The 57,166-nt window shown below is 71.6% G+C and carries 48 protein-coding genes (2 of these 48 cut by a window edge); 22 read left to right on the top strand and 26 right to left on the bottom strand.

Going from position 1 to position 57,166, the window contains the following annotated elements; all coding sequences use genetic code 11:
• Positions 1-881, top strand: partial view of an NAD(P)-dependent oxidoreductase gene (locus tag ACTWP9_RS09495; protein ID WP_443245560.1) — the 3' portion only. Its footprint begins 7 nt before the window's first position; the window shows 881 of its 888 coding nt (coding positions 8-888); the start codon falls outside the window, past its left edge; its stop codon occupies positions 879-881.
• 89 nt (positions 882-970) lie between these two features.
• Positions 971-1,666 carry a helix-turn-helix domain-containing protein gene (locus tag ACTWP9_RS09490; RefSeq protein ID WP_443245559.1) on the top strand — a complete coding sequence of 232 codons (696 nt, stop codon included), beginning with the start codon at positions 971-973 and terminating at the stop codon, positions 1,664-1,666.
• A gap of 94 nt (positions 1,667-1,760) precedes the next feature.
• Here the strand turns inward: ACTWP9_RS09490 and ACTWP9_RS09485 are convergent, their stop codons facing one another.
• The 8 genes from ACTWP9_RS09485 to ACTWP9_RS09450 all read right to left on the bottom strand — a co-directional run bounded on the left by ACTWP9_RS09485 (position 1,761) and on the right by ACTWP9_RS09450 (position 8,542).
• Positions 1,761-3,239 carry a nucleobase:cation symporter-2 family protein gene (locus tag ACTWP9_RS09485; protein ID WP_443245558.1) on the bottom strand — a complete coding sequence of 493 codons (1,479 nt, stop codon included), beginning with the start codon at positions 3,237-3,239 and terminating at the stop codon, positions 1,761-1,763.
• Positions 3,240-3,436: 197 nt separating this feature from the next.
• Positions 3,437-4,831 (bottom strand): 8-oxoguanine deaminase, encoded by a 1,395-nt coding sequence (locus ACTWP9_RS09480; RefSeq protein WP_443245557.1) that lies wholly within the window; start codon positions 4,829-4,831, stop codon positions 3,437-3,439.
• A 26-nt stretch (positions 4,832-4,857) separates the two neighbouring features.
• On the bottom strand, positions 4,858-5,793 hold the full coding sequence (gene pucL, locus ACTWP9_RS09475) for a factor-independent urate hydroxylase (protein WP_443245556.1): 936 nt from the start codon (positions 5,791-5,793) through the stop codon (positions 4,858-4,860).
• Positions 5,794-5,797: 4 nt separating this feature from the next.
• Positions 5,798-6,250: a hydroxyisourate hydrolase gene (locus tag ACTWP9_RS09470; protein WP_443245555.1), complete on the bottom strand. Its 453-nt coding sequence runs from the start codon at positions 6,248-6,250 to the stop codon at positions 5,798-5,800.
• The gene (gene uraD / locus ACTWP9_RS09465; protein ID WP_443245554.1) at positions 6,247-6,762 is read right to left on the bottom strand and encodes a 2-oxo-4-hydroxy-4-carboxy-5-ureidoimidazoline decarboxylase; all 516 of its coding nucleotides are present in this window, start codon (positions 6,760-6,762) and stop codon (positions 6,247-6,249) included. Before uraD ends, ACTWP9_RS09470 begins: the two co-directional genes overlap by 4 nt.
• Positions 6,763-6,930: 168 nt before the next feature.
• Positions 6,931-7,344 (bottom strand): helix-turn-helix domain-containing protein, encoded by a 414-nt coding sequence (locus ACTWP9_RS09460; RefSeq protein ID WP_443245553.1) that lies wholly within the window; start codon positions 7,342-7,344, stop codon positions 6,931-6,933.
• A complete protein-coding gene (locus ACTWP9_RS09455; RefSeq protein ID WP_209240579.1) occupies positions 7,344-7,598 on the bottom strand; it encodes a hypothetical protein in 255 nt (84 codons plus the stop codon). Before ACTWP9_RS09455 ends, ACTWP9_RS09460 begins: the two co-directional genes overlap by 1 nt.
• 38 nt (positions 7,599-7,636) lie before the next feature.
• On the bottom strand, positions 7,637-8,542 hold the full coding sequence (locus ACTWP9_RS09450; RefSeq protein ID WP_443245552.1) for a helix-turn-helix domain-containing protein: 906 nt from the start codon (positions 8,540-8,542) through the stop codon (positions 7,637-7,639).
• Positions 8,543-8,796: 254 nt separating this feature from the next.
• On the opposite strand from ACTWP9_RS09450, the gene ACTWP9_RS09445 reads away from it, so the two are divergent.
• From ACTWP9_RS09445 to ACTWP9_RS09420, 6 genes are all read left to right on the top strand, one after another.
• A complete protein-coding gene (locus ACTWP9_RS09445) occupies positions 8,797-9,678 on the top strand; it encodes an SAM-dependent methyltransferase (protein ID WP_443245551.1) in 882 nt (293 codons plus the stop codon).
• 199 nt (positions 9,679-9,877) lie between these two features.
• Positions 9,878-10,693 carry a TIM barrel protein gene (locus ACTWP9_RS09440; RefSeq protein ID WP_443245550.1) on the top strand — a complete coding sequence of 272 codons (816 nt, stop codon included), beginning with the start codon at positions 9,878-9,880 and terminating at the stop codon, positions 10,691-10,693.
• A 55-nt stretch (positions 10,694-10,748) separates the two neighbouring features.
• Positions 10,749-11,657, top strand: a complete 909-nt coding sequence (locus ACTWP9_RS09435; protein ID WP_443245549.1) for a 2-hydroxy-3-oxopropionate reductase — start codon at positions 10,749-10,751, stop codon at positions 11,655-11,657.
• Between the two features lie 113 nt (positions 11,658-11,770).
• Positions 11,771-13,540 carry a glyoxylate carboligase gene (gene gcl, locus ACTWP9_RS09430; RefSeq protein ID WP_443245606.1) on the top strand — a complete coding sequence of 590 codons (1,770 nt, stop codon included), beginning with the start codon at positions 11,771-11,773 and terminating at the stop codon, positions 13,538-13,540.
• 268 nt (positions 13,541-13,808) lie between these two features.
• Complete coding sequence (locus ACTWP9_RS09425; RefSeq protein ID WP_443245548.1) at positions 13,809-15,275, top strand: catalase; 1,467 nt, start codon at positions 13,809-13,811, stop codon at positions 15,273-15,275.
• Between the two features lie 293 nt (positions 15,276-15,568).
• Positions 15,569-16,321: a hypothetical protein gene (locus ACTWP9_RS09420; protein WP_443245547.1), complete on the top strand. Its 753-nt coding sequence runs from the start codon at positions 15,569-15,571 to the stop codon at positions 16,319-16,321.
• 12 nt (positions 16,322-16,333) lie between these two features.
• On the opposite strand, the gene ACTWP9_RS09415 is transcribed toward ACTWP9_RS09420, so the two are convergent.
• Positions 16,334-18,031 carry an AMP-binding protein gene (locus ACTWP9_RS09415; protein WP_443245546.1) on the bottom strand — a complete coding sequence of 566 codons (1,698 nt, stop codon included), beginning with the start codon at positions 18,029-18,031 and terminating at the stop codon, positions 16,334-16,336.
• Between the two features lie 124 nt (positions 18,032-18,155).
• On the opposite strand from ACTWP9_RS09415, the gene ACTWP9_RS09410 reads away from it, so the two are divergent.
• Entirely contained in the window at positions 18,156-19,181 is a 1,026-nt protein-coding gene (locus tag ACTWP9_RS09410; RefSeq protein WP_443245545.1) for an endonuclease/exonuclease/phosphatase family protein, read from the top strand.
• A gap of 43 nt (positions 19,182-19,224) precedes the next feature.
• On the opposite strand, the gene ACTWP9_RS09405 is transcribed toward ACTWP9_RS09410, so the two are convergent.
• Positions 19,225-20,997, bottom strand: coding sequence for a helix-turn-helix domain-containing protein (locus ACTWP9_RS09405; protein ID WP_443245544.1), 1,773 nt, complete (start codon positions 20,995-20,997; stop codon positions 19,225-19,227).
• Positions 20,998-21,179: 182 nt separating this feature from the next.
• Here ACTWP9_RS09405 and ACTWP9_RS09400 point away from each other — a divergent pair, with 182 nt between their 5' ends.
• Positions 21,180-22,229: a helix-turn-helix domain-containing protein gene (locus ACTWP9_RS09400; protein WP_443245543.1), complete on the top strand. Its 1,050-nt coding sequence runs from the start codon at positions 21,180-21,182 to the stop codon at positions 22,227-22,229.
• Here the strand turns inward: ACTWP9_RS09400 and ACTWP9_RS09395 are convergent.
• The 5 genes from ACTWP9_RS09395 to ACTWP9_RS09375 form a co-directional block, all read right to left on the bottom strand.
• A complete protein-coding gene (locus tag ACTWP9_RS09395) occupies positions 22,166-23,329 on the bottom strand; it encodes an XdhC family protein (RefSeq protein ID WP_443245542.1) in 1,164 nt (387 codons plus the stop codon). The two genes, ACTWP9_RS09400 and ACTWP9_RS09395, sit on opposite strands and share 64 nt — an antisense overlap.
• Positions 23,330-23,428: 99 nt before the next feature.
• Positions 23,429-24,910, bottom strand: coding sequence for an NCS2 family permease (locus tag ACTWP9_RS09390; protein WP_443245541.1), 1,482 nt, complete (start codon positions 24,908-24,910; stop codon positions 23,429-23,431).
• A 243-nt stretch (positions 24,911-25,153) separates the two neighbouring features.
• A complete protein-coding gene (gene pucD / locus ACTWP9_RS09385) occupies positions 25,154-27,547 on the bottom strand; it encodes a xanthine dehydrogenase subunit D (RefSeq protein ID WP_443245540.1) in 2,394 nt (797 codons plus the stop codon).
• Position 27,548: 1 nt separating this feature from the next.
• A complete protein-coding gene (locus ACTWP9_RS09380; protein WP_443245539.1) occupies positions 27,549-28,064 on the bottom strand; it encodes a (2Fe-2S)-binding protein in 516 nt (171 codons plus the stop codon).
• On the bottom strand, positions 28,055-28,960 hold the full coding sequence (locus tag ACTWP9_RS09375) for an FAD binding domain-containing protein (RefSeq protein WP_443245538.1): 906 nt from the start codon (positions 28,958-28,960) through the stop codon (positions 28,055-28,057). Before ACTWP9_RS09375 ends, ACTWP9_RS09380 begins: the two co-directional genes overlap by 10 nt.
• A gap of 433 nt (positions 28,961-29,393) precedes the next feature.
• On the opposite strand from ACTWP9_RS09375, the gene ACTWP9_RS09370 reads away from it, so the two are divergent.
• A complete protein-coding gene (locus tag ACTWP9_RS09370) occupies positions 29,394-31,193 on the top strand; it encodes a PucR family transcriptional regulator (RefSeq protein WP_443245537.1) in 1,800 nt (599 codons plus the stop codon).
• Positions 31,194-31,284: 91 nt separating this feature from the next.
• On the opposite strand, the gene ACTWP9_RS09365 is transcribed toward ACTWP9_RS09370, so the two are convergent.
• Genes ACTWP9_RS09365 through ACTWP9_RS09350 form a run of 4 tightly spaced genes read right to left on the bottom strand, consistent with a single transcriptional unit; the run spans position 31,285 to position 36,064 of the window.
• Positions 31,285-31,932, bottom strand: a complete 648-nt coding sequence (locus ACTWP9_RS09365; protein WP_443245605.1) for a response regulator — start codon at positions 31,930-31,932, stop codon at positions 31,285-31,287.
• On the bottom strand, positions 31,922-33,331 hold the full coding sequence (locus ACTWP9_RS09360) for a sensor domain-containing protein (RefSeq protein WP_443245536.1): 1,410 nt from the start codon (positions 33,329-33,331) through the stop codon (positions 31,922-31,924). Before ACTWP9_RS09360 ends, ACTWP9_RS09365 begins: the two co-directional genes overlap by 11 nt.
• Positions 33,325-34,446 (bottom strand): glycosyltransferase family 4 protein, encoded by a 1,122-nt coding sequence (locus ACTWP9_RS09355; RefSeq protein ID WP_443245604.1) that lies wholly within the window; start codon positions 34,444-34,446, stop codon positions 33,325-33,327. Before ACTWP9_RS09355 ends, ACTWP9_RS09360 begins: the two co-directional genes overlap by 7 nt.
• Positions 34,364-36,064, bottom strand: coding sequence for a hypothetical protein (locus tag ACTWP9_RS09350; RefSeq protein WP_443245535.1), 1,701 nt, complete (start codon positions 36,062-36,064; stop codon positions 34,364-34,366). Before ACTWP9_RS09350 ends, ACTWP9_RS09355 begins: the two co-directional genes overlap by 83 nt.
• A 402-nt stretch (positions 36,065-36,466) precedes the next feature.
• Between ACTWP9_RS09350 and ACTWP9_RS09345 the strand changes: the two genes are divergently transcribed.
• Positions 36,467-37,252 (top strand): hypothetical protein, encoded by a 786-nt coding sequence (locus ACTWP9_RS09345; RefSeq protein WP_443245534.1) that lies wholly within the window; start codon positions 36,467-36,469, stop codon positions 37,250-37,252.
• A 173-nt stretch (positions 37,253-37,425) separates the two neighbouring features.
• On the opposite strand, the gene ACTWP9_RS09340 is transcribed toward ACTWP9_RS09345, so the two are convergent.
• Positions 37,426-38,199: a GntR family transcriptional regulator gene (locus ACTWP9_RS09340; RefSeq protein ID WP_443245533.1), complete on the bottom strand. Its 774-nt coding sequence runs from the start codon at positions 38,197-38,199 to the stop codon at positions 37,426-37,428.
• A gap of 142 nt (positions 38,200-38,341) precedes the next feature.
• Between ACTWP9_RS09340 and ACTWP9_RS09335 the strand changes: the two genes are divergently transcribed.
• Positions 38,342-39,193 (top strand): (2Fe-2S)-binding protein, encoded by an 852-nt coding sequence (locus ACTWP9_RS09335; RefSeq protein ID WP_443245532.1) that lies wholly within the window; start codon positions 38,342-38,344, stop codon positions 39,191-39,193.
• Between the two features lie 218 nt (positions 39,194-39,411).
• Entirely contained in the window at positions 39,412-40,527 is a 1,116-nt protein-coding gene (locus ACTWP9_RS09330; protein WP_443245531.1) for a DUF2637 domain-containing protein, read from the top strand.
• A 138-nt stretch (positions 40,528-40,665) separates the two neighbouring features.
• Here the strand turns inward: ACTWP9_RS09330 and ACTWP9_RS09325 are convergent, their stop codons facing one another.
• On the bottom strand, positions 40,666-41,928 hold the full coding sequence (locus tag ACTWP9_RS09325) for an MFS transporter (RefSeq protein WP_443245530.1): 1,263 nt from the start codon (positions 41,926-41,928) through the stop codon (positions 40,666-40,668).
• Positions 41,929-42,003: 75 nt separating this feature from the next.
• Between ACTWP9_RS09325 and ACTWP9_RS09320 the strand changes: the two genes are divergently transcribed.
• Positions 42,004-42,378, top strand: a complete 375-nt coding sequence (locus ACTWP9_RS09320) for a MerR family transcriptional regulator (RefSeq protein WP_443245529.1) — start codon at positions 42,004-42,006, stop codon at positions 42,376-42,378.
• Between the two features lie 15 nt (positions 42,379-42,393).
• Here ACTWP9_RS09320 and ACTWP9_RS09315 read toward each other — a convergent pair whose 3' ends face one another.
• Positions 42,394-43,488, bottom strand: a complete 1,095-nt coding sequence (locus ACTWP9_RS09315; protein WP_443245528.1) for a protein phosphatase 2C domain-containing protein — start codon at positions 43,486-43,488, stop codon at positions 42,394-42,396.
• A 142-nt stretch (positions 43,489-43,630) separates the two neighbouring features.
• Here ACTWP9_RS09315 and ACTWP9_RS09310 point away from each other — a divergent pair, with 142 nt between their 5' ends.
• Entirely contained in the window at positions 43,631-44,056 is a 426-nt protein-coding gene (locus tag ACTWP9_RS09310) for a PPOX class F420-dependent oxidoreductase (protein WP_443245527.1), read from the top strand.
• Here ACTWP9_RS09310 and ACTWP9_RS09305 read toward each other — a convergent pair.
• From ACTWP9_RS09305 to ACTWP9_RS09290, 4 genes are all read right to left on the bottom strand, one after another.
• On the bottom strand, positions 44,010-45,554 hold the full coding sequence (locus tag ACTWP9_RS09305) for an AlkA N-terminal domain-containing protein (RefSeq protein ID WP_443245526.1): 1,545 nt from the start codon (positions 45,552-45,554) through the stop codon (positions 44,010-44,012). The two genes, ACTWP9_RS09310 and ACTWP9_RS09305, sit on opposite strands and share 47 nt — an antisense overlap.
• A 33-nt stretch (positions 45,555-45,587) precedes the next feature.
• Positions 45,588-46,736, bottom strand: coding sequence for an MFS transporter (locus ACTWP9_RS09300; protein WP_443245525.1), 1,149 nt, complete (start codon positions 46,734-46,736; stop codon positions 45,588-45,590).
• Positions 46,737-47,023: 287 nt separating this feature from the next.
• Positions 47,024-48,145: a ribosome small subunit-dependent GTPase A gene (gene rsgA / locus ACTWP9_RS09295; protein WP_443245524.1), complete on the bottom strand. Its 1,122-nt coding sequence runs from the start codon at positions 48,143-48,145 to the stop codon at positions 47,024-47,026.
• A 257-nt stretch (positions 48,146-48,402) separates the two neighbouring features.
• Entirely contained in the window at positions 48,403-49,467 is a 1,065-nt protein-coding gene (locus ACTWP9_RS09290; RefSeq protein WP_443245523.1) for a YihY/virulence factor BrkB family protein, read from the bottom strand.
• Between the two features lie 140 nt (positions 49,468-49,607).
• Between ACTWP9_RS09290 and ACTWP9_RS09285 the strand changes: the two genes are divergently transcribed.
• The 6 genes from ACTWP9_RS09285 to ACTWP9_RS09260 all read left to right on the top strand — a co-directional run.
• Positions 49,608-51,278, top strand: a complete 1,671-nt coding sequence (locus tag ACTWP9_RS09285; RefSeq protein WP_443245522.1) for an acyl-CoA dehydrogenase family protein — start codon at positions 49,608-49,610, stop codon at positions 51,276-51,278.
• 176 nt (positions 51,279-51,454) lie between these two features.
• Entirely contained in the window at positions 51,455-52,762 is a 1,308-nt protein-coding gene (locus ACTWP9_RS09280; RefSeq protein ID WP_443245521.1) for an MFS transporter, read from the top strand.
• A gap of 25 nt (positions 52,763-52,787) precedes the next feature.
• Positions 52,788-54,368 carry an ABC transporter substrate-binding protein gene (locus ACTWP9_RS09275; RefSeq protein ID WP_443245520.1) on the top strand — a complete coding sequence of 527 codons (1,581 nt, stop codon included), beginning with the start codon at positions 52,788-52,790 and terminating at the stop codon, positions 54,366-54,368.
• Positions 54,369-54,448: 80 nt separating this feature from the next.
• On the top strand, positions 54,449-55,381 hold the full coding sequence (locus ACTWP9_RS09270) for an ABC transporter permease (RefSeq protein WP_443245603.1): 933 nt from the start codon (positions 54,449-54,451) through the stop codon (positions 55,379-55,381).
• Positions 55,378-56,271 carry an ABC transporter permease gene (locus tag ACTWP9_RS09265; RefSeq protein ID WP_443245519.1) on the top strand — a complete coding sequence of 298 codons (894 nt, stop codon included), beginning with the start codon at positions 55,378-55,380 and terminating at the stop codon, positions 56,269-56,271. The genes ACTWP9_RS09270 and ACTWP9_RS09265 overlap by 4 nt, the downstream gene beginning before the upstream one ends.
• Positions 56,268-57,166 carry the 5' portion of an ABC transporter ATP-binding protein gene (locus ACTWP9_RS09260; RefSeq protein ID WP_443245518.1) on the top strand. Its footprint extends 682 nt past the window's final position, so 899 of the gene's 1,581 nt are visible here — the first part of the coding sequence; it begins with the start codon at positions 56,268-56,270; the stop codon falls past the right edge of the window. Before ACTWP9_RS09265 ends, ACTWP9_RS09260 begins: the two co-directional genes overlap by 4 nt.

Below are 57,166 nucleotides of genomic sequence, written 5' to 3'. Positions count from 1 at the left end.
CACGGAACGCTTCCCCGACCCCGCTCACCCTGCTCGGACTCGGCGACATGGGTACAGCGCTGGCACGCGCCTGGCTCGCCGCCGGGCACCCCCTCACCGTCTGGAACCGCACACCCGCCAAGGCCGAACCCCTCGTCGCGGAGGGCGCGCATGTCGCGCCGACCGTCGCCGAGGCGGTGGCGGCTGCCGACCTCGTCGTCGTCTGCCTGCTCGACGACGCCTCCGTCGGCGAGGCGCTGGCGGCGGCCGAGCTGGCCGGCAAGGACATCGTCAACCTCACCACCAGCACTCCCGCCCAGGCCAGGGAGCGCGCCCGTTGGGCACAGCAGCGCTCGGCGCGCTTCCTGGACGGCGGCATCATGGCCGTGCCCCCGATGATCGGCATACCCGAGGCCGGCGGTTACGTCTTCTACAGCGGCGACCACGCACTGTTCGAGCAGCACCGCGCCACGCTGGGCGTCCCGGCGGGCGCCCGCTACGTCGGTACCGATCCCGGGCATGCGGCGCTGCACGATGTGGCGCTGCTGAGCGCCATGACGGGGATGTTCGCCGGGATCACCCACGCCTTCGCGCTGATGCGGCCGGAGCAGGACGTGAAGCCCACGGCGTTCGCCGGGATGCTGACGGACTGGCTGCGTGCCATGGCCGACATGGCGGACGGTATGGCACATCAGCTGGAGAGCGGCGACTACACGGAGGGAGTCGTTTCCAACCTCGCCATGATGACCACCGGGAACGCCACCCTGGAGGCCACCGCCGAAGAACAGGGCGTACATGGGGAACTCCTCGCCCCCTTCATGGCGTCCATGAGAGAGCGGGTCGCGCACGGATACGGCGACGAGGGACTGGCCGGGCTGGTGGACCTGTTGCGGCAGCGGTGAGGGTCCCTGTTGATAGAGGTTTCTACGACCCTGGGCTTCGGCTGAACGCACCGTAGGCAGCCGGATGTCCTGCTCCTTACGGTGTGCTGATGCACTACGGCACGTCTCGGGGGCAGGCAGGCAGTTCGTTCGACGGCGTGGCCGCGCGGCAGCTGCGCGAAGGGCTGCGGCTGTCGCCCGAAGACGTCGCGTACGGGATGCGTGCCGCGTACGCCATGGACATCGACGCGCGTACGGTCGCGGCGTGGGAGGCCGGGATCGCCGCGCCCGACGAACAGCAACTCTCCGCACTCGCGGGAGCGCTGTGGTGCTCGGCTGCCGATCTGATGGGCAGCCCCGGGACGCTGCGCGAGTACCGGCTGGCGCGCGGTGTCTCGCACACCGATGTCGCGCGTGAGATCGGTATGACGCCTCAGGAGTACGCCCACGTCGAGGAGACCGGCGAGTGGACCGGGGACGCACGGCAGGCCGAAGCGCTGGCCGAGGTGCTGCGGCTGCCCGTGCCTGCGCTGGTCGAGTTCACCGGGCGCGACGAGGAGTTGGCGGAGCTTCTGCGGAAGGCTGCCTCCACCCGGTGGCAGGCACATGTCGGAGCAGTCTGCGAGCTGGTTCCGCTGCCACGGGAGTACGTTGCTGAGGGGCTGCGTGCCCTGAACGCGGCGTACCAGTCCACGACCGCCGCCTCCCTCGGCTGGGGCCAGCCCGCCTCGGCGGCGTCCCGCGAGGCGGGGCACGCCTTCCTGGACGAGATCCTCGCCCACTTCTGGCAGGCCATCGAGGGCTGACGGTCCCCCCTCTCAAGAGCTGCTACGCCGCCTGCCCTCGCCCCTCCGCGGTACGGGAGGGAGGAGGGCAGACGGCGTCGGAGCGGGTGGGCCCTCAGTCGGCGGCGGGGCCGGCCGCAAGGCGCTGGTGGGGGATGCCCTCGCCGGGCTCCATGGGGTGGGCGACCACTTCCTCGTCGCGGCGGGAGCGACCGAGGTGGTTGAAGACAAGGTTGAGGACGACCGCGGTGACGCACCCGGTGGAGATACCGGAGTCGAGGATGATCTTCGCGCTCTCGGGAAACGCGTGGTAGAAGTCCGGCGCCGCGATGGGGATGATGCCGACGGCCAGCGCCGTGCCGACGATCAGTACGTTGTTGTCCTTGCCGAGGTCCGCCTTGAGCAGCGTCTGGATACCGCTGGCGGCGACGGAGCCGAACAGCACGACCCCGGCCCCGCCCAGCACCGGCTGCGGTACGGCCGCGATCAGACTGGCGGCAAGCGGGCACAGGCCCATGACGATGAGGATGCCGCCTCCGGTGGCGACCACGAAGCGGCTGCGTATCCGGGTCATCGCCACCAGGCCGATGTTCTGTGCGAAGGCGCTGCACATGAAGCCGTTGAAGAAGGGGCTGACGAACGAGCCGAGGGTGTCGGCGCGCAGGCCGGCCGCGATGGTCTTCTCGTCGGAGGGGCGGTCCACGATCTCGCCCAGCGCCAGCATGTCGGCGGTGGACTCGGTCATCGAGACCAGCATCACCACGCACATGGAGACGATCGCGGCGAGCGCGAACTGCGGGGCGCCGAAGTGGAAGGGGATGGGGAAGCCCACGATGTCGGCTTCCTGCACCGCCGTGAAGTCCGTTATGCCGACGGGTATCGCTATCAGCGTGCCGACGACGAGGCCGATCAGCACGGCTACCTGCTTGACGAAGCCGGTAGTGAACCGGCGCAGCAGCAGCACGACCAGCAGCGTGGCGCCCGCCATGCCGATGTTGCCGAAGTCGCCGTAATGCGGATCCTTCGGGTTGCCGCCCTGCGCCCAGTTGAAGGCGACGGGCATCAGCGAGACACCGATGAGGGTGATGACGCTGCCGGTGACGACGGGCGGGAAGAAGCGGACGAGCTTGCTGAAGAACGGGGCTACGAGGAAGCCGAGTGCGGCGGCGACCATCGTCGCGCCGAATATGACCGGCAGCGCGTCCGCCGGTCCCTCGGATTTGTTGATCGCCAGCATGGGCGCGACGGTGGCGAAGGTGACCCCGTTGACGAACGGCAGCCGGGCGCCGATCTTCCAGAAGCCGAGGGTCTGCAGCAGGGTGGCGATACCGGCCATGAAGAGGCTGGCGCCGGTCAGGAACGTCAGTTCGGTCGGCGAGAGGCCCACGGCGGCGCCGATGACGAGCGGCGGCGCGACCACCCCCGCGTACATCGCGGCCACATGCTGGAGGCCGGTGGTGAACAGCTTCAGCGGCGGCATGCCTTGGTCGACCGGGTGCTTGGATTGCGCGGGATCGCGCACGTCCTGGCCCCGTTCGCTCCCACTGGCGTCCGCCGTCTTTCCTTGCTTGGTGAACCTGGGCGTCTTCGCCACGGGGTCCTCCTGTCGTTTTCGGCGCCGTGCGGCACACGGTTTCCGGAGGTGTTGCGGTGTGCAAGGTGGTGCTGCTGATCAGTTATGTGATGAGTGCGCCCATGAAATGTCCGGAACATGACAGGAATCCGGGGTGGGGCCGAACCGGCCGGGAGCCGTCCCTCCCGGCCGGTGTCCAAGGGGCCTGGCGGCCAGGGTCAGCCCGCGTCCGCCGCGATCCGGGCGAGGCGGCGCGCCTCGTCCCGCGCGTCGCGCGCGATCTCGTCCTCGTCGGCACGGAGCAGATGGCCGTCCTCGACGACCGGCCGCCCGTTGACCAGGGAGAGGGTGACCGGGGCCGCGGCACCCAGTACGAGCGCGGCGACCGGGTCGGCGATGGAGGAGTGCCCGATGCCGTCCAGCTTCCACAGCACGACGTCGGCGAGCTTTCCGGCCTCCAGCGAGCCCGTCTCCTGGGCGCGGCCCAGCACTTGGGCGCCGCCGTAGGTGCCCAGCCGCAGGGCCTTGCGCACGGTCAGCGCGTCCTCCCGGTGCGGGCCGAGGCGGTTGATGAGCAGCGCGTTCCGCAGTTCGGTGTGCAGCTCACCCGACTCGTTGGACGCCGTACCGTCCACGCCGAGGCCGACCGGCACGCCCGCGTCCAGCATGTCCGGGACCCGGGCGATCCCCGCCGCGAGCCGCGCGTTGGACGAGGGGCAGTGTGCCGCGCCGGTACCGGTACGGGCGAAGGCGGCGATGTCCTCGTCGGTCATGTGGACGCAGTGCGCCATCCACACGTCCTCGCCGAGCCAGCCGACCGACTCGAAGTAGTCGGTCGGGCCCATGCCGAACAGCTCGTGGCAGAACTTCTCCTCCTCCGCCGTCTCCGAACCGTGCGTATGCAGCCGTACGCCCTTGCGGCGGGCCAACTGAGCGGCCTCACGCATCAGTTCGGTGGAGACGGAGAACGGCGAGCACGGCGCGGCGGCGATGTGCAGCATCGAGCCGAACGAGGCGTCGTGGTACGTGTCGATGGCCCGCTCGGTCTCGGTGAGAGCGCCCTCGAGGGTCTCGACGGCGAAGTCCGGCGGGAGGCCGCCGTCCGAGACTCCGCGGTCCATCGAGCCGCGCGCCGCGGTGAAGCGGACGCCCAGCTCGGCGGCGGCGCGGATCTCGGCGCCGAGGAGGTCACCGGCACCGTGCGGGAAAACGTAGTGGTGGTCCATCGCGGTGGTGACACCGCCGCGCACCATCATCCCGAGGGAGCCGCGGGCCGCCGCGTAGACCATCTCCTCGTCGATCCGCGCCCAGGTGGGGTAGAGGGCGACGAGCCAGTTGAAGAGGTTGGCGTCATGGGCCAGGCCGCGGGTGACCCACTGGTAGAAGTGGTGGTGGGTGTTGATCAGGCCCGGGGTGAGGAGATGGCCCGTGCCGTCGATCCGGCGGGTGACGTTCTCCAGGCCCTCGGGTGCGTCGCCCGGACCGAGGGACTCGATCCGGTTGCCGTTGATGACCAGGTGGCCGGTCGCGTACTCGGTGTCCTCCGCGTCGACGGTCGCGATGGCGCACTTCTCGATGACGATGCGGCCTGTTGTGTGTTCCGTGTCGGCCATGGGGGTCCTCGCTTGGGGGTCTGGAACTAGAGGTTCGTCATGTCCACGGGTATGCGCGGGGTTGCCCCGTCGCGGAGGACCGTGGCCTCGATGAGGCCGTACGGCCGGTCGGCCGCGTAGTAGACGCCACCGTCAGCTGCATCGTTCTTGATGTCGAACGGCGACAGATCGACCTTGAAGTGGTGCTTGTTCGGCATCGAGAAACGGATCTCGTCGATCTCGGACCGGCTGTTTATGACGCGCGAGCCCATCTGGTACAGCGTCTGCTGGAGGGACAGCGAGTACGTCTCCGCAAAGGCGTGCAGCATGTGCTTCTTCGTCTGGGCGTAGGACTTGTCCCAGTTAGGTGTCCGTTCCCCCTCCGCACCGGTCCAGTTGTGCCGCCACACCGAGCTGACCTCGGTGGCGAGGATGCGGTCGTAGTCTTCCTTGAGGGTGGTGTAGCGGTCCTTGATGTAGCCCCAGAACTCCGAGTTGGTGGAGTTGAGAACCGTCAGCCCCTTCAGCCCGGAGAGCACCTCGACGCTCTCACCGTCGAAGGTGATCTGCGCGGTGCGTATCTCCTGGCCCTTGCGTACGAAGGAGTGCTTGACCTCGTCGGCGCCGATGAACTTGGAGTTGGCGTCGGAGGTCTCGATGCGCTCCCAGTCGTACTCCTCGATGCGGATGCGCGCCCTGCCGATCGGCTCGCAGCTTTCCACGAAGTGCCGGGCGAGCAGGACGCCGAACGCCTCGGCCGACTCGATGCCGTGCTCCTTGGCGAAGGCGAACACGGTGTTCTTGGTGGTATCGGTGGGCAGGACGTGCGCGTTGGATCCGGAGTAGTGAACGTCGTCCAGGTCGCCGCTGAGGGCGACGGAGACGTTGAGGTCCTTGATGTGGTGAGTGTCGCCGTCCCGCGTGATCTTGACGACGCGGTTCTCCGCCTTGCCGTACTGGTTCTGGCCGAGAATCGTGGGCATGGTGTCAGCTCCCTCGGTACACGGAGTAGCCGAACGGGTTGAGCAGCAGCGGCACGTGGTAGTGCTCGCCCGGGTTCACCGCGAAGACGATGGTGACCTCGGGAAAGAAGCTGCCTGGTGCGCTGTCCCTTACGCGGGGGGCGTCCTGCTGTTCCGCGGCTTCGCGCTGGCTGCGCGGATTCGAACTGTGCTCTGCCACGTGCTGGTCCGAGGAGTCCGGCTCCGCGAAATACGGCTCCGTCTCGAACCACAGCTGTACGTGGGTGGTGCCTTCCGGTAGCGCCGGAAAGTCCTTGCAGCGCCCGTCGGCGTCGGTCTTCGACGCCCCGTGCGCTACCCATGCGGCCTGCTCGTCACCCTGGCGTACGGACAGCCGTACGCCGACCCCGGCGGCCGGGCGACCGCGGCTGGTGTCCAGGATGTGCGTGGACACCGAAGTGCTCGTCGCGTCGCTCATTCCGGGGCTCCTTCCTCCGCGAGGCGGGTGAGCCGGAGGCGGTTGATCTTCGCCAGCTCCCGCCGCACGATCTCCCGCTCCTGTTGCGGTGTGTTGTCGAGCCGGTGACGAACGGCGTCCCTCATCTCCTCGGCACTCTTGCCGGTGGCACAGATGAGAAAGACATGCCCAAACTTGTCCTGGTATGCCAGGTTGAGTGCGAGTATTTCGGCCTTCAGCTCCTCGGAGGCACCCGCCATGCCCCGCTGCTCGCGGGCCGAGGTCGGATCGCCGGGCTTCGGCCGGCCGATGGGCGGATGCCCGGACATGGCCTCGTCCAGCCCTTCGTCGGTGAGGGCCGCTGTGGCCTCGTCACTCACGGCGAAGAGGGCATCGACGCTGTCGTACGGACGCTGGGCGAGCAGCGCGCTCCCCCAGTCGCGGGCGGCGCACACTTCATGGAGCGCGGCGCGCGCCTCGGCGTCCGCTGCGGAGTTGAACCAGGTGAGACCTGGCGTCGAGCGCGAAGTCACGGGACCTCCGTGGCCGTGGTGCTGTTCGGGCTGGGAATAGCTAAGTCCTCAGGCCACACCACGTCAACAGTTTGTTGAAGGCTTTTCGACATCCTGGAAAAGAAAGCCCGCCATGCGAAAGCTGCATCCGCCCGCCGGGAAGGCCCGTACGCCGGGGGGCCGTAGCCCTCAGCTCGTCGTGCGCCCGTTCTCCCGGTTCAGATAGTTGTAAACGGTGAACCTGCTGACGCCCAGGGCACTGGCAACCGTCTCGACGCCGTGCCGGACGGAGAACGCCCCCCGCGTCTCCAGGATCCGCACCACCGACTGCTTGGTCTTACGGTCGAGCTCCGCGAGCGGCATCCCGTGCCGTCGTTCCAGCTCGGCGAGGATGTGGTCGAGGGAGTCGGACAGATGCGGCAGCCGTACGGCCACCACGTCCTCGCCCTCCCAGGCGAGCACCACATCGTCCCCCTGCGCCTCCTGCGGAGCCACCATCGCCCCGCCCATCGCGTCCACCAGCGGCTTGATCGCGACAACGAACGGATGCGCGGGCGCCGACCCGCCCTGCGCGGGCCCCGAGGCGTATGCGTCCTGGCTCATCAGCCCTCGCCCTCCCCGATCACGTTCACCTGGAGGGAGACCCGGGTCGCCCCGGCCTCCAGCGAGCTGCGCAGCAGCGCCGCGACGGTGTCCAGCACCTCGTCGGCCGAGCCCTCGGCGGTGTTGCCGAACGGTCCGACGTCCACGGCATCCAGTGCCGCCGACTGGACGACCTCCCGGGCCACGACCGCGTGCTCCGGAGCCTCGTCCAGGTCGAACGGCTCGGTCGTGAACTCCACTCGCAATCGCTTCATGCGCCCACAGTACCGAGACGGGCCCGACCCGCCGCAGGTCAGCGCAGCTGGGCGAGGAGGTCCTCGATGAAGGTGGCCGTCTCCCGCGGCTGGCAGGCTTCCGCACACAGCCGGTTGACGATCAGCGTGTACTGGTCGACGTCCGAGGGCTTGTCGAGGTAGACGGCGTTGGTCAGGTGCTCCAGATAGACCTTGTCCGGCAGGTCGGGGTCGGCGAAGCGCAGCAGGGTCACGGGTGTGCCGGCCGCGGCAGCCGTCACCTGGAACGGTGCGACCTGGAGCGTCACATGCGGCAGCTCGATCATCTTCAGCAGGTGCTCGAGCTGTCCGCGCATCACCTCGGTGCCGCCGAAGGGGCGGCGGAGCACCGCCTCGTCCACGACCGCCCACAGCCGCGGCGGGTCCGCCCTGTGCAGCAGCCGCTGCCTGGCCATCCGCAGCGCCACGATCCGGGCGACCTTGGCCGGCTCGGTGTTCGGGTAGCCGAGCCTGCTGACGGCGTACGCGTAGTCCTCGGTCTGCAGCAGACCGGGCAGGAACTGGACCTCGTACGTCCTGATCAACGACGCCGCGTCCTCCAGCCCGAGGTGCAGCTCGAACCAGTCCTCCAGCACGTCCGAGTACTGGCACCACCAGCCGGGCGAGTTGGCCTGCCGGGCCAGGTCGAAGAACTCCTCGCGCTTGTCCGGGGCATGGATGCCGTAGAGCGTCAGCAGATCCCGCAGGTCGCGTTCCTTGGCTCCGACCTGTCCGCGCTCCAGCCGCGTGATCTTCGCGTGCGAGCCGCGGATGGCCCGGCCCGCGTCCTCCCGGGAGATGTCGAGCGACTGGCGCAGCCTGCGCAGCTTGACGCCCAGGATGATCCGCAGCGCGGTGGGACCGTTCGACGGCTCCTGTGCAGCTCCAAGAGAGGGTTCACCGGACGGCTGCATCATGGCGGACATTCCGACTCCCAAGGGTGATTGGGCGGTCACAACAGTGTGGCACCGGTGCACCGGTCCGGTACAGGTACCGGAAGAATACGCGTCGGGCGGGCACCGCTTCCGCGCGAGCCTTCCATACTCCCTCCGGAACCAACCTGGCAACCGGCCTTTCTCGCACCTCAGTTGAAGACGCAGAATGTAGGCGTCCCATCCACGGAGAGCAACTACGATGCCGCGCACCAAGCAACGGGTGACCTGACGACAGGGGCGCAGACATGGACCGGAACGGCGAGCGGCTACGAGACACGGAGCACGCCCCGAGGCCGCTGCAGAGTGAGCGGGATCTGGGGCTGGACCGGCACCACAGTGCCCGCATCTACGACTACTTCCTGGGCGGCAAGACCAACTTCCCGCCGGACCGCGAGGTCGCGGAGAAGCTGCTGGCGGCCTTCCCCGGCTTCCGTATCGCCGCCCATGCCAACCGGGCCTTCATGCACCGGGCGGCCCGGCTGCTGGCGGCGCGCGGCATCCACCAGTTCCTCGACATCGGCACGGGCATTCCCACCAGCCCCAACCTTCACGAGGTGGCGCAGGCGGTGGTGCCGCAGACGCGCGTCGTCTACGCGGACAACGATCCGATCGTCCTCGCCCATGCCCGCGCCCTGCTGACCGGTTCCTCCGAGGGGCGCACGGCGTACGTCGAGGCGGACATCACCGACCCGGACACCATCCTGCGGTCCCGGCAGGTGCGCGAGACCCTCGACTTCGACCGGCCGATCGCGCTGTGCCTGGTGGGGCTGCTGCACTACATCACCGACGAGCAGGACGCCTACGGGATCGTCCGGCACCTGGTGGACGCGATGCCCTCCGGCTCGTACGTGGTGATCTCCCAGTGCACTCCGGACTTCGCGCCCGAGGAGTGGGAAGAGGCGATCAACGTCTACAAGGCGGACGGCGGCAGCGCGCAGGTGCGCTCGCGCGCGGAGTTCACCCGGTTCTTCGAGGGCCTGGAGCTGATGGAGCCGGGGATCGAGGTGCCGCACCGCTGGCACCCGGACGAGGACACCTCGGATGTCGTGAGCCTCCGGCCGGAGGAGAACGGCGAGATGACCGACGCGCTGGTGAGCGTATGGGCGGGGGTCGGAGTGAAGCGCTAGGGGGCGCATCCGGCACCGCCGCACCCCAGAAACCCGGGTCCCGGGCTCCGTCACAGGACGGAGCCCGGGGCTTTTGCATGCCCGTGCATGCCCGCTGACAGCCGGCTCTTGACAGGACTGACCCTCGCAGGCAATCTTCCAGTGAGCAGAATTTCACTTCCACAATACGAAATTACCCAACGAAGGGAGGGCGGTCGCAGTGGTCTCCCCGGACCGGTTCACCGTCAATGCCTCGATCCTCTTCACCGAGCTGCCCCTGCTGGAGCGCCCGGCGGCGGCCGCTGCCGCGGGCTTCGACAAGATCGAGCTGTGGTGGCCCTGGGTCGACGCACCCGTGCCCGAGCGCTCCGAACTCGACGCGCTGCGCAGCGCGCTGGAGGACGCGCAGGTGCAGCTCACCGGGCTGAACTTCTACGCCGGGCAGCTGCCAGGACCCGACCGCGGCGCCCTCTCCGTCCCCGGTGAGGAGTCGGAGAAGTTCCGCGCCAACATCGACGTGACCGCCGACTTCGCGCAGTCCGTGGGCTGCAAAGCGCTCAACGCCCTCTACGGCAACCGCGTCGACGGCGCCACCGAGGCGGAGCAGGACGCACTCGCCCTGGAAAACCTCGCGCTCGCGGCGCGGGCGGCGAACCGGGCGGGGGCCGTACTGCTCATCGAGGCCCTCAACGCGCCCGAGTCCCCCAAGTGCCCCCTCGTCAGCGCGCCTCGCGCCCTGGAGGTCGTCGACGCGGTCAACAAGGCCACCGGCCTGGACAACGCCCGCTTCCTCATGGACCTCTACCACCTGTCCATGAACGGCGAGGACCTGCCGGCCGTCATCGAAGCCCACACGGGCCGGACCGCCCACGTACAAATCGCGGACAACCCCGGCCGCGGCGCCCCCGGCACCGGCTCCCTGGACTTCGACGCCCTCCTCGGCCACCTGGACAAGGCCGGCTACGACGGCCTCGTCGGCCTCGAGTACAAGCCCGGCGACAACGGCAGCGCAGCTGCCTTCGGCTGGCTGAAGTAACACCTGCGGTCTGCGCCCCGCGCTCCCCACACTTGACCTGCGAAAGGCACAGAGAATGACGTACACGCCCGACAACACCAAGATCGGCTTCATCGGCCTCGGCATCATGGGCGCCCCCATGGCGCGGAACCTGCTCAAGGCGGGGTACGACGTCACGGCGTACACCCTGGAGCCCGAGAAGATCGAGGAGTTCGTCAAGGACGGCGGCAAGGGCGCCCCCTCCGTCGCCGAGGCGGCCAAGGACGCCGATGTCGTCATCACGATGGTCCCGGCCTCTCCGCATGTGGAGGCGGCGGTCCTGCACGAGGGCGGCGTCCTGGACAACCTCCGCGAGGGCGGCACTCTCATCGACATGTCCTCGATCACCCCGCAGACCTCCATCGAGGTCGCCGAGGCAGCGAAGGCCAAGGGGATCAAGACGCTGGACGCCCCCGTCTCGGGCGGCGAGGCCGGTGCGATCGAGGCCGTGCTGTCCATCATGGTCGGCGGTGAACAGGAGACGTTCGACGCGGCCAAGCCGATCTTCGAGGCGCTCGGCAGGACGATCGTGCTGTGCGGCCCGGCCGGCTCCGGGCAGACAGTGAAGGCCGCCAACCAGCTCATCGTCGCGGTCAACATCCAGGCCGTGGCCGAGGCCGTGGTCTTCCTCCAGAAGTCCGGCGTCGACCTGACGGCGGCCCTGGAGGTGCTCAACGGCGGGCTGGCCGGCTCCACGGTGCTGACCCGTAAGAAGGACAGCATCCTGGCGGGCAACTACCAGCCCGGTTTCAAGATCGACCTGCACCACAAGGACATGGGCATCGTGACCGACGCGGCCCGTACGGTCGGTGCGGCCGTACCGGCCGGAGCGCTGGTCGCCCAGCTCGTCGCGGCGCTGCGGGCGCAGGGCGACGGCGGGCTCGACCACTCCGCGCTGGTGCGCGGCGTCGAGCGGCTGTCGGGCAAGAACCCCGACGCCGGCTGAGGGTCCGGCCCTCCCCACAGACTCCGGGCGGCGGCGTCGACACTGTCCTGTCGCGCCCAGGCGCCGCCGCCCGGACACCACCTGCACCGAACCAGGAGAGTTCGATGGCTCGTATGACCGCTGCCCGCGCGGCAGTTGAGATCCTCAAGCGCGAGGGTGTGGACACCGCTTTCGGCGTGCCGGGGGCGGCGATCAACCCCTTCTACGCGGCGCTGCGTGCCGCGGGCGGCATCGAGCACACGCTCGCCCGCCACGTCGAGGGCGCCTCGCACATGGCCGAGGGCTACACCCGTACGGCGCCCGGCAACATCGGGGTGTGCATCGGCACCTCAGGCCCTGCCGGCACCGACATGATCACCGGCCTCTACTCGGCGATCGGCGACTCGACCCCGATCCTGTGCATCACAGGACAGGCTCCGGTCGCCGTGATCGAGAAGGAGGACTTCCAGGCGGTCGACATCGCCTCCATCGCGAAGCCGGTCACCAAGAAGGCCACCACCGTCAAGGAAGCCGCGCAGGTCCCCGGCGTCTTCCAGGAGGCGTTCCATCTGATGCGCTCGGGCCGACCGGGCCCGGTCCTGATCGACCTGCCGATCGACGTCCAGCAGACGGAGATCGAGTTCGACCCGGACACCTATGAGCCGCTGGTCCCGCACAAGCCGGCCGCGACCCGCAAGCAGGTCGAGAAGGCCATGGACATGCTGGCCGCGGCCGACCGTCCGCTGCTCGTGGCGGGCGGCGGCATCATCAACGCGGACGCGTCCGAGCTGCTGGTGGAGTTCGCCGAGCTGACCGGCATCCCCGTCGTGCCCACGCTGATGGGCTGGGGCACGATCGGCGACGACCATCCGCTGCACGCGGGCATGGTCGGCCTCCAGACCTCGCACCGCTACGGCAACGCCACCTTCCTGGAGTCCGACTTCGTCCTCGGTATCGGCAACCGCTGGGCCAACCGGCACACCGGTGCGCTGTCCACCTACACCGCGGGCCGGAAGTTCGTCCACGTGGACATCGACCCGACGCAGATCGGCAAGATCTTCCCGCCGGACTTCAGCATCGTCTCGGACGCGCACGCGGCGCTGACCCTCTTCGTCGAGGTCGCCAAGGAGCGCGCGCAGGCTGGGAAACTGAAGGACCTGTCGAAGTGGTCGGCCGCGGCGCGGGAGCGCAAGGGGTCGCTGCAACGCCGTACGCACTTCGACAACGTGCCGATCAAGCCGCAGCGGGTGTACGAGGAGATGAACCGGGCCTTCGGGCCTGAGACGCGTTATGTCTCCACCATCGGTCTCTCGCAGATCGCGGGTGCGCAGTTCCTGCACGTCTACCGGCCGCGGCACTGGATCAACTGCGGTCAGGCGGGCCCGCTGGGCTGGACCGTGCCCGCCGCGCTGGGTGTCGCCAAGGCGGACCCGGAGGCGAGCGTCGTCGCGCTGTCGGGCGACTACGACTTCCAGTTCATGATCGAGGAGCTGGCGGTCGGCGCACAGCACCACATCCCCTATGTGCACGTGCTGGTCAACAACTCCTACCTCGGCCTGATCCGGCAGGCCCAGCGCAACTTCGACATGGACTTCCAGGTCAACCTGGAGTTCGAGAACATCAACGCGCCGGAGCTGGGCGGCTACGGCGTCGACCACATCAAGGTCGCCGAGGGCCTGGGCTGCAAGGCGCTGCGCGTCACGGAGCCGGACCAGCTGCTGCCCGCCTTCGAGGAGGCGAAGAAGCTCGCCGCGGAGTACCGGGTGCCGGTTGTGGTGGAGGCGATCCTGGAGCGGATCACCAATATCTCGATGAGCGGGAGTGATATCGCTTCTGTGAATGAGTTCGAGGAGCTGGCCGCGTCGGCTGCGCATGCGCCGACGGCGACGGTGCCGCTGGGCTGAAGTCGCCGCGTACCAAGGGTTGCCCTGCGCCTTATGCGGACCCGGCGTGCCTTGGGGGAAGGGGGTGCCCCTGCACGCCGTCCGCCGACTGCGGGCTCGTTTGGGTTGCTCGCGCAGTTCCCCGCGCCCCTTTGGGGCGCGGGGAACTGCGCCCCAAAGGGGCGCGGAAACCAAGCTTTCAACAAAGTGTTGACGCCCCGGTGGGGCGTCCTTACGCTCCAAGATGCGGAAACTGTTTTCCGTGAATCACGCCCCAGGAAGGTCGTCCATGTCGAAGTCGTCGAAGCCCACGCTGACCACCGAGGCGGGCGCGCCCGTCGCCGACAACCAGAACTCCACCTCCGCCGGCATCGGTGGCCCGCTCCTCCTCCAGGACCAGCATCTGCTGGAGAAGCTCGCGCGGTTCAACCGGGAGCGGATCCCGGAGCGTGTGGTGCACGCCCGCGGCTCCGGCGCCTACGGCTACTTCGAGGTGACCGACGACGTCACCGGCCACACCCGCGCCCACTTCCTCGGCGAGGTCGGCCGCCGCACCGAGACGTTCATCCGCTTCTCCACCGTCGCCGACAACCTCGGCGGCCCGGACGCGGCCCGTGACCCGCGCGGTTTCGCCCTCAAGTTCTACACCGAGGAGGGCAACTACGACCTCGTCGGCAACAACACCCCGGTCTTCTTCATCAAGGACCCGCTGAAGTTCCCCGACTTCATCCACTCCCAGAAGCGCGACCCGTTCACCGGCAAGCAGGAGCCGGACAACGTCTGGGACTTCTGGGCCCACTCCCCCGAGGCCACCCACCAGGTCACCTGGCTGATGGGTGACCGCGGCATCCCCGCCTCGTACCGGCACATGAACGGCTACGGCTCGCACACCTACCAGTGGACGAACGCCGAGGGCGAGGTCTTCTTCGTCAAGTACCACTTCAAGACGAACCAGGGCATCCGCTGCCTGTCCAGCGAGCAGGGCGCCGAGCTGAGCGGCAAGGACCCCAACAGCCACCAGACGGACCTGCTCCAGTCCATCGAGCGCGGCGTCTTCCCGTCCTGGACGCTGTACGTGCAGATCATGCCCGCGGACGAGGCGGCCGACTACCGCTTCAACCCGTTCGACCTCACCAAGGTGTGGCCGCACAAGGACTATCCGCTCCAGCGCGTGGGTCGACTGGTGCTGGACCGCAACCCGGACAACGTCTTCGCCGAGGTCGAGCAGTCCGCGTTCTCGCCCAACAACTTCGTGCCCGGCATCGGTCCCTCGCCGGACAAGATGCTCCAGGGCAGGCTGTTCGCCTACGCCGACGCGCACCGCTACCGGCTGGGCGTCAACCACACCCAGCTGCCGGTCAACGCACCCAAGGCCACCACGGCGAACAACTACGGCCGGGACGGCTTCATGGCCACCAACGCCTACAACCGGCACGCCAAGAACTACGAGCCCAACTCCTACGACGGCCCCGCCGAGACCGGCGTCCCGCTGTCCGCGCCGCGTCCGGTGACCGGCTACTGGGGCACCCACGAGGCGCCGCAGCATGCCAAGGACGACGACTTCTTCCAGGCCGGGGAGCTCTTCCGGCTGATGTCGGAGGAGGAGAAGGGCCGGCTGGTCGCCAACATCGCGGGCGGCCTCGCGCAGGTCTCCCGCGAGGACGTCATCGAGAAGAACATCGCCCACTTCAGCGCCGCGGACCCCGACTACGGGCGCCGCGTGGAGGCGGCGGTGCGCGAGCTGCAGGAGGGCTGACGCCTTCTTCCGCGGTCGCGGCGATGAGCGGCGTCCCGACTGAGCCGCGTACCCGGATGAGCCGCGTACTGGGCCGATTGGGAGGTCGGCCCGGCACGCGCCCCCGTGCGGGACGGTCCTTGATGAGGGGTGACCGTCCCGCGCGGGGGCATATCCTTACCATTTCCCGCACCCCCGGGTCGGCCTGGCACCCGCCCCTTCGTAAAACCCGCCCCCATCGGAGACGATTGGGAGGCGATCGGGGCACGCGACACAGTCGTGCCCACCGGACCACCCGTGCCAGGAGCCGAACGATGGCTGACAGAGTGCTTGTGCGCTGCCCCGTGTGCCGACGCGAGCACAGCTACACAGCGCCGGTCTACCCCTGCGGCTGCGGCGCACCGATCACCCTGCCGCTGCTGTCCTCCGCCGCCGCGATCCAGGTACGGCACCGCACCTGGGACGGCTCCTGGATCTCCGTACGGTGCCCGGCGTGCGGGCGGGTGGACGAGTGGCCGCAGCCCGAGTTGGGCTGCGGCTGCGGTACGACGCTGCGGGTGCCCGTCGCCCGGGGCCGCACCGGGGTGGCGGCGCCGTCATCGTCCGCCGACCGCCCGCCCGCGGAGCCCTCGTTCCGGGAGCCCGCACCTGCCGTTCCGGCTTCCGCTGCCCGGGTCCCCGTGCCGCGGCCCGCGTTCCGGCCCGTCACCATCCGTACCGCACACGACGCGAAGCTCGCCGCCGGGCAGTATCTGCGCTGGCTCGGCTTCGACGGGATACGCGTCGCCGAGCGGACGCCCACCTCGGGAGTCGACGTACGCGGCCCCTCGGTCATCGCGCACGTCGACCCCTCGACCTCGCCGGTCGGGGTGCGGGACGTGGAGACGTTGTGGCTCAACGGACTCAACGACTCGGCTGTCGCCGTCTGTTTCGCCCTCGCCGGATACGTACGGGAGGCGCGCGTCCGCGCCGACGAGTTGCGGCTGCCGCTGTTCGTCCTCGACCTGACGGGGACGCCACGCACCGTGAACGAAGCCGCGGAGCAGCTGATCCGCACGCCGAGGTGAGAGGGCTTCCGCTCAGCGGTCGCGGTACTCCGTGCCGGAGGCTCCCGCCTCGCCGGCCGCGTGGGCGCGGAGCTCCACGCGGCGGATCTTTCCCGAGATCGTCTTGGGGAGCTCCGCGAACTCGATGACGCGGACCTGCTTGTAGGGGGCGAGCCGTTCCTTGCAGTGGGCGAAAAGCTGCGCGGCGGTCTCCGCGTTCGCGGAACAACCCTCCGCGAGGACCACGTACGCCTTGGGCACGGCGAGCCGTACCGGGTCCGGCGACGGGACGACGGCGGCCTCCGCGACGGCCTCGTGCTCCAGCAGGACGCTCTCCACCTCGAAGGGGGAGATCTTGTAGTCGCTGGCCTTGAAGACGTCGTCGGCGCGCCCCACGTACGTCAGATAGCCCTCCTTGTCCCGGGCTCCGATGTCGCCGGTGCGGTAGTAGCCGTCGGCCATCGCCTCGGCGGTACGTTCGGCATCGCCCCGGTAGCCGACCATGAGGCCGACCGGCCGGGTGGACAGGTCGAGGCAGATCTCACCCTCCTTGATTTCGTCACCGGTTCGACCGGTGACGGTATCGAGGAGGGTGACCTCGAAACCCGGCGTGGGGCGGCCCATGGAACCGGGCTTGAGGGGCTGGCCGGGAGTGTTGGCGACCTGGACCGCGGTCTCGGTCTGGCCGAAGCCGTCCCGGATGGTCACGCCCCACACCCGGCGGACATGCTCGATGACCTCCGGGTTGAGCGGCTCGCCGGCGGCCACGACCTCGCGGGGGACGGTGGACAGCCGGCTGAGGTCGGCCTGGATGAGCATGCGCCAGACGGTGGGCGGGGCGCAGAAGCTGGTGACGCCGCCGCGTTCCATCTCGGCCATGAGACGGCTCGGGTCGAACCGGGTGTAGTTGTGGATGAAGATCGTGGCCTCCGCGTTCCAGGGCGCGAAGAAGTTGGACCAGGCGTGCTTGGCCCAGCCCGGTGAAGAGATGTTGAGGTGGACGTCGCCGGGCCGGAGGCCGATCCAGTACATGGTCGCCAGGTGCCCGACGGGATACGACACATGGGTGTGCTCGACCAGCTTGGGCAGCGCGGTGGTGCCGGAGGTGAAGTACAGCAGCAGGGTGTCGTCGGCGCGGGTGACGCCCTGCGGGTCGTAGCGGGTCTCCGCCTCGTACGCGTCCTCGTATGCCAGCCAGCCCGGTGCCGGAGTGCCGCCGCTGCCGACGGCGATCCGGGTGTAGTCGCCCGGCACCTCGGAGCCGGCGAACTTGCCGGTGTCCGCGGCACGGACCACCACGTGCCGGGCCTCGCCCCGGGTGACGCGGTCGGCCAGGTCGCGCGGGCCCAGCTGCGGGGTCGCGGGAATGACGACGGCGCGCAGCTTCATCAGCGCCAGCAGTGTCTCCCAGAGTTCGACCTGGTTGCCGAGCATGACGATGACCCGGTCGCCGGGTGCGACGCCGCGGCCACGCAGCCAGTTGGCGACCTGGTCGGAGCGGGTGCGCATTTGCTCGAAGGTGACGCGCCGCTCGGTGCCGTCCTCCTCCACGATGTGCAGCGCGAGCCGGTCGTTGCCCTCCGCGATGTGGTCGAACCAGTCCAGCGCCCAGTTGAAGTGCTCCGGCCGCGGCCAACTGAAGGCGGCGCGGGCGGCCTCGTAGTCCGTCCGGTGCCGCAGCAGCGTGTCGCGAGCGGCTCGGAACTGATCGGTGGACGTGGACGGGACCATGTTTCCTCCTGCTCAGCGGGGTGCTGCGGGCGCTGGGAGCCATCGTGGACGTCCACCCGCGCGCGCACCACCCCCGGCCGGGGGCTTATCCGCAAGTGACAGGAGGTACGGCATCATCGATGAGGTGTATACGGGGGCCAGTACGCGCCGGGACCGGGACGCGACAGACGACGAGGTGCCGGCGTACGACGCACGGCGCGGGCGGCGCCATCCCGTCATCGCGGCGCTTTCCGTACTGACCCTGCTCGTGCTCACGGTGACCTTGGCGTTCCGGATCGGCGACGAGGACGGGCCGACGCCGGTGCCGCAACTGCTGGCGTTCCTGCCCTGGCTCCTCGCCCCCGCCTGGCTCGCGGCGCTGGGCGCCGCACTCTCCCGCCGGTGGCTGGTGCTGCTGTGGGCGCTGGCGGTGCTGGGGGGCACCGGGTGGTTCCTGCGCCCGTACGGGCCGTCCGCGCCTGCTGATACGGCGGCCAGGCCGGCGAAGGCCCAGTTCCGGGTGCTGACCGCCAATCTGAAGTACGGGGCGGCGACGCCGGACCTGGTGAAGACGGTGCGCAGGGAGCGCCCGCAGATCGTCTCGGTGCAGGAGTGCGATGCGCGGTGCGCGGTGGCGCTGCGCGACCCCGCGCTGCGCGAGGAGTATCCGCACCGGATCGTCACCGGCGGCGGGGGCGCGCGGGGTTCGGCGCTGCTGAGCATCTATCCGCTGCGCGACCGCAGCGAGGTGCGCGGCCGGCTGTCGATGCCCGGAGCCGTCGCGGACGTGCACGGCGAGCGGGTCGCCCTCCAGGTGGCGCACCCGATGCCGCCCAACCCGGGCAGTACGGCGGCGTGGCGGGTCGAGCTGGACCGGCTGCGGGCTGTCGCGGCGGCACGCGGCAAGCTGCCGACGCTGATCGCGGGCGACTTCAACTCCTCGCAGGACCACGCCGCCTTCCGCGCCATCCTGAAGACCGGTATGCACGACGCGGCACGGATGCTGGGCAACTCCCGCACCCCCACCTGGCCCACCCGCACCACTCCGGTGCTCGGCGCGCAGATCGACCACGTGCTGCTGAGCGAGAAACTGCTGCCGGTGGACGGCGAGTTCCTCGATCTCCGGGGCACGGACCACCGTGCGCTGCTGGTGAACGTGAAGCTGTTCTGACCAGTGGGACGCGCCCCGGACGGAAGACCCGGGACTCTCCGGATCAGTTCTCCTTGGACCGGTGTTCAACCAGGACCGGCTCCTCGCCGATCGGCAGCCGACGGCCGGGACGTAACGCGGACTCGGTGCCGTCCATGCGGCGCAGCAGTCGGGCGTCCTCGCCCAGCCGGACCCGGTGCTCGCCCCGCGTGGTCCAGTACACCCGCAGTTCGCTGCCCTTCCGCTCGAAGCGGCAGGTGTAGGCGCCTGTCGGGAGGCCCACTCCGGGGCCGCTGCCGCACGAGGTGATGCGGGCGCCCGCCAGCCACCGCTGCAACCGCCCGATGCGCCGCCCCGCCTCCGTGGGCGGGCCGCCCACGACCTCCACCACAAGGGGCACCTCGGAGCTGCCCCAGCTGTAGAAGTACATCCGGCGCAGCGCCTGGTCCTTGAGGTAGAGGCCGACGAGGTAGAAGCGCACCGCGTAGTTGTTGGCCCGGCGCGCGTCCAGGTGCTCCCTGAGGGCAACGTCCTGGTCGGGTCCGGTGTTCCACAGCGCGACGCGGCCCAGGCCCTCGCTGTAGAAGAGCCGCTGCACCCGTTTGACGAGCGTCACCGTCTCTTCCGGCGGGCCGTCGGCCCTGCGCGGCGGGAGTTTGAGCGCGGCGACGTCGCAGTGCCGGTACGCACCCGTGCGTACGAACTTCCGCAGCAGGTCGCGGCCACGTTGCTGCCACAGGGACCCGAAGGAGGGGCAGACGCGCTGCGCCTCGGGGTCGGCCTTGCGGATGATCCGCGAGGCGCGCTCGACCATCTCGGCGAGGGTCTTCGTCGGGCCGACCCAGGTGCCCCGGCTGCTGGGGTAGTCCCACAGCTCGTACGCCTCGATCCTGCCTCGGTACCGGGTGGCGAGCGCACGGACGAAACGGTCCCAGTCGGCGAGTTCGTCCGGGGGCGACGAGCGGGCGTCGTCGAACACGGACCTGTGACCGTCCGGGGCCGCCCAGGGCGGGGTGCCGCCCAGGGTCAGCAGCACGGGCAGCCGCTGGCGCCGAGCGGCGTCGACGAGCCGGTCCAGGGTCTTCCATCGGTACTTTCCGCGCCTTGGCTCCAGTTGGGACCACCGGGTTCCGGAGTGCCACAGCCGTACGGATCCGACGCGGAAGCCGGGCATCTCCCCGGTGTCGTAGCTGACGTTCATGCCGTAGAAGGCGCTGGGCACGGATTGCGGTGCGGTGGTCCAGTCCGGCCCTCTGACGTCCTGCTGGTGTCCACCGCCGCCCGACCCCCGACTCGGCGCACCGGTCGGGGCACCGCCGCCCGCGTCGTGGCGGGGAACGGTGACGGCGGCGGAGGGGACCACGAGACCGAGCAGGAGAGCCACCACGCGGAGCCAGAAGTACGTCCGCGGCACAGCCGATCCGGCCGCATCGCCGACCGCACCGGCATCCACCCGTGCCGAGCCGTCCAGCGGTGCCGAGCCCTCATGCGCCGAGCTGCCCTGCGGTACCGGAGCGTCCGCCTCCGCGAGACGTTCGTCCCCGTCTGCGCCCTCCCCCTCCCCCTCCTCCCTCGCTCCGCCCCCGCGTTCCTCGTCGACGGCCTGGCACCAGGCGCGGTAGAGGCGGTCCAGTTCCGTACGGTCGGCACCGCAGACGCGGGCCACCTTTTCGACGGCGCCGAAGGTGCGCGGCACCGTCGTGCCGAGGCAGTAGCGGTGCACCGTCGAGCGGCCGAGTCCGGTGCGGTGTGCGAGGGCGGCATAGCTGCGCCCGCTGCGCTGTTTCAGCTCCTCCAGCAGTTCCGCCAGCTCGGCCCCGCCCCGCCCCAACGTCATCGCTCCCCCTCCCGGCTGCCCGGCCCGCCCAGCGCGGCCCCGGGCCGTCCCACAATGCCGGATCTCCGCAGGTGACGGCAGCACTTCTGTCCCGTTGTCCCACTTTCCCGCCAGGTCTTGCTACCCGTCCCGAAGACCCACCAAGGTCGCCACGGAACACATTTGGGTCATCGGGGGGACACATGCTGCGCCTGCACTTCGCCGCGGGGGACCTGGCCCGTACCCGGGTCGCCGACGGTCCCGACCCGCTGTGGGAGTCCGTACTGAGCCTGCACAGGCTCAGGGACACCCGGCGGGACTCCGTCCTGTCGGGCTGGCGGGAGGGGGTGCAACGTGACGGTACGGAACCGCTGCGGCGCCTGTTGCCGCTGGTGCCCGTGCGTGGGTACTTTCCCGACTTCCTCACACCGGCCGCGGGCACGGCGGGCTTCGAGGAGGGGCTGGAGGCCGTGCTGGCCACACCCCGGACCCGACTGCGCGCGGAGATCGGCATGCTGGCGCAGTCGCACTCGCTCACCGGCTGGGCGAGCAGCGTCGGCGAGGGCAGCGCGCGGACGCTGGACAGGCTGGGCGCTGCGCTGCGGGACTACCGGAACCTCGCCCTGGACTCCTGGTGGCCGCGGATCGTCTCCCAGGTGGACGCCGACCGCATGTGGCGGTGCAGGACGCAGCTGCTGCACGGCACCGAGGAGTTGCTCCGTACGTTCGAGCCGGCCATCCGGTGGCGGCCCCCGGTGCTGGAGGCCGACTATCCGGTCGAGCTGGAAACCCGGCTCGAAGGGCGCGGGCTGCTGCTCATCCCCTCCTACTTCTGCCGCCGTACGCCGGTCGCACTCGCCGACCCCGGGCTGCCACCGGTCCTGGTGTATCCGGCCCGGATGCCCGAAAGCCCCGCCGCCGTCTCACCGGTGAAGCTCGCGCGGCTGCTCGGGCACACCAGGGCGGCCGTACTCCAGTCGCTGCACGGCGGTTGCAGCACCAGCGAACTGGCGCACCGTGCAGGCGTATCCGTCTCCTCCGCGAGTGAGCATGCGGCGGTGCTGCGCGACGCGGGTCTGATCTCCAGCAACAGACGGAGCAACACTGTGCGGCACGCACTCACCTTCATGGGGATGGCGTTGCTGGGCGACCGTACGAGCGGGGTCGTACGTCGACCCGTCGGCGCTGCTCAGCCGGCGGCTCTGTGCAGGCCGTCCATGCTCGACGCGGTGACCGGGCCGGTGTCGCGGTGAATGGGTGTGTGGGCTCCCTTGAGCGGCGTCCCGCTGCCCCCGTGCCGGGAGGCGACGATCTCCGCGGCGATGGACAGCGCCGTCTCCTCCGGGGTGCGGGCGCCGAGGTCGAGGCCGATCGGTGAGCGCAGTGCGGCCAGTTCGAGGGAGGTCAGACCCGCCTCGCGGAGCCGCTCCAGCCGGTCGAGGTGGGTGCGGCGCGAGCCCATCGCACCGACGTAGGCCACCGGCAGCCGCAGCGCGCGCTCCAGCAGCGGCACGTCGAACTTGGCGTCGTGGGTGAGTACGCAGATGACCGTACGGGGATCGACGTCCTGGGAGTCGAGGTAGCGGTGCGGCCAGTCGACGACGATCTCGTCGGCCTCGGGGAAGCGGCGGGCCGTGGCGAAGACGGGCCGCGCGTCGCACACCGTCACGTGATAGCCGAGGAACTTGCCGATCCGCACCAGCGCTGCGGCGAAGTCGATGGCGCCGAAGACCAGCATCCGCGGCGGCGGCACGCTGGATTCCACCAGCAGCGTCACCGGCTGCCCGCACATGCTGCCGTCGGTGCCGACCGTGACGGTCGCGGTGCGCCCCGCGGCCAGCAGCGCCCCGCCCTCGGCTGCTGCGGTGGCATCCAGCTCCGGTGCCCCGCCCAGCGCGCCGTGCGGCTGTCCGTCGGCGTCCAGCAGCAGTGCGCCGCCCAGCAGCTCGTCCGGCCCTTCGACGATCCGGACGAGGGCGGCCGTGCGGCCCTCGGTGGCCTCCGCTGCGGCTTCGGCGAACACCTCGCGGGCCGCGGTCCCGGCGCGGGCCGGGGTGACCAGGATGTCGATGATTCCGCCGCAGGTGAGGCCGACGGCGAAGGCGTCCTCGTCGCTGTAGCCGAAGGTCTGGCGGACGCTCGCGCCCGATTCCAGCGCCTCCTGGCACAGCTCGTAGACGGCGCCCTCGACGCAGCCGCCGCTCACGCTGCCGACGGCCTCGCCGTCCGTGTCCACGGCCAGCGCGGCTCCCGGCTGACGCGGCGCGCTGCCGCCGACGCCGACGACGGTGGCGACGGCGAAGTCCCGCCCCTCCTGGCACCAGCGGTGCAGCTCAGCGGCGATGTCCAGCATCTGTTTGTCTCCTCGGCGGTGATAAACGGCCAGGTGGGAGCGGGAACGGCCAGGGGACCGCACCCGCTCCCGCCTGACGGGGAGAGCAGCGTCAGGTGGCTACTTGACCCCCAGCCACTGCTCGATCGGGTTCAGCGCGAAGTAGGCCAGGAACACCAGGCCCAGTACCCACATCAACCATCCGGGCTCGCGGAACTTTCCCTGAACGGCCTTGATCAGAACGTAGGCGATGACACCGGCGCCGATACCGGCCGTGATGGAGTAGGTGAACGGCATCAGCACCGTGGTCAGGAAGACCGGGATCGACGTGGCCGGGTCGGCCCAGTCGATGTGCATGGCGTTGGTCATCATCATCGAGCCGATGACGACGAGCGCCGCGGCTGCCACCTGCGGAGGGATCACCTGCGCGAGGGGCGTGAAGAACAGACAGAGCGCAAAGCCGAGACCGGTGACGACGCTGGCCAGCCCGGTACGCGCGCCGTCACCGACGCCCGCGGTGGACTCCACGAACACGGTCTGGCCCGAGGCGCCGGCCAGACCGCCGGCCACGCCGCCCGCACCGTCGATGGCCAGCGCCTTGTTCAGCCCTGGCATCTTGCCCTTGTCGTCGGCCAGTCCGGCCTGCTGGCCGATGCCGATGATGGTGCCGATCGCGTCGAAGAACCCGGCCAGCACGAGGGTGAAGACGATGACGCCGATGGTGATGCCGCCGACGTCTCCCAGTCCGTTGAACGAGACGGTGCCCAGCAGCCCGAAGTCGGGCGAGCTGACCACCGAGCCGGTGATCTCCGGGGCGTTCCTGCCGCCCCAGTCCTTCTTGTCGAGACCGGCGAACTGGTGCACCAGCGCGGCCAGGAGGGTGCCGCCGACGATGCCGATGAGGATCGCGCCGGGCACCTTCCGCACCTGGAGCGCGAAGATGAGCAGCACGGTGACGGCGAAGCACAGCACCGGCCAGCCGGTGAGCATGTCCGCGGTGCCCAGCTGGATGGGCTTGGCACCCGGAACGCCGCCGGGCCCGGCCATCGAGGTGACGAAGCCGGCCTGGACGAGCCCGATCAGACAGACGAACAGCCCGATGCCCATGGTGATCGCGTGTTTCAGCGCCAAGGGGATCGCGTTCATGATCAGCTCGCGGAGCCCGGTGACCACCAGCAGGATGATCACGGCACCGTAGATGAGGCACATCGCCCAGGCGTTGCCCCAGGTCATCTCGGGCACGACCTGGAACGACATCACGGCCGAGACGCTCAGTCCCGCCGCCAGGGCCAGCGGGACGTTGCCGAGGAAGCCCATCACGAGGGTGGTCGCCGCGGCGGCCAGCGCCGTCGCCGTGGTGACCTGTCCGCCGTCCAGCTTGTGCCCGGCAGCGTCGGGCACGGAGAGGATGACGGGGTTGAGCAGGACGATGTACGCCATCGCCATGAAAGTGGTGATACCGCCACGTATCTCCTGGCCGTAGGTCGACCCTCTCTCGGAGATGTGGAAGTACCTGTCGAGCCACGAGCGACCCGCGGGGATACGGGACCCAGGACCCGCATCCTCCGGCGTCGTCGTCGGCCCTACTTTGGACTGGGTCATTGTGCTGACTCCCAAGGTTCATAGGGGCACCCCGGCAGACGCCGAGGATTTGGGAAGCACGACCCGGGGGACGGCCCGCGTCTTGCCTTTCCCCCGGCCCCGCCCCGGCCCGTTTCTCTCCCAGCCCGGCCACCCTCGAACGGGGCGAACGGGCGGGCATCGGGGTCCAGGGGGTGGGGGCCCCTGGTGGGGGGTCCGAGGGCCGGAGCCCCCGGTCTCGGGGAGGGCGGGGTCGGGGAAATCTCACACGTCGACGATGTGCTCCGGTCGCACCGGAACCCGCGGCAACGCGCGCCCGGTAGCAGCGCGGATGGCCGCCAGGACGGCAGGCGTCGACGACAACGTCGGCGCCTCGCCCGCGCCCCGCAACCCGTACGGGGCGTGCTCGTCGGCGAGCTCCAGCACGTCGACCGGGATGGTCGGCGTGTCCAGAATCGTGGGGATGAGATAGTCCGTGAACGAGGGGTTGCGGACCTTGGCCTTGGGGTCGACCACGATCTCCTCCATCACGGCGAGTCCGAGCCCCTGTGCGGTGCCGCCCTGGATCTGGCCCACCACGGCCTGCGGGTTCATCGCCTTGCCCACATCCTGTGCGCAAGCCAGTTCGATGACCTTGACCAGCCCGAGCTCGGTGTCGACCTCCACCACGGCACGGTGCGCGGCGAAGGAGTACTGGACGTGGCCGAAGCCCTGACCGGTCTTCAGGTCGAAGGCTTCGGTCGGCCGGTGCCGCCACTCGTCCTCGGCCTCGACGGGCTCGTCGCCGAGCACATCGACCAGCGAGGCCAGCACCTCGCCGCCGTCGGTGACGACCTTGCCGCCCTCCAGCAGCAGTTCGGCCGTCGCCCACGCGGGGTGGTAGGTGCCGAACCGTTCCCGCCCGCGCTCCAGCACCTTCTCGCGCACCAGCTCGCATACGTGCTTGACGGCACCGCCGGTCACATACGTCTGCCGGGAGGCGGAGGTGGAGCCGGCCGATCCGACCTGGGTGTCGGCGGGGTGGATCGTCACCTGGGTGACGCCCAGCTCGGTGCGGGCGATCTGGGCGTGCACGGTGATACCGCCCTGGCCCACCTCGGCCATCGCGGTGTGCACCAGCGCCACCGGCTCGCCGCCGACGACCTCCAGCCGCACCCGCGCCGTTGAGTAGTCGTCGAAGCCCTCGGAGAAACCGACGTTCTTGATGCCGACGGCATAGCCGACGCCTCGTACAACGCCCTCGCCGTGCGTCGTGTTGGACAGGCCGCCCGGCAGCGCCCGTACGTCGGGCTCACCGCCGACGGTCTCCCACTGCGCCTCCATCGGCAGCGGCATGGCCTTCACCCGGCGCAGCAGCTCGGCGACCGGCGCCGGGGAGTCCACGGCCTGCCCGGTGGGCAGCAGGGTGCCCTGGGACATGGCGTTGCGCTGCCGCAGCTCGACCGGGTCCATGCCCAGCTCAGCGGCGAGCTTGTCCAGCTGCGCCTCGTACGCGAAGCACGCCTGGACCGCGCCGAAGCCGCGCATCGCGCCGCAGGGCGGGTTGTTGGTGTAGAGCGCGATCGCCTCGATCTCGACGTCGTCGATGACATAAGGACCCGCGCTGAGTGAGGCCGCGTTGCCGACCACCGCCGGGGAGGCGGAGGCGTACGCGCCGCCGTCCAGCACGATGCGGCACTTCATATGGGTGAGCTTGCCGTCGCGGGTGGCGCCGTGCTCGTACCACAGCTTGGCCGGGTGCCGGTGGACGTGTCCGAAGAACGACTCGAACCGGTTGTAGACGATCTTGACGGGCTTGCCGGTGCGCAGCGCGAGCAGGCACGCGTGGATCTGCATCGAGATGTCCTCGCGGCCACCGAAGGCACCGCCGACGCCGGCGAGCGTCATGCGTACCTTCTCCTCCGGCAGCCCGAGGACGGGGGCGATCTGGCCCAGGTCCGAGTGCAGCCACTGGGTGGCGATGTAGAGGTCCACCCCGCCGTCCTCGGCGGGCACTGCCAGGCCGGACTCCGGGCCCAGGAACGCCTGGTCCTGCATGCCGACCTCGTACTCGCCGGTGACGATCACGTCGGCACGCTCGGCCGCCGCCTTGGCGTCACCGCGCACGATGGGCTGGCGGTGCACGACGTTGGGGTGCGGGACGTGCCCGGCGTGGTGGTCGTTGCGGCCCGGGTGGAGCAGCGGAGCGTCCTCGGCCAGCGCTGAGGTCTCGTCGTGGACGACCGGCAACTCCTGGTACTCGACCTTGATCTTGGCGGCGGCGCGGCGTGCCGTCTCCGGGTGGTCGGCGGCCACCAGCGCCACGGGCTCGCCGTGGTGGCGGACCCGGCCGTGGGCGAGGACGGGGGTGTCCTTGATCTCCAGGCCGTAGTTCTTCATCTCGGCCGGGAGGTCGTCGTAGGTCAGCACGGCGTGCACGCCCGCCTGCTTGAGCGCCTCGCCGATGTCGATGGAGACGATCTCGGCGTGCGCGTGCGGGCTGCGCAGGGTGCAGCCCCACAGCATGTCCTCGTGCCACATGTCCGAGGAGTAGGCGAACTCGCCGGTCACCTTCAGGGTGCCGTCGGGCCGCAGCGGTGAGTCACCGACCCCGGCCTTGGCGCCGACGCCCTGCTCCAGCTTGGTGGGGGTACCGGTGGGGCCCGTCGTGGGAGCCATCTCAGACCACCTCCTGCGCACTGTCGTCGGCGCGCGCTGCGGCGAGCCGGACGGCGTCCATGATCTTCTCGTAGCCGGTGCAGCGGCACAGATTGCCCGAGAGGGCCTCACGGATGTCGGCGTCCGAGGGCTGCGGATTGCGCTCGATCAGCTCGTCGGCGGCGACCAGCAGGCCGGGGGTGCAGAAGCCGCACTGCACGGCGCCCGCATCGATGAACGCCTGCTGGACCGGGGCCAGATCCCCGGTCTCCGCGGAGCCGTCCCGCTCCCGGGCGTACTCGGCGAGACCCTCCACGGTGACGACCTCGCGGCCCTCCGCCTGCCCCGCGGCCACCAGACAGGCACAGACCGGCTCGCCGTCCAGACGGACCGTACAGGATCCGCATTCGCCCTGTTCACAGGCGTTCTTGGAGCCGGGCAGACCCATCCGCTCGCGCAGTACGTACAGCAGGGACTCGCCCTCCCACACGTCGTCGGCCTCGTGCCGCCGTCCGTTGACGGTGAATGTCACGCGCATCGGGCGCCTCCTTCGGTGGTGCGGCCGTTCCCGGTGGCGCGGTAGCTCTCCCAGGTCCAGCCCAGCGTGCGGCGGGCCATGACGCCCACCGCACGGCGGCGGTAGGCGGCGCTGCCGCGCACGTCGTCGATCGGGTTGCAGGCGCCGGAGCACAGCTCGGCGAACTCGCGGGCCAGGGCCGGCGGGATCGTCTTGCCGTTGTCCCAGAAGCCGCCCTCCTCCAGCGCCGCGTTCAGGAAGTCCTCGGCGGCACGGGCCCGCAGCGGCGTCGGAGCCGCGGAACCGATACCGGCCCGTACGGTGCGGGTCTCGGGGTGCAGCGCGATACCGAAGGCGCATACGGCGATGACCATGGCGTTGCGGGTGCCGACCTTCGAGAACTGCTGCGGCCCGTCGGCCTTCTTGATGTGGACGTTCTTGATCAGCTCGTCGTCGGCCAGCGCGTTGCGCTTCACACCGGTGTAGAACTCCTCGACGGGGATGAACCGGGTGCCCCGCACCGACTCCGCCTCGACCTCGGCGCCCGCTGCGAGCAGCGCGGGGTGCGAGTCCCCTGCGGGGGAGGCGGCGCCGAGGTTGCCGCCGACGCTGCCCCGGTTGCGGATCTGCGGGGAGCCGACGGTGTGCGAAGCCAGCGCGAGGCCCGGCAGCTCGTGGGCAAGCTCGTCGATGATCTTCGAGTAGGGCACGGAGGCTCCGAGCCGGACGGTCTCGTCGCCGACCTCCCACTCATGCAGCTCACGGACCCGGTTCAGATCCATGAGGTGGGTGGGGCGGCGGTGGTCGAAGTTGATCTCGACCATGACATCGGTGCCGCCCGCGATGGGCACGGCTGAGGGGTGCTCCGCCTTCGCGGCGAGCGCCTCCTCCCAACTGGCCGGGCGCAGGAACTCCATGGTGTCTCTTCTCGGTGTACTGGTTGGGGGGTACTGGAGGTGCTGAGGGGGGTGCTGTCAGGGACTGCGATCTGGAGTGGTGCGATGGGAGGTGGGAGGTGTCGAGGGGATGGTGTCGAGGGGATGCCGTCAGTACACCGACAGGTACCCGCCCCGGTGCAGTCACCGAAAACATGAAGCGTTTGGCTGGTCGGCCACCAGGTCTTGTAGATTCAAACGAAAGCCAGGAACCAGTAACCTCACGGTTTCCTCCCGGCCACCCCTCTGTGGCACAGCCCGGTCACACCCTGTGGCACAGCCACGCCCCTCAACACGACAGACGGCCCCTCAAGACACAACAGAAGACCCCTCGACCTCGACCGACAGACGATCCCTCGACCGACAGACGACCCCTCAGCACGGTCACGACACACGAACGGCAGGCGACAAAACGATGCGGCTGCGCGCGCTCCTGGAGAACGACTCGCTGGGCCTCAGCCTGCTCGGCGGTGAGGACGAGCTGGACCGTACGGTGCGCGGCGTCATGACCACCGACCTGCGCGACCCGAGCCGCTATCTGTCCGGCGGCGAGCTGGTGCTGACGGGCCTGGCCTGGCGGCACGCGCCCGAGGACTCCGAGTCGTTCGTCCAGATCCTGGCCACGGCAGGGGTCGCCGGGCTCGCCGCGGGTGAGGCCGAGCTGGGCACCGTTCCCCCGGACCTGGTCGACGCCTGCGCCCGGCACCGGCTGCCTCTGTTCGCCGTCGCCGAATCCGTCGCGTTCGCCACCATCACCGAGCACGTGGTCCGCCAGGTCTCCACCGAGCGCGCGGGCGACCTGGCCGCCGTGGTGGACCGGCACCGGCGGCTGATGTCCTCCGGCCCTGCGGGCGGCGGCCCCGATGTGGTGCTCGACCTGCTCGGCTCGGACCTGGACCTGGCCGCCTGGGTGCTCTCCCCCACCGGCCGCCAGATCGCCGGGCCCAGCGAGGGTCCGACACTGCCGCACGCCACCGCCGCCCGGCTGGCGGGCGCCCATATGTCCGCTGTCCGCAGCGGTCGGCGCAGCCCGCACCGGACGGCCGACGAAGGCGTGGCCTACTCCCTCTTCGCCGTCAGCCGCAGCCCCGGCGATCCGCGGCGCACCGTGCTGTCCGACTGGCTGCTGGCCGTCGCCGCGGACACCGGCGACTGGCCTGCCGAACGCCTCGATCTGCTGCACGGCGTCACCCAGCTCATCGCCGTCGAACGCGACAGACGCGACGCCGCCCGCACCGTGCGGCGCAGGCTGGCGCAGGAAGTGCTGGAGCTGGTGCAGACGGGTGCCCCGCCTTCGGAGATCGCGGCGCGGCTGAGGGTGGCGGCACCGGTACTGCTGCCGGGTCAGGGCGCGTCACCTGCCTGGCAGGTGATCGTGGCCCGCGTCGAATGGGACGAGCCCGACCCGGCCCGCACGCTCGAAGGCGGGTCGATCGCCCAGTCCCTGCTGGAAGAGCTGCTGGTGGACCCGCGCACGACCGGCCCGGACGGCTCGGACCGGATCGCCGTCGCCCATGTGGACGGCGAGGCGGTCGCACTGGTGCCGCTGACCGGCCAGGAGCCGGAGGACTCCGAGGGCTCTGAGGGCTCCGAGGGCTCCGAGGGCTCCGAGCGCTCTGAGGCTTCCGCCGGCATCGCCGAGGAGGCCGCCGGGCGGACGGCGGCTCCGGCCGGGGAGGAACACGGGCCCGCCAGGCTCACCGGCGCACGCGGCGGCGACGGGCTGCACGCCGACTCGCTGCTGGCCGAGGTCAGCGAGCCGCTGGGGCGCGCCCTGGCGAACGACGGGCGGCTGACCATCGGCGTGAGCGCTGCCGTGCACTCCGCCGAGGGGCTGCGGGGCGCCCTGGAAGAGGCCCGGCACGCCCGCCGGGTCGCCGCCGCACGCCCGGGCGCCGTCCGTGCGGCGGGGCACGAGGAGCTGGCCTCGCATGTGCTGCTGCTGCCCTTCGTGCCGGACGACGTCCGCCGTGCCTTCACCGCCCGCCTGCTGGACCCGCTGCGCGACTACGACCGCAAGCACCGCGCCGAACTGGTGCCGACCCTGGAGGCGTTCCTCTCCTCGGACGGCTCCTGGACCCGCTGCGCCGGCCGCCTCCACCTGCACGTCAATACGCTGCGCTACCGCGTCAGCCGCATCGAACAACTCACCGGCCGCGATCTGTCCCGGCTGGAGGACAAGCTCGACTTCTTCCTGGCCCTGCGGATGAGTTGAGGGGCTCAGATGTGCGCCCCGAAGGGGCGCGGAGAACTGCGCACCCAGCGACAACGAATCCGCAGTCCGCGGACGACGGACAGGGCACCCCTCACCGGAAGGCCCGGGAGCGGCGCAGATAAGCGAGGACGGCCAGCACCCTGCGGTGGTCGTCCGGCGCAGGCGGCAGGTCGAGCTTGGTGAGGATGGAGCGGACGTGCTTGACGACCGCGGCCTCGCTGATGACCAGTGCGCGGGCGATGCCGCCGTTGGACCGGCCCTCCGCCATGGCGGCCAGCACCTCGCGCTCGCGGGCCGTCAGCCGCCGCAGCTCCGGGGGTTCACGGTCCGGGGCGAGCAGGCGCCGGACCACCTCCGGGTCGACCGCCGTACCGCCCGTGGCCACCCGCTCCAGCGCCTCGATGAACTCCGTGACCTCACCGACCCGGTCCTTGAGCAGATAGCCGACGCCGTCGCCGGTGGCCAGCAGATCGGCCGCGTACGAGTTCTCGACGTACTGCGACAGCACCAGCACCGGCAGCGCGGGGCGCTCGGTGCGCAGTTGGAGCGCGGCACGCAGCCCCTCGTCCCGCAACCCGGGTGGCATCCGCACATCCGTGACGACGCAGTCCGGCGAGTGCTCGGCCACGGCCTCAAGCAGCGCAGGCCCGTCGCCGACGCCCGCGCACACCTCATGGCCGAAGCGCGCGAGAATCTGGCTCAGCCCCTCACGCAGCAGTACGGAATCCTCAGCGATCACCAGCCGCATGCACGTTCCCCCGCCCCTTGTCCTCACATCGTTCCCGCCCATCCTGCATCCCCAGCCCATCCCTCTCCGGCAGCTCTATCCGCACCACCGTGGGACCGCCCGGCGGGCTGGAGAGGCGCAGTCTCCCGCCGTGCACCGCAAGGCGGTCCGCGAGCCCCGTCAGACCCGTGCCGCGGTCCGGGTCGGCGCCGCCCCTGCCGTCGTCGCGGACCTCGACCGTCAGCGCCTGGCCACCCCGTATCGCCACCGTCGCATGGGAAGCCCCGCTGTGCTTGGCCACATTGGTCAACGCCTCCGCGGCGGCGAAGTACGCGGCGACCTCCAGCGCTTCGGCAGGGCGTCGGGCACCGAGCCGCGACTCCACCCGTACGGGTATCGGCGAACGCTCGGCCAGCGCCTCGATCGCCGCCCCCAGGCCCCGGTCGGTAAGCACGGACGGATGGATACCGCGTACGAGGTCCCGCAGTTCGGCGAGGACGGCGCGCGCCTCCTCCTGTGCCTTGGTGACCAGCGCCGGATCCGCGTCCAGCTTGGCGAGACCCAACGTCATGATCAGTCCGGTGAGCCGCTGTTGCGCACCGTCGTGCAGATCGCGCTCGATGCGGCGGCGCTCCACCTCGAACGCGTCGGCCAGCCTGGCGCGGGACGCGGTCACCTCCGTCAGCCGCGCGTCCAGCTCCTTCTCTCGGCGCGGCCCCACCAGCGCAGCGCGGGCCAGCGCCGCCCGCATCCCGGCCAGCCCCGCGAACAGGTAGCAGGCAAGCCCGGCGAAGACCGGCGTCAGCAGAAGCCACGGCAGCACCTGCTGCGGCTCCGTCAGCACGATGCTCTCCCCGTACATCACCCGGTCCCCGCCCAACACGGTGAGCAGCGCGAACGGCTGGCTGGCAACCAGGCCCAGCCCCAGCACCGCCACCAGCAGATCCAGCAGCGACAGCAGTGCGTTGGGCACCGCGAAGCCGAACTCCACCCAGGTCGCGGGCGACTTGGTGCGCCGCCACAGCCTGCGCAGCGCCCGCCGCGCGGCGTTTCCGGCCGGCTCCTCGGGCTCCGCGGCAGACGCGACCTGATGCGGCGACGGCGCCTCCCGCGGATCGAGCCAGCGCAGCCGCCGCCGCTCCAGCCCGGCGAGCCCGGCCGCGGACACCGGTACGCACAGCAGCGCCACCACTCCGATACCGGTGGGCAGCAGCAGAATCCCCACCACCACCAGACCCACGGCGAGAAAGAGCCAGCCGAGACCCAACAACCCGCCCACCAGCAGGTAACCCAGCGCGCGCAGCGGCCACAACGAGCCCAGAAACCCGCCGGGCCCGCCCGCCAACGCCTGCCACACACCCCCGGAGTCCTCGGCCGGAGGCTCCGCTGTCCTCATGTCGCTGCTCACCACGTGATGACCGTATGGGACAGCAGACTGCGCAACTGACGGGCCGAGGCGTCCCAGCTCCACTCGGCCTCCACCCAGGCGCGGCCTTCGGCACCCATCGCGGCAGCCGTCTGCGGCATGGTGAGCAGCCCGATGAGACGGTCGGCGACGGCCCGGACGTCGCGCCCGTCGACCACATGCCCGGTCTCCCCGTCCCTGACGGCCTCCGGTGCCCCGCCCGACTCCCCCGCGAGCACGGGCAGTCCGGCAGCGGCAGCCTCCAGATAGACGATGCCAAGCCCCTCGGCCTCCAGACCGAGGCGACGGGTACGGCAGGGCATGGCGAACGCATCGGCTGCCGCGTAGCAGCTTGGAAGGTCGCCGTGCGCCCGGGAGCCCGCAAAGACCACCGCGCCTTCGGGCAGCCCCGGCAGCCGCCGCGCCAACCGTCGCAGCGCCCCCTCGCACGGACCGGAGCCGACAATCAGCAGCGTCGTCCCCGGCACGGCGGCTCGCACGCGGGGCAAGGCGCGGATCAGGGCGTCCTGTCCCTTCCGGCGGACGAGCCGCGAGACGCTGAGGACCAACGGCCCCTCCGCCAGCCCCAGTTCGCGCCGCGCCTCCGCCCTCTGTTCCCGGCTGCCCGGACGGAACAGCGCCGTATCGACACCGGGCACCAGGCGTGCTGTACGGGCGCGAGGGCCGAAGGCGCGTGCCGTACGGTCCCGGGAGTGCGCGGTGAGGTGGGTGACCGTGCCGACGCTGTCGCCGATACGGCGCAGCACCCGCCGGGTGCCGGGGAGCGCGGCCCACCACATCTCGTGCCCGTGCGTGGTGGCGACCGAGGGCAGTCCGAGCCGTCCCGCGAGCAGCCCGAGCGGGGCTGCCGCGCCGAACCACACACGGTCGCACCCGTAGCGGAAGGCCAGTGCCCGTGCTGTTTCCGCCACGCGCGGCGTCGGCAGCAGCGTGCGGACCTGCTCCCGGACGACGGGGAACGGCTGCGCAGCGTCGAAGGCGTCCGACCCGGGCTGAGCCGCCGTGTAGACAACGACCTCATCGGGTGGAAACCGGCGTGCGACCTCGTGGACGAACGTCTCGATGCCGCCCCGGCGCGGGGGATAGTCGTTCGTCACGATCAGCGTGCGGCCCTGCACCTGGCCCCTGCCATGGCTCCCGTTCCGGCTCCGGGGCCGACTCCCGGGGTGGCTCGGGGCCGGGTCGCCGGTGCCCGTTTCCCCCGGCGGCTCCGGCTCGGGGGGCGAGCAAGGCGCCGGTGTCGCGTACTTGGGCGGTGTCGGGCGGGCCGACGGCTGTGTACGCAGTGGTTGCGGCTGGCCGGTGTCGGACGGGGGCTGGTTCGGTTCGTCGCACATCGAGGGTCCTCCAGTGCGCCCACAGGGCGAGTACGGCGGGGTAGACGGCGTAGCCGAAGCGGGAAGCGGGCAGCAGCGCCATCGCCGCAAGCAGGCCCAGCGCGAGCCGGAGCGCCGCACCGCTCGCATCCCGAGGTGGCCGCAGCAGCAGCGAGCCGCCGATCAGCAGGGCGGCCAGCACCAGCGCCGCGACGGCACAGAGGTGCCCGGCCGGGCCGAGAGTGGCGAGCAGCCTGCCCGGCAACGGGGCTGCCGCCGGGGACGGGGCTTCCGCCAGGCCGAGCGGAAAGCGGACCGCGTTGGCCAGCAGCCCCGGACCGTCGACCAGCGCGGGCAGCAGCACCCCGACCACCAGCGCCGGCACCGCACCACCGAGGAGCCGCAGCACCGCTGGACGCCCCGCACGCACTGCGAGCAGCGCCGCGACGACCGGCAGCGCGGGCCACGCCGTCGCCTTGAGCGTGCACGCCGCGCCGAGCACCAGCCCCGCCCGGCCCGCCGCGCCGCTCCTGGGGCGTCCGGCCAGCGCCAGACCCAGGCAGACCAGCCCGAGCACCGGCAGGTCGTCGCCGCCGACCGCCATGGGCAATGCGACCAGGGGCGAAGCCGCCAGTATCAGCGTGCGGCGGCCGGTGGGCCCGAGCCTGGGAGCTCGCGTCCGGAACCGGGTTGCGCCGGTCCCGGCACCGGCGGACCGAACTCTCGCCGCCCCGCCACCGGTAGGCGCAACCGAGTTGCGGAGGCCCCCGAACCGGCCCGCCGGCCACCGACTGACCGGTCCGCGGCAGGAGGACCGGCCCGTCTCCGGAGCGTGGCCGCCGGCAATCCGCAGGCTGAGGGCGACGGTGCCGAGGAAGACGGCGGCGAAGCCGAACCGGGCGTCGAGCCCCAGGAGTCGCTGCGGTACGCCGAAGAGTGCCATGCCGGGCAGATACGGGTTGTACGCCGTGTAGTCCGCACCGGCCAGCTGGTCGGGGCCAAGGTAGGGAGTGCCGTGTGTCAGAAGACGCGCGCCGGCGCGGTGGACGACGTGCACCTCTTCCTGGGCGCTGCCTGTGAACACGAGCACGAGCAGCGGCGCCACGACCGCCAATCCGCAGCCGAGGAGCAGAAATCCGCTGGTCAGCAGCAGCGTCGGGCCACGTTGAGGTGGACCGGCCCGGCGCGTCGTCTCTCTGGCGGAGGACGCGCCAGGCGCGGGGCGCCGGGCAGCCGCCACCGACGCGAGCGCCAGCGCCGCGTACCCGCACGCCGCGAGCACGCCCCACACGCGGTGCGGCGGCAGCGAGGTCACGGCCGCGGTGAGGGCGGCGAAGAAGGCGCAGACTGTCCAGAGAGCGGAGGCTGCGTATGCGGTGCGACGTGCGGCGGTCCTGTTCACCTATCCAGCGAACCGCTGATCGCCGCCGAGATCACTACAGCCAGATACCGACTTCGGGTAGAGCCAGAAGGGTAGAGCCAGCTCTACCCCACCAGCTGCCCCGACGCCTCGCCGACCGGACCGCCCACCCCAACCACCGTGCCACGGACAGCAGTTGGGGCCGCTCTCCTCCCCTTGGCAGTCGGCCGCTTCCGGTAGAACTTTGTGAACTGATTCACACCACCCCCTTGGCCCGGCGGCTCAACCGTGCTGTGATGCGATCACATCCGGCTCGACGGCGCGCTTGGGGAGGGCACTGTGGCGGACACCGCCATGTCACGTTCGGAAAAGCTGGATCCCACAGGCCCCCCGGGGCACACAGGCCCCGAAGGACACGAAGGACACGAGACCCGACCTCCGGCGATGGACCCCGACAGTCCACTGGGCCAAGCCGTGTGGCGGCTGCGCTCCCGCGGCTGCTGGGAGGATGCGGCAGCGCTGCTGGAGCCGTACGCCCAGGCACATCCGCAGGCGGCCGTCGGCCGGGCCGCGCTGTTCGTCGAACGGTGCATGTACACGGCCGACGGCTGGGCGGCGGCGGAGGACGCGCTGCGCGTCGCCGAGGCGGTCGCGCAGGTGGACGACGACCGCGGGGCCGCGGCCTGCGAGCGCGGCCAACTCGCCTACGCGGCAACCGTGCTGGGCGTACGCGACCGGACCGACGAGGCACGGGCCGCGCTGGGCAGGGCCGCCGCGCTGCTGGAGCCCAGCGCTCCCGGGCGTGCACTGCTGGACTTCCGGCGTGGGCTGCTGGCCGAGAACCTGAGTGAGACTCCGGAGTCGGCACGCGCCGCGTACCGCAGGGCGCACGCGGGCGCGACCGCCCGCGGTGACCTGCTGCTGTGCTCCTCGACCTGGCGGCACCTGGCGGGGCTCGCGGCACGCGAGGGTGAGCTGGCGGAAGCGCGCCACGGGTTCGCCGAATCGCTGCGGCTGCGCGAGGAGCTGGGCTTCCTGGTCGGTATGGCGCCTGCCCTGGCCTCGCTCGCCGACGTACAGCCGGAACCGGAGGCGACCCGGCTGCGCGAGGAGGCGGGACGGCTGTTCCGGCTGCTGGGCGGCGTTCCCACCTGGCTCGCCGACAGGCTCCCGGGGACGGAGCCCGATGACGGGCCCACCGATGAGACTGCAGCGCCTGCTGAGACGTGATCCCCCCAGGGCCGCCGCCCCGGCAGCTGAGTGGGGCCGACGACAGGACAGTCGCCGCAAAGAGACCGCGGAACGGCCCGCACAAGGGCCACAAAAAGGACCACAGAACGGCCGCAAAAGGCTACACGTAGGCCGCGGAATGGCCGCGGAATGGCCGCGGATCGGCAGTCGCCTCAGAAGTGCCCGCGCACCAGGCGTTCGACAGCGGGGAGGTCCTGGTCCGTCAACGCGTCCAGCAGTGCGAGGTGGTCGGCGGCCTCGGCGAGCAGGTCGGTGGTGCGGGGCGCGGGCGAGGCGCGCAGGGCCGACAGGTGCGTGCGGCGCTGTACGTCCTCGGCGACCGCGACGAGCTGCCGGTTGCCGGTCAGCTCCAGCAGAGCGCGGTGGAAGGCGCGGTCGGTCTCGGCGTAGGCCGTGTGGTCCCCGCACGCTGCCGCCTGCCATGTGTCGTCGGCGAGCGGCCGCAGCTGAGCCCAGTGTTCGACGGGCAGGGTGCGGGCGAGCGCCAGTACGGCGGGCACCTCCAGCAGGGCCCGCACCTCGGTGAGCTCGGCGAGATCGCGGGGGCTGTGCCGGGCCACCCGGAAGCCCCTGTTGGGCACCGTCTCGACGGCGCCCTCGCTCACCAGCAGTTGCATGGCCTCCCGTACGGGGGTCGGTGAGACGCCGAAGCGTTCCGCGAGCGCGGGTGCGGAGTAGACCTCGCCCGGGGCGAGTTCACCGGAGAGCAGCGCGGCGCGGAGGGCTTCGAGGATCTGGTCCCGTACGGAGTGGCGCTGCGGCACCACTTTGGGGGCCGGGGGCTCGCTGTGGGTGTGCTCGCCACGGACGGCCGTTTCCGCCCGCCGCTGGGGGCGAGGGGCGGGCGGCACGGAGGAGCCCACGGCAGGGACGGCCGCCGGCGGGACGGCGGTCGCCGTGCGGCACTCGGCTCGGCTCTGCTCCATGTGGCCCCCAGCACTCTCCGTACATGTCTTCGCCAGTGCAGGCTGCCGTGCACCCTAGGCCGACGCGACGCGAGATCAAACCTCGGGCACAATCAGCTAAGGTTAGGCTTACCTGCTAACGATCGTCGATTCGGTGGTCCTCATGACCGTGCCCACCCTCGTTCCCGCAGCCCCTGACGTCTCCCCTTTCCGTGCGGCGTACGCGCGGCTGACCGAAGTGTTTCCCTCGCTGGGTGTGACCGAGACCACGGCTCGTGAACGGCTTCCCGAGGGCTCCGGCTGGGTGCGGGCGAGCGCTCTGGCGGCCGGTGGTGAAGCGCTCGACGCGTTCCTCTCCTGGGACGAGGAACAGATCCTGCGGGACTACGCACAGCAGGGCCGCCCGGACGTGGTCGCCAGCTTCGGACTGCACCGTTACGCCTGGCCCGTCTGCCTGCTCGTCACCATGCCCTGGTTCCTCCAGCGGCGGGTGCCGCGGCTGCCCGTCGAGGCGGTGGCCTTCCAGCGTTCGCCGGGACAGCTGGCGGTCCGTATCGAGGAGTTCGCGTGCCTGCCGGACGACCCGGCGGCGACCGCGCCCGGCGCGCGCGTGGTGCCCGACGAAGAGGCTCTGCGCGCCGCGGTGCGGGAGGCCGTCGCCGCCCATCTCACGCCGGTGCTGGAGGGGTTCAGGCCACGGATGCGGCGCGGTTCGCGGGCGCTGTGGGGGATGGTGACCGACGAGATCACCGAAGGGCTCTGGTATCTGGGCCATCTGCTGGGCGAGGAACCGCGCGCGATGGCGGAGGCCGAACTGCTGCTCCCCGGCTCGCGGAAACCGTTCGTCCAGGGGGCGGGTTTCCGTCGGCTGACGGCTCCTGACGGCGCGGAGCTGACCACGCGCGACCGGGCGAGCTGCTGCCTCTTCTACACCCTCCGCCCCGAGGACACCTGCGTCACCTGCCCTCGTACGTGTGACGCGGAGCGTATCGAGCGAATGACAGCTGTCCGCTAGGGAGTTCGATGCCGGGTGCCCCTATGGGCCGCCGGTGCCCCCTTTAGCGTGCTCTTCCTATGAAACCCCCCAGAGGGGTGCCGCACTGCCGTAAAGATGCTCGGCGACACGAAGCAAGCCAGAGCGCGAGCGCGGTACCGCCTCGCGCACGTACGGACCCGTACGCGGCGTCCGCGACGTGCGCGTACCGCGGCACCGCGCGGCAAGGGGCACACCCGATGAGACTGACCGACATATCGCTGAACTGGGTGCTGTCGAGCGCCGTGCTGCTCGTCGGCACTCTGACCGCGGTGCTGGTGATGGCGCATTCGCGCCGCCACAGCTCCCCCGCCGAGAGCGACGCCGCCGGCACCACGCCCGGACAGCCCGACTCCTGGGAGCGCATCGAGGAGCGGCGCCGCCGGAAGGAGACCCTGTATGCGACAGCCGCGTATCTGCTCCTCTTCTGCTGCGCCGCCGTCGCCGCCGCGCTCTCCTTCCACGGGCTGGTCGGCTTCGGCAAGCAGAATCTGGGGCTGACCGGCGGCTGGGAGTACTTGGTTCCGTTCGGGCTGGACGGCGCCGCGATGTTCTCCGCCATGATCGCCGTACGCGAGGCCAGCCACGGCGACGCCTCGCTGGGGTCGCGGCTGCTGGTGTGGATCTTCGCGGGGGCGGCGGCCTGGTTCAACTGGGTGCACGCGCCACGCGGCGCCGAGCACGACGGAGCCCCGCAGTTCTTCGCCGGGATGTCGCTCTCCGCGGCGATCCTGTTCGACCGGGCGCTCAAGCAGACCCGCCGGGCCGCGTTGCGGGACCAGGGCCTGGTGCCCCGCCCGCTGCCGCAGATCCGCGTCGTCCGCTGGCTGCGGGCACCCCGCGAGACGTTCGGGGCCTGGTCGCTGATGCTGCTGGAGGGCGTGGGGACACTGGACGAGGCCGTCGACGAGGTGCGGGACGACCGGCGGCGACGCGAGCAGGAACGGCTGCGCCGCAAGGACCAGGAGCGCCTCGACCGGGCCCGGGTCAAGGCCATCAACCGGCAGCACCGGCGCTGGAGCCGGGGCCGCGACGAGCCGGGGCACCACGTGGAGGTCGAGATCGGCACTCCCACCGCGGCGGCTCCCCCGCCCGCCGCTGCGGTCACCGCGGGAGAACGCCCCGCCGACCTGCCCGCCGTGAGCCCACCGCCGGTGCCGCGCGCCCGGCCCGCGCTGCAGGCCGTCGGGGACGACAGCGCCTACATGCGAGGCGACAACGGGCGGGACGGCAGCGGCAACGAGAAGAACGCGGCCAGCCCACGGCTCGACAGCCTGGAGGAGAAACTGGCCGAGATCGAGCGGCAGTTCGGCTGAGGACTGCAGGCTGACAGCTGACAGCTGACGCATGACGCATGACGCATGACGCATGACGGCTGACCGGTGCGGTACGCGGGCGCGCTTCATGGCGCCTCGTACCGCACCGGCCGTCCAGGGCGGGTGCTGCCCGCGGACTCACCCGGCAGCGGCAGCGCGCCGGGCGGCGGGGAAGGCGTGCGCCCGGGCCGCGAGCACCACCGCCAGCACCGGCAGCATCAGCGCCAGGACGCTCCAGGGGAAAGCCTCCGTGCCCAGCGCCTCCAGCAGCACCCCGCCGACGACACCGCCACCGGCCATGGCGGCGTTCCACAGCGTGACGAGCATCGCCTGCGCGGCATCGGCGGAGTCACCGCCCGCCTCCCCGACGGCCGTCTGGAGCAGCGTCGGTGCTCCTCCCCAGCCGAGCCCCCACAGCGCGATGGCGCCGTACACCAGCAGCGTGCTGTCGGCCGCCACCGCCAGTACGGCTGCTGCGACGGCGACCAAGAGCGCGCCTCCGACGGTCAGGGCACGCAGCCTGCGGCCGATGTGCGCGCCGACGAACCAGATGCTCACCAGGGACGCGGCTCCGAAGACCAGCAGGACGCGGTCGACCGAACCGCCGAGGCCCGCATGGCCGAGGAAGGCGGCGATGTAGGTGTAGAGCACCGTGTGCGCCAGTACGTAGCCGAGCGTGACGAACAGGACGGGTGCCACACCGGGTACGCGCAGCACGCGCAACATCGGAGTCCGCGCCTCCGGGCGCTGTCCGGGGTGATCGGGGACGGCGGCCGTGATCCAGACCAACAGCGCGACGGTGAGTGCCGTCATGGCCCAGAAGGCGATCCGCCAGCCGAGCGCCTTGCCCAGGAACGTGCCCGCCGGGACGCCCAGCGAGAGCGCCACCGGAATGCCCGCCATGGCGATCGCGATGGCCCGGCCGCCCAGGTGCGGGGGCACCAGGCGGCGCGCGTACCCGGCCAGCAGTGCCCAGGCGAGCCCGGCAGCGACACCGGCGACGAACCGTGCGGTCATGGTGAGCGTGTAGTCGGTGGAGACGGCCGTGACGGTGTTGGCCGCGGCGAAGCCCGCCATCGCCGTCAACAGCAGCCGCTTGCGCCGCCATCCTGCGGTGAACGCGGTCAGCGGGATGGCCGTGAGTGCCGTCCCGACGGCGTAGATGGTGACCGTCTGGCCCATGGCGGACTCACTGACGGCCAGGTCGCCGCTCATCGCGGGCAGCAGGCCCGCGGGCAGGGTCTCGGTGAGGCTGGTGATGAAGACGGCTGTCGCCAGCGCCAACAGGGCGGCGAGCGGGAGTCTCTGCCGCTCAGCGGGGCGGGAGTCAAGGGATGCGGGCGGAGTTGCGGATGTGGCGCCGGTCTCGGTGTGCGCAGCACGCGCGGTGTCGGTTCGCATGGCCGGTATGCTCGAACCCTCACATTGGTGTGAACGTCAAGCGGGAACGGGTCGAGCGGAAGTGAGGGCGCCCACATGCGGATCGGAGAGCTCTCGGAACGTACCGGAACACCTCGGCGGCTGCTGCGCTACTACGAGGAACAGGGGCTCATCGCCGCGGAGCGATGCCCCAACGGCTACCGCGACTACGACGAGCGGTTCGTCGACCGGGTGCTGCAGATCCGGGGGCTGCTCGACGCCGGGCTGCCTACGCGGATCATCAAGCAGATCCTGCCGTGCCTCGACAAGCCCCGGGTGATCCATTTCCAGGACGCCACTCCCGAAATGCTCGCCACCCTGGAGGACCAGCTGGGGCGGATGACGGCACGCGTGGAGTGCCTGACCCGCAACCGGGACGCCATCGCCGAATACCTCGATGCGGTACGGGCCACCCGCGCACCGGAAACCTGACCCCGGCCCGCCGGCTCAGCCCTCCCACACCGCCACCGCCGTCCGGTCGCCCTCGTGCCCCTCGACGTCGTACTGGAGGTCGGCGAGGTACGCGGCAAGGCCAGGTGGCTCCCCGCCCGGTGCCGCCCAGCGGGCCGCGAGCCGGTCCACGAAGGGCGGCTCGGCGCGCAGCGGCTCGGCCAGGCCGGGACTGCACATCAGCAGCACGTCGCCGGGGTGTGCGAGGCAGGAGCGGAAGCGGAACGGCTCCGTGCGGGCGGGCTCGGGCGGCTCTGCCGGGGTGAAGCCGTCACGGACAGCGGCGGCACCCGCGGCCGGGTCATGGCCGAGGACCGAACTCCCCTCCGGCGCGGGCGACATGGTGGCCACAGGCTCGACGTCCTGCCAGACACCGTCCCGCAGCCGGAGAAACCCGCCTCCGCCGGCACCGAAGAACACCCGGGTACGGCAGCCTGGATCGGCGGGCAGCAACAGGCACCGCAGATCGGCGGAGTACTGCTCGGGCTCCAGGCCCAGCGCGGCGGCCTGCGCACGCAGCCGGCCGAACGTGCGGTCCACCAGCCGGTGCAGCCCGGGCTGGAGCGCGCTGTTGCGGGCCGAACGGATGTCGTCCACCAGCCGCGCATGGCTACGGCCGACAGCCGCCCCGATCGAGTGACACGCCTCCCGCGCGGCCCGGTGTCCGCCCGGACCCGACCGTGCCCCCGCCGCGACGGCGACCAGCAGCAGCGCGTCCTCTCCCGCTCCGAACCGTGCGGCCAGCAGCGCGTCCGACCGCAGCTCCCCCGCCCGCCGCGCCGCCTCCCCGCGCACGGATGCCGCCCGCAGCGCGGCGCGACCGAACCGCGTCCCCTCCAGCGCCGTGTCCGGCACCAGCTCCCCCAGCGCGCCCGGATCGGCCACCGGCAACGCGCCGGCCCACTCCGCGGGGGCAGGCTTGGGAGCCGAGGTGTCGGTCAGGGTGCGGCTCACCGAGCGGTAGCGCTCGTCGAGGGTGTCCCGGGCGCGGGTGCGGCCCGTGTCGGGGGCGTGCGGGTCGTACAACTGCGCCCACCAGTCGCGGTGTTGGCCGTGGTGCCGCTCGTCGTCCTGTGCCCCCGGTGCGCTCATGGGCTCATTGTCTCGCGCACGGATCGGGCCGGAAGGCCGTACGCGGGATCGTCACCGGACCGGGGTCCTACGCCGCAAGTCGTGGACCGGGACCGACCATGATCCGATGCAGTGTCGAGCAGTGCATGTGACGCTGCCAGGCATGACACCTGTGACATCTGCCTCCGGCACCTCTCCGTCTCCGGCCGACCCTCGCGACAAGGAGTTCACCGCCGCCGAGCGGGACTTCCTGGCGTCCCAGCGGCTGGGACGGCTGGCGACGGTGGACCCGAAGGGACAGCCGCAGAACAACCCCGTCGGCTTCTTCCCGCAGGACGACGGCACCATCCTGGTGGGCGGCTATGCCCTCGGTACGACGAAGAAGTGGCGCAACCTGCGCACCCGGCCCCGGCTCGCCCTCGTCGTGGACGACATCGTCAGCCACAAGCCGTGGCGGGTGCGCGGCGTGGAGATCCGGGGCGTCGCCGAGCTGCGCGAGGGACCGCACGGTCTGGGCCCGCACTTCAGCGACGAGCTGATCGTCATTCACCCGCGCTGGGTGCACAGTTGGGGGCTGGAGGAGGAGTGAGGCCCGTCGCGTACCACAGGTGGTGCAGCGCGTAGGACCGCCAGGGGCGCCACTGGCCGGACTGTGCGGGGGCTGCCCCGATCAGCGTCAGCCCGTGTCGTACGCCCACGTCGCCGGGGAGGAAGACGTCCGGGTCGCCCAGGGCGCGCATCCGCATATAGCCCGCCGTCCACGGGCCGACCCCGGGGAGTGCCAGCAGCGCGCGTTCGGTCTCCTCGCGGTCGGCACCCGGGTCGAGCACCACGGTGCCGTCCGCGAGTGCCGCGGCCACGGTGCGGATGGTGCGGCGGCGGCTCTCGGGCATGCCCAGTTCGCCCAGCGGCGCCTCGGCGAGTACGTCAACCTCGGGGAACAGGTGGGTGAGCGTGCCGTCGGGTGCCGCCAGCGGTTTGCCGTAGCCCGCGACGAGCCTGCCGCCCAGCGTGCGTGCGGCGCCCACGGTGACCTGCTGGCCGAGCACCGCGCGGATCGCCAGCTCGTGCGCGTCCGCGGCACCGGGTGAGCGCAGTCCGGGCGTACGGGCGACCAGCTGCCCCAGCGCCCCGTCGTCCTCGCCGAGCCGCTCGGCGACCGCGAACGGGTCCGCGTCCAGGTCGAAGAGGCGGCGCACGCGCTGGACGGCGGTCGTCAGATCACGCAGGTCCCCCAGGTGCAGTCGGCATTCGAGCCAGCCATGGCCGCTGCGGGCGGGGCATTCGTCGACCTCGGCGATGCCGGTGCCGTACGGCAGGTTCAGGGTGCGCCGGTAGGTGCGGCTGCCGGGGGTGCCCAGCACCTCCTCGACGCCCGGTATCACGCGGCGCTCGAGGAAGCCGAAGACCTGCCCGGCGGCGTACTCTCCGCGGTACGCCAGCCGCAGCGGCACCCCGGCGACGGCGCCGCCGCCATGTGCGGCGGCCTCCCGCACCTCGGGGCGGCCCGCGGGCCCGTGCCCGCCCCGCGCGGAGGCAGCGCGCAGCTCGCTCGGCGTACGGGCGTAGATCTCGCGGACGGTGTCGTTGAACTGCCGCACACTCGCGAAGCCCGCCGCGAACGCGACCTGGGTGACGGGCAGCGGCGTCGTCTGGAGCAGCACCCGCGCGGTGTGCGCCCGCTGGGCCCGCGCGAGCGCCACAGGTCCCGCGCCGAGCTCCGCGGTGAGCTGGCGCTGCAACTGGCGGGGGCTGTAGCCGAGCCGCTGGGCCAGGCCCGCGACGCCTTCGCGGTCCACGACCCCGTCGGAGATCATCCGCATCGCGCGGCCCACCAGGTCGGCCCGTACGTTCCACTCGGCGGAGCCGGGCACCGCGTCGGGGCGGCACCTGCGGCAGGCGCGGAAGCTGGCAGCCTGGGCCGCCGCCGCGGTGGGGTAGAAGCGGACGTTCTCCCGTTTCGGGGTCACCGCCGGGCAGCTCGGCCGGCAGTAGATGCCGGTGGTGCGCACACCCAGGAAGAACACCCCGTCGAATCGGGCGTCCCTGCTGCGTACGGCCTCGTACCTGCTGTCTTCTGTCGTCACGTCTCCCAGTGTGGGAGGGCATCCGGCGGAGAGCTAGCGGGATTCGGACATGGCCGTCGGCCGGGCGCTCCCGCGGCGCAGCGCGTATGCGGCGCACAGGAACGGCACGGCGGCGAGGCCGAAGAGCCAAGCCGGTCCCGCACCTCCCGCCGAGCCTGCCGCGTAGCCGCCGTAGACGGCGACGGCAACGACCTCCGAACCGAAGCCCGCCACCGAGGTGACGGTCGCACGTGCGGAGTCGTCGACGCGTTCCTGGAGGCGCGCCTCGGTGTGGGCCACCGCCCAGTAGAACGCGCCGAACGCGGCTGCCAGCACCACGAACCCCGCCGGGACCCGCGCTGCGGCCGCGCAGGCAGCGGTCGCCAGCCAGAGCGCGCCCACCGCCAGCACGGGAGCCGCCCACCGGTCCCCTCGCCCTGCGAGCCAGCCCCCGGCTGCCGCTCCCGCGGAGACAAGCCCCACCAGCAGCGGCAGCGTCGCCGGTGCCGCTCCGCTCGCCTGCGCGAGCAGCGGTACGTACTCGTCCAGCGCCGTGACGCCGCTCACCACGGCAGTGAGCGCCACCGCACGGGCCACGCCCGGCGTACCGCGCACCTGCGCCAGAGCGCTCGCCGCGACGGTACGCAGCGTGGGAGCGGGCTCCGTGTGGCCGTCGGCCGGAACAGCGGCGGTGCCCTGGGACGTACGACGGGACGGGAAGGTGAGGGCTGTCAGCGCTGTCGCCGCGCACGCCGCAACGCTCGCGATACCGACCGCCCGGTATCCGGCGGTCGCGAGCACCGGCGCCGCCAAGACGTCGGCCAGCAGCACGGCCGAGGTACCCATCGCATGTGCCCGTCCGACGAGTTCGGGGTAGGCGCCGGTCTGCCGGTGCCGTTTCAGATGCTCGTACGTGAGGGCCTGCCAGGTGCCCGACCGCAGTGCGGACCCCGCTCCCCACAGCACGAATCCGGCGGCGAACGCCGGGTAGGACGGCGCGAACGTCCACAGCGCGAAGCCGACCGCGCTGAGCAGCGGCGCGCACACCAGCAGGAGACGGCGGGAGAAGAGATCGGCCCACAGGCCGGACGGGATCTCCAGGGCGAACGTCGTCACCGACCAGATGACGAACAGCGAGGAGATCTCCGCCGGGCTCAACCCGTGCTCGGCGAAGAGCAGCGCGTAGACCGGGTACAGGAGCACCAGGTCGTCGAGGAACGTATAGGCGTACAGCGTCCGGGCCAGCCGTGCCCGCGCGCGGCGCGCAGCATGCTCTGCGGGGCGGATTTCGGCGCTCTGTGAGCGTCAATGTCGCTTCATGGCCCCCAGCCTACGGCGCGCCCGGAAGCTTCGCAGCGCAGTTCCCCGCGCCCCGTCAGGGGCGCGGGGAACTGCGCGACAAGCCACAAGGCCGCAGCGTGCAAACGCCGGTCAGGGGCACCCCCTCGCCAGAAACAACGGGAGGGGGCACCAGGTCCGCACGACAAGCCTCAGCGGCGGCGCGGTCCGCGCTTGCGCTCCAGCATGTGGCGGCCGAGCGCCTGCCGTTGTTTGAACACCTTGCGCTGCTCCGCGCGCAGCCGCGCGTCGGTGCGGGCGGCCAGGCGGGCGTTCTCGCGCAGCAGTTTGCGGTAGCTCTCCAGGCGGCGTTCGGGCAGGGTACCGTCCTCGACGGCGGCCAGGACGGCGCAGCCGGGCTCGGACTGGTGCGCACAGTCCGGGAACCGGCAGTCGGCCGCGAGCTCCTCGATCTCGGAGAACGCCTGGCCGAGCCCGTCCTCGGCGTCCCACAGGCCGACACCGCGCAGCCCCGGGGTGTCGATGAGGACACCGCCGCCGGTCTCCGCGGGCAGGGGCAGCAGGTTGCGGGTGGTCGTGGTGTGCCGCCCCTTGCCGTCCCGGTCGCGGATGGCCTGCACCTGTTGCGCCCGGTGCCCCAGCAGCGCGTTGGCCAGCGTGGACTTGCCGGCGCCCGACTGGCCGAGCAGCGCCGTGGTGCCGCCCGCGAGGACGGCGGCGAGGATGTCGATGCCCTCGCCCGTCTCCGCGCTGACGGGCAGCACCTGGACGCCGGGCGCGGTGGTCTCCGCGTCCGCGACCAGGTGCGCGACGGTGGCCCCGTCGGGTACGAGGTCCGCCTTGGTGAGGACGAGCAGCGGCTGGGCGCCACTGCTCCACGCCAGGGAGAGGAACCGCTCGATACGGCCCAGATCCAGCTCAGCGTCGAGGGAGATCGCGATCAGCGCGTGGTCGACGTTGGCAGCGAGGACCTGCCCCTCCGAGCGCTTGGAGGACGTGGAGCGGACGAAGGCGGTACGGCGCGGCAGCAGCGTCCGTACGTACGGCGGGGCGCCGTCCGCGTCGACGACGGCCCAGTCACCGGTGCACACGACCCGCATGGGGTCGCGCGGAACGACGAACTCGGTGTCGGCCCGCAGGGTGCCTGCCGGGGTGACCAGATCGCACTGGCCCCGGTCGACGCGCACCACCCTGCCGGGCAGCGGATCCGGCCCCGCGGTGGCTGGGTCGGCGGTCGCCCGTAGGTACTCGGCCTGCCAGTCGGCGTCCCAGCCGTATGCGGCCAGCGCCGCGTGCTCGCGTGAATGAGACATGCTCTGCGACAAGGGGTTGACCCTTCACAAGGGTGGCCCCGGCTCCGCGTAGGGAAGAGTCAGCCGGTGGCCACGGAGGTTGATGTGACGGACTGGATGTGGGCAGCGCCCAGCGTGGAGACAGCCATCAGTCGCACCTCCGTTCTTGTCGCATGGCACGGCGGACTTCTGTGCCACCGTGCGGGTCGGCATGGACGGTAGCCCTGCCGTGTGCCGCGCCGCCACCGGTTTTGCGGCCGGAAGCGGCGAGGAGGGGGTCAGCCGCCCAGGGTGTCGTCTTCGGCGGCGTCGTCGCGGTCGTGCCCGCGTGGCCGCAGCAGCCGGCCCCGCACGTCCGACGGGGGCAGGAACTTGGTCCAGCGTTCGGGGAACTCCGCGGGGGCGTCCACCATGTCGTCGTCCTCCGCCAAGCGGCGGCGCCGCGCGGCGACCGCGGCGACGACCTCGGCCGCCGCCTCCTCACGGCGCCGCTCGTTGGCGCGCCGCGCTGCGGCCGTGGCCACCGAGGGCCAGACGTGGTCGATGGCGGCGTTCACGGCGGCGCCCACCAGCACGGCGAAGGCCGAGACGCCGATCCACAGCAGTACGGCGACGGGTGCGGCGAGCGAGCCGTAGATGGTGGGGCCCTCCACGGTGTTCGTCAGATACAGCCGCAACAGGAAGCTGCCGAGCACCCACATCACCAGTGCCACCAGTGCGCCGGGGATGTCCTCCCGCCAGGGGGACCGCACCGGCACGGAGACGTGGTACAGCGTGGTGAGGAAGACGATGGACAGCAGCAGCACGACGGGCCAGTAGAAGACGCCGACCACCCACTGCGCCTGCGGCACCAGCCGTAGCACCGCATCGGGGCCCGCCACCATCAGCGGCAGCGCCACCGCGCCGATCACCAGTGCCACGAGGTAGAGGAAGAACGCCAGCAGCCGGGTCTTGACGATTCCGCGCCGCCCGTCCAGCCCGTACATCACGGTGATGGTGTCGATGAAGACGTTCACAGCCCGTGAGCCCGACCACAGGGCCAGCGCGAAGCCGAGTGAGATCACATCGGGCCCGCCGCCTCTGATCACGTCGTCGATGAGTGGCCGGGCGACCTGGTCGACGCCTCTGTCGGAGAGCACGGTGGCGGAGGCGTCCAGGAAGTTCCGCCGGATCATCTCGATCGTGTCGGCGCCGATCCAGTCCAGGTAACCCAGCAGGCCGATCACGCCGAGCAGCAGCGGCGGGATGGAGATGAGCGTGAAGAACGCCGCCTCGGCCGCCAGCCCGAGCACGCGGTACTCCATGCACGAGTTGACGGTGTCCTTGAGCAGCAGCCACGCCATCCTCCTTTTGGGGACGTCGCGATACTTCACCCGCGCCCTGCGGAACTGGCCATGGGACCGCCGGGGAGCCCACCGGGGGGCCCGTCCGGCGGTCTGCTCAGGGGTTTCCTCGACTGCACGCACCTCTTTAACGTATCTGTATGCCACCCTCGACACACACCGTGACCAACCAGGCTCCGCCGCTGGTCGACTACGACGTCTTCTCCGCCGACCCCGCACTGGCCGAAGGCGTGGCCCGGCACATGGCACCCGAGCGCGCCGAGGAGGCCCGCGCCGAGCTGGCCGCGCTGGGCAGGACGGCGGGCTCGGCCCAGGCGCAGGAGTGGGGCAGGCAGGCCAACGAGCACCCGCCCGTGCTGCGTACGCACGACCGGTACGGGCACCGGATCGACGAGGTCGACTTCCACCCCGCCTGGCACCGGCTGATGGAGCACGCGGTGGCCGCGGGGCTGACGGACGCGTGGTCGCGCCCCGAAGGGCAGCTGCGGCGTACTGCGGGCTTCTACGTGTGGTCCCAGGTGGAGGCGGGGCACAGCTGTCCGGTCTCGATGTCGCACGCGGCCGTGCCGGCGCTGCGCAAGGAGCCGGCGCTGGCCGCCGAGTGGGAGCCGCGGCTGAGCTCGCACGTCTACGACTACGGGCTGGACCGCCCCGCGAGCGCCAAGCTGGGGGCGATCGCCGGGATGGGCATGACGGAGAAGCAGGGCGGCAGCGACGTACGCGCCAACACGACCGAGGCCGTGCCGCTGACGGGCGAGGGCAGGGGCGAAGGGGAGTACACGCTCCTCGGCCACAAGTGGTTCTGCTCCGCGCCGATGTCGGACGTCTTCCTGGTGCTGGCGCAGGCGCCCGGGGGGCTCACCTGTTTCCTGGTGCCCCGGGTGCTGCCGGACGGTACGCACAACGCGTTCCGTATCCAGCGGCTCAAGGACAAGCTGGGCAACCGCTCCAACGCATCCAGCGAGGTGGAGTTCGACGGCACCACCTGGGCGCACCGGGTGGGCGAGGAGGGCCGCGGGGTGGCGACCATCATCGAGATGGTGGCGGCCACCCGGCTGGACTGTGTGACGGGCTCGGCGGCGCTGATGCGGCAGGCTGTGGCGCAGGCCACCCACCACACCGCGCACCGCTCGGCGTTCGGCAAGCTGCTGATCGAACAGCCGCTGATGCGGAACGTCCTCGCGGACATGGCGCTGGAGTCGGAGGCGGCCACCACACTGACCCTGCGGCTGGCCGCGGCGTACGACAGTGCGGCAGGAGAGGGCGAACAGGCGGCGGCGGACCGCGCGTTCCTGCGGCTGGCGCTGCCGACGGCCAAGTACTGGGTGACCAAGCGCGGTGTGCCGCTGGCGGGTGAGGCGCTGGAGTGCCTGGGCGGCAACGGCTATGTGGAGGAGTCGCCGATGCCGCGGCTGCTGCGCGAGTCGCCGCTCAACTCGCTGTGGGAGGGCTCGGGGAACGTCCAGGCCCTGGATGTGCTGCGGGCGCTCCAGCGCTCTCCCGAGTCGCTGAACGCGTTCCTGACGGAGATCGGTCAGGCGCACGGCGCCGACCACCGGCTGGACGCCGCGACCAAGGATGTGTTCTCCCAGCTGGCGGACCTGGACGGCATCGAGACCCGGGCCCGGCGGCTGGTGGAGCGGATGGCGCTGGTCCTCCAGGGTTCGCTGCTGGTGCGGTTCGCGCCGCCGGCCGTCTCCGACGCGTTCTGCGCCTCGCGGCTGGGCGGCGACTGGGGCGCGGCCTTCGGCACGCTGCCCTCGGGGCTCGACCTGGAGGCGATCGTGGAGCGGGCGCTGCCGGTGGCGTAGCCGACCGGCGAGGTAGCCGAGCGAAGGCCGACGGAGCCAGACAAATGAAAATGGTGTTCATCTCTGTATAGTGGCCGACGTGCTGCCGCCCCGCGCGGGTGGCAGCACGCCGGCCGCGCGCTTCCGCCCGGACGGACATCCACAACGCAGGCCGTTCGAGGGGGAGGGACGCATTGGTGCGCGTCTGGCGGGAGGTACGGGGCTTCCCGGTCGCGGTCCGCGTTCTGCTGGTCAACCAGTTCGGCGTGAACACCGGCTTCTATCTGCTGATTCCGTATCTGGCCACCCACCTCGGCCAGGACCTCGGCCTCTCCGCCGCCGTCGTCGGCACCGTGCTGGGCGTACGCAATCTCAGCCAGCAGGGGCTCTTCCTGGTGGGCGGGACGGCGGCCGACCGGCTCGGGCCGCGCACGGTCATCATTGCCGGATGCGCCCTCCGCACCGTCGGCTTCGGTCTCTTCGCGCTGGGCGACGGCATGGCGGTGCTGCTCGCCGCCTCAGCGCTGAGCGGGTTCGCCGGAGCGCTGTTCAACCCGGCCGTGCGTACGTACCTGGCGCGGGAGGCCGGTGAGCGCAAGGCCGAGGCGTTCGCGCTCTTCCAGATGTTCGCGACGGCGGGCTCGCTGGCCGGTCCGGTGCTCGGCACCGCCCTGCTGCTGGCGGGGTTCCGCACCTCGGCGCTCGTCGCCGCCGGGCTGTTCCTGCTGCTGACCGTCGCCCAGGCCCTTGCCCTGCCGGCTCGTCCGGCACCCGAACCGCCGCCGGGGGCCGAGGGGCTGCGCGGCGTGCTCGGTGACTGGCGCGAAGTGCTGGGCGACCGCGCCTTTCTGGGGTTCGCGCTGGCCATGGTCGGGATGTTCGCCATGGAGAACCAGCTGTATCTGCTGTTCCCCGCGGCGGCGCGCCAGGCCACCGGCTGGGACGGCGCGGCCGGGCTGGTGTTCCTCACCGGCACCATCGCAAGCCTGACCTGCCAACTGCGGCTCACCCGGGCGCTCCAGGGCCGGGGCGAGCGGGCACGCTGGATCGCCGCGGGGCCGGCCGTCATGGGGCTGGCGTTCCTGCCGCCCCTGCTCATCGCCTGGGCCGGCACCCCGCAGGACCCCGCCGGGGCAGCGCTCGGACTGCTGCCCGTGCTGCTGGGCGCCGTGCTGCTGTACGGGGGACTGATGGCGGCACAGCCCTTCGTTATGGAGCTGGTGCCCGCCTATGGGCGGGAGGGGCTGACCGGCACGTACTTCGGGGTGTTCTACGCCGTCTCCGGTATCGCCGCCGCCGGTGGCAACGCGCTCGTCGGCTGGGCCATGGACGCCGGTGCGGCGCGGGGCGCGCCCTGGCTGCCGTGGGTGTGCTGCCTGTGCTTCGGCCTGCTGACCGCCGCCGGGATCACCCTGCTGCGGCGACGGGGTGCGATGCCCTCCCCCGCCGCGGCGACGCCCACGACTTCCGCGCACGCCCGCCCCACGCCGACGACCCTCAAGTAGCCCTCTTCTCCAGGAGTTCACCGTCATGAGAGAGCAGCATCGCCCTGCCCCCACCCTGCACGGACCCCGGCGGCGGGGTGTACTCGCCGCGGGAGCGGGCGCCGCGGCGCTCGGCACGCTGGCCCTCGCCGGGTGCGCCGACCCGGCGGGCGGGGGTGGCGGGGGCCGACCGGTGCGCGGCGGACGGCTGCGGGCCGCATTCGCGGGCGGCGGCACCAACGAGACGCTCGACCCGCATCTGGCCAACCTGTTCGGCGATGCGGCCCGCGCCAAGGCGCTGTTCGACAAGCTCGCCGACTTCGGGCCCGACCTGGCCGCACGGCACCGGCTCGCCGCTTCCTGGGAGCCGGACCGCGCCCTCAAGCGCTGGCGCATCACCCTGCGCGAGGCCACCTTCCACAACGGCGCCCCGGTGACCGCCGCCGATGTGCTGCACAGCTACCGCAGGATCGCCGACCCGAAGAAGGCGTTCCGTGCCCGCGCCGACCTGGAACCCATCGATCTGGACGCCAGCCGTGCGACGGGCAAGCGCTCGCTGGAGTTCCACCTCAAGCGGCCGACCGCCGAATTCCCCAACGTGCTCGCGGCGTTCGGCACCTACATCCTCCCCGCCGACGTCGACGACGACTTCAAGAAGCCGGTCGGCTCCGGCCCGTTCCGTTTCGTGTCCTTCCGGCCCGGCACCTCGACCGTGCTGCGCCGCTACGCCGACCACTGGGACGGTGCGCCCTACCTGGACGAGCTGGAGTTCGTCGGCGTCAACGAGGAGTCGGCCCGGATCAACGCGCTGCTGGGCGGCCAGGTCGAGTACGCGCACGAGCTGAACCCGACCACCGCACGCGCCCACCAGGACAGCGGCAGGGTGAACATCATCCGCCTCAAGAACAGCGCCATGCAGGCGTTCGCCCTCAAGACGGACCGGCCGCCCTTCGACGACAAACGGGTGCGGGAGGCGTTCTTCCTCATAGCCGACCGCACCGAACTGGTGAAGGGCGCGCTCTCCGGCGCCGGCGAGATCGGCAACGACCTGTTCGGCAAGGGCTACGAGCACTACGCCGACTCCCTCCCCCAGCGCCACCAGGACCTCGACCGGGCCCGCGCTCTCCTCAAGAGGGCAGGCGCGGAAGATCTCGAGGTCACCCTGGACACCTCCGACGTGGCCGCCGGTTTCACCGAGGCTGCCGCCATCTTCCGGGACCAGGCCAAAAAGGCGGGTGTCACCGTCAAGGTCAGGACAGGCGACCCGGACAGCTACTGGAGCGACATCCTCGACTCCGGCACCATGTGCTGCTACCGCTCCGGCGCCATGCCGATCGGCACCCACATCTCGCAGCGGCTGCTGACCGACTCGACGACCAACGCCACCAAGTGGCAGCACAAGGACTTCGACGAGCTGTACGCCACAGCCCAGTCCACCGCCGACGACTCCGAGCGCCAGCGGCTCTACGCGCGCATGCAGCGCCGTCTGCATGCCGAAGGCGGCTTTTTGGTGTGGGGGTTCGCCGACTGGATCGTCGGCACCGCGCGGCGGTTGCGAGGCGTACGCCGCGACGCGCCCGCCAACACGCTGGACTGGGCACGCTTCGACAAGGTGTGGCTGGCGTGAGTGCCCTCCCCGCAGCGCCGGTGACGGCGTCCGGGGTGCGCAGGATCGCCGCGCATGCCGCCCGCCTGCGCCGTTCATGGGTGGCGCGGCGGCTGCTGCTCGGGCTGGCGCAGACCGTGGGCGTCGTCCTGCTGGTCTTCGCGCTCACCGAAGCGCTGCCCGGTGACGCCGCCGTGGCGCTCGCCGGTGACCAGCCGGACCCGGCCAGGATCGCGGCCATCCGGGAGGCGCTCGGTCTGGACCGCCCCGCCTGGGAGCGGCTGGCCGAGTGGGCGGGCGGGCTGCTCCGCGGGGACCTGGGCTCCTCGCTGGTGACCGGGCGCCCGGTCAGCGGCATCCTGGCCGCCGCCTTCGGGCCGACGCTCGTGCTGGCGGCGCTCACGCTCGCGTTGCTGGTGCCCGTCGCGGTCGGTCTCGGGGTGCTGGCCGCGCGCCATGAGGGGCGGCCGGTCGACCGGTTGATCAGCACGGTGACGGTCGGCAGCTACGCCGTACCGGAGTTCGCACTCGGGGTCCTGCTGGTGACCGTCTTCGCGCTGCGCCTGGACTGGCTGCCGCCCACGGCCGTCGGCAGCGGGGAGGCGCCGCTGTCCCACCCGGCAGCTCTCGTACTGCCGGTGCTCGTCCTGCTGACGCGGCCGGTGTGCTCCGTCAGCAGACTGGTACGCGCGGGCATGGTCGAGGCCCTGCGCTCCCCGTACGCGGCCCATGCGGCGCGCTGCGGCATCGGCCCGCGCCGCGTCCGCTACGCGCACGCCCTCCCCAACGCCGTGGCGCCCGCCGTCCAGCAGGTGGCCCGTACGGTCGACTGGCTGCTGGGCGGGGTCATCGTCGTGGAGGCGCTGTTCGTCGTGCCGGGGCTCGGCACCGTACTGATGGACGCGGTCGCCGCGCGGGACGTCCCTGTGGTGCAGGGGCTCGCCGTCGTCTTCGGAACCGTCACCGTGCTGCTCAACCTCGGTGCCGATCTGCTGGTGCACCGGCTCGCACCGCGCTCGGGGGTGGTCGCGTGAGACGGCACGCGGGCTGGGCGCTCGGCCTGGTGCTCGTCGCGGTTCCGCTGCTGCTCGCTGTGCTGGGGCCGCTGCTGGCCGGTGAACCCGGGCCGCGTGGGACCTCGTTCGCGCTCGGGGGCAGTCACTGGCTGGGCACGGACTTCACCGGCCGGGACGTGTGGCACCAGGTGCTGCTGGGTGGGCGCTCGGTGGTGCTGGTGGCGCTCGCCGCGACCGCGCTGGCCTATCTGGTGGCCCTTCCGCTGGGCTTCACCGCCGCGCTCACCGGCCGGGTCTGGCTGGAGGAGCTGTTGATGCGGCCGCTGGATGTGCTGCTGGCGGTGCCCTCGTTGCTGCTGGTGCTGCTGGTGGCGACCGTTCTCAGTCCGGGCCCGGGCGGACTCGCGCTGCTGGTGGCGCTGGTCAACGTGCCGGACACCGCGCGGATCGTACGGGCCACGGCGGCGGAGGCGGCCGCTCGGCCTTCCGTGGAGGCGCTGCGGCTCCAGGGCGAGAGCTGGTGGCGGATCGCGCCGGGCTATGTGGGGCGCGCATCGCTGCGGACCCTGACGGCGGACGCGGGTGTCCGTATGACGGGGGTGCTGTACCTGGTGGCGACGGCGGCCTTCCTGGGCGTCGGCGTGCAGCCGGACGCGGCCGACTGGGCGGTCATGGTCGACCGGAACCGCACCGGGCTGTTCGTCCAGCCCTGGGCGGTGGTGGTGCCCGCGCTGCTGATCGTCGCGCTGTCCATGGGCACCAACCTGCTGGGCGACGGTGCGCTCGCCCGGCGGGGCCGCTCCGGCGGCAGGAGCGGGAGCAGCGGCGGCAGCGGCAGGAGCGGCAGGAGCCGAAAGCGGCGGCCCGTGCGGGCCGGACGGCCGGAACGAGCGGAGGGAGCCGCGTGAACGGCGTCGGTACACGGTCGGAAACCACGGACGGGCAGGCCGGGACCGGGACCGGGGCGCGTGTCGTCGCCGAAGTGCGGGGGCTGCGGGTGTGGGCCGGTGAACGGCTGCTGGTCGACGGTGTGTCGCTGCAACTGCGCGCGGGGCGGGTGACCGCGCTGGTCGGCCCCTCGGGCAGCGGCAAGACCACGACGGGGCTCGCACTGCTCGGCCAGGCACCGCCCGGCGCCCGGCTGGAGTGCGAAGCGGTCCTGGACGTCAAAGGGGCGTACGTACCCCAGCACCCGGCTGCCGTGCTCAACCCCGCGCGCCGTGCGGGTGCGCTGCTGTACGAAATCGCCGCCCGGCAGGAGCGGGCGTCCGGTGGCCGGCGGCGCGGGCGGCGTGCCGCCGTTCGCGCCCGCGTCCGGCGGGCGCTTCAGGCAGCCCAGCTCAGCGGGGAGCACAGCACGGGAGAGGCGCTGCTGCGCCGCTTTCCGCACCAGCTCTCCGGCGGCCAGCAGCAGCGTGTCGTACTCGCCCAGGCGCTGCTGCTGGGGGCGCAGGTGGTGGTCGCGGACGAGCCGACGACGGGCCAGGACGCGGTGACCAAGCGGCGGATCGTCGCCGAACTGCGCTCCGTGGCACGCCAGGGCATCGCCGTACTGCTGCTCACCCACGATCTGGACGTGGTCGGGGAACTGGCCGACGAGGTCGTCACGATGCGCGAGGGCCGGGTCGTGGGCAGCTCCCAGGAGTGGGAACCGCCCTCCCCTCGGGCCACGCCGACCGTCGCACGGGGCGCGGCACCCGCACCGTCCGGTACGGCAGCGGACCTGTTCCGGGTCCGCATCGAGGCCGCCCGCTACCGCGACCGGGACTGCGGGACGGTGTGCGCACTGCGCGACATACGGCT

The sequence above is a fragment of the Streptomyces sp. 3N207 genome, from assembly GCF_052246355.1.
Lineage (GTDB): Bacteria > Actinomycetota > Actinomycetes > Streptomycetales > Streptomycetaceae > Streptomyces.
The sequence above is the reverse complement of the archived record's forward strand: the minus strand, read 5'-3'. Positions and strand labels throughout refer to the sequence as shown.

Coding starts and splice junctions, on each gene's coding strand:
- ACTWP9_RS09490 (WP_443245559.1), top strand. CDS start 971: ATGCACTACGGCACGTCTCGGGGGCAGGCAGGCAGTTCGTTCGACGGC.
- ACTWP9_RS09480 (WP_443245557.1), bottom strand. CDS start 4,831: ATGGCCGACACGGAACACACAACAGGCCGCATCGTCATCGAGAAGTGC.
- pucL (WP_443245556.1), bottom strand. CDS start 5,793: ATGCCCACGATTCTCGGCCAGAACCAGTACGGCAAGGCGGAGAACCGC.
- ACTWP9_RS09470 (WP_443245555.1), bottom strand. CDS start 6,250: ATGAGCGACGCGACGAGCACTTCGGTGTCCACGCACATCCTGGACACC.
- ACTWP9_RS09460 (WP_443245553.1), bottom strand. CDS start 7,344: ATGAGCCAGGACGCATACGCCTCGGGGCCCGCGCAGGGCGGGTCGGCG.
- ACTWP9_RS09455 (WP_209240579.1), bottom strand. CDS start 7,598: ATGAAGCGATTGCGAGTGGAGTTCACGACCGAGCCGTTCGACCTGGAC.
- ACTWP9_RS09450 (WP_443245552.1), bottom strand. CDS start 8,542: ATGTCCGCCATGATGCAGCCGTCCGGTGAACCCTCTCTTGGAGCTGCA.
- ACTWP9_RS09445 (WP_443245551.1), top strand. CDS start 8,797: ATGGACCGGAACGGCGAGCGGCTACGAGACACGGAGCACGCCCCGAGG.
- ACTWP9_RS09435 (WP_443245549.1), top strand. CDS start 10,749: ATGACGTACACGCCCGACAACACCAAGATCGGCTTCATCGGCCTCGGC.
- gcl (WP_443245606.1), top strand. CDS start 11,771: ATGACCGCTGCCCGCGCGGCAGTTGAGATCCTCAAGCGCGAGGGTGTG.
- ACTWP9_RS09425 (WP_443245548.1), top strand. CDS start 13,809: ATGTCGAAGTCGTCGAAGCCCACGCTGACCACCGAGGCGGGCGCGCCC.
- ACTWP9_RS09420 (WP_443245547.1), top strand. CDS start 15,569: ATGGCTGACAGAGTGCTTGTGCGCTGCCCCGTGTGCCGACGCGAGCAC.
- ACTWP9_RS09415 (WP_443245546.1), bottom strand. CDS start 18,031: ATGGTCCCGTCCACGTCCACCGATCAGTTCCGAGCCGCTCGCGACACG.
- ACTWP9_RS09405 (WP_443245544.1), bottom strand. CDS start 20,997: ATGACGTTGGGGCGGGGCGGGGCCGAGCTGGCGGAACTGCTGGAGGAG.
- ACTWP9_RS09400 (WP_443245543.1), top strand. CDS start 21,180: ATGCTGCGCCTGCACTTCGCCGCGGGGGACCTGGCCCGTACCCGGGTC.
- ACTWP9_RS09395 (WP_443245542.1), bottom strand. CDS start 23,329: ATGCTGGACATCGCCGCTGAGCTGCACCGCTGGTGCCAGGAGGGGCGG.
- ACTWP9_RS09390 (WP_443245541.1), bottom strand. CDS start 24,910: ATGACCCAGTCCAAAGTAGGGCCGACGACGACGCCGGAGGATGCGGGT.
- pucD (WP_443245540.1), bottom strand. CDS start 27,547: ATGGCTCCCACGACGGGCCCCACCGGTACCCCCACCAAGCTGGAGCAG.
- ACTWP9_RS09380 (WP_443245539.1), bottom strand. CDS start 28,064: ATGCGCGTGACATTCACCGTCAACGGACGGCGGCACGAGGCCGACGAC.
- ACTWP9_RS09375 (WP_443245538.1), bottom strand. CDS start 28,960: ATGGAGTTCCTGCGCCCGGCCAGTTGGGAGGAGGCGCTCGCCGCGAAG.
- ACTWP9_RS09370 (WP_443245537.1), top strand. CDS start 29,394: ATGCGGCTGCGCGCGCTCCTGGAGAACGACTCGCTGGGCCTCAGCCTG.
- ACTWP9_RS09345 (WP_443245534.1), top strand. CDS start 36,467: ATGGACCCCGACAGTCCACTGGGCCAAGCCGTGTGGCGGCTGCGCTCC.
- ACTWP9_RS09340 (WP_443245533.1), bottom strand. CDS start 38,199: ATGGAGCAGAGCCGAGCCGAGTGCCGCACGGCGACCGCCGTCCCGCCG.
- ACTWP9_RS09335 (WP_443245532.1), top strand. CDS start 38,342: ATGACCGTGCCCACCCTCGTTCCCGCAGCCCCTGACGTCTCCCCTTTC.
- ACTWP9_RS09330 (WP_443245531.1), top strand. CDS start 39,412: ATGAGACTGACCGACATATCGCTGAACTGGGTGCTGTCGAGCGCCGTG.
- ACTWP9_RS09325 (WP_443245530.1), bottom strand. CDS start 41,928: ATGCGAACCGACACCGCGCGTGCTGCGCACACCGAGACCGGCGCCACA.
- ACTWP9_RS09320 (WP_443245529.1), top strand. CDS start 42,004: ATGCGGATCGGAGAGCTCTCGGAACGTACCGGAACACCTCGGCGGCTG.
- ACTWP9_RS09315 (WP_443245528.1), bottom strand. CDS start 43,488: ATGAGCGCACCGGGGGCACAGGACGACGAGCGGCACCACGGCCAACAC.
- ACTWP9_RS09310 (WP_443245527.1), top strand. CDS start 43,631: ATGACACCTGTGACATCTGCCTCCGGCACCTCTCCGTCTCCGGCCGAC.
- rsgA (WP_443245524.1), bottom strand. CDS start 48,145: ATGTCTCATTCACGCGAGCACGCGGCGCTGGCCGCATACGGCTGGGAC.
- ACTWP9_RS09290 (WP_443245523.1), bottom strand. CDS start 49,467: ATGGCGTGGCTGCTGCTCAAGGACACCGTCAACTCGTGCATGGAGTAC.
- ACTWP9_RS09285 (WP_443245522.1), top strand. CDS start 49,608: ATGCCACCCTCGACACACACCGTGACCAACCAGGCTCCGCCGCTGGTC.
- ACTWP9_RS09275 (WP_443245520.1), top strand. CDS start 52,788: ATGAGAGAGCAGCATCGCCCTGCCCCCACCCTGCACGGACCCCGGCGG.